This window comes from Ereboglobus sp. PH5-10 (assembly GCF_029504735.1).
Classification (GTDB): Bacteria; Verrucomicrobiota; Verrucomicrobiia; order Opitutales; family Opitutaceae; genus Ereboglobus.
In genome coordinates, this window is the sequence record NZ_JAQFIP010000002.1 from 57,672 (window position 1) to 114,250 (window position 56,579).

The window sequence follows — 56,579 nt, forward strand, 5'->3', positions numbered from 1 at the left end:
TCTCGAAGAGCGAGGCGACGATCACGACGGCGTGTTTTTTGGCGAGTTTCTGGAACGCCTTGGTCGTGGGGCCGTCGATGGGCTCGGCGAGCTTAAAATAGTCGTGGTTCTCACTCTGGCAAAAATACTGCGAGCGGAAGAGTTCCTGCGTGCAGATGATTTTCGCGCCTTTGCGGGCGGCCTGCTCGGCGAGGGCGAGCGTTTTTTTGAGGTTCGCCGCGGGGCTGGCGACACAGGCGTGCTGGAGGAGTCCGAGTGTGACTTTCATGAGGAAAAATTAGGAAGTAGAAATTAGGAATTAGGAAGTAGAAAACGGAGGTGTTTCCCGGCTACACGATCAACACCTGGTCGCCCGCGCGCACTTGGTCGTAGAGGTCTATTATGTCGAGGTTGCGCATCACGATGCAGCCGGAGCTTTGCGGCGTGCCGATGAGGTCCTCGCGGTTCGTGCCGTGGATGTAGATGTAGCGGTCGTGGCTGTCCACGTCGCCGCCGAGGTTCACGCCCGGCTCGAGTCCGCGCAGCCAGAGTATGCGTGTGGTGACGAGCGCGGTCGAGGCGGCGCCGGCTTCCCTCACGGCGGGTTCGCTGAAATGAAAACCCGTCGGGCGGCGCGCCTTGAAAACCATTCCCGGCGGCTGGCCCGCGCCGATGCGCTCGGCGATCTCGTGCAGGCCGCGCGGCGTGCCGAGCGAGTTCTTGATGTTTGATGGCGGGCGTTTTGACGTGGAAATCGCGTAGCCGCGCACGAGCGCGCCGTCGCGGAAGAATTGCATGGTCTGCGTGTCGATGCGCACGAACAAAATCCGTTCTGCGGGCTTGATGCCAAGCCGCGCGCAGTTCTTAGTTATCGTTTCCCACGTTTCCATTATCGTCTGAATAAAATGAATCCATCACTCACAGTTGGCATCGTCGGCGCGACCGGCGCGGTTGGTCAAGAACTCGTGCGTCTCATGCACGAGCGCAATTTCCCGTTCACCACGCTGAGGCTCTTCGCCTCGGCGCGTTCCGCGGGCAGGACAATCGAGCACAGCGGCAAAAAATATGTCGTCGAGGAAGCCAAGCCAGGTGTGTTCGCCGGGGTGGACCTGGCGTTTTTCGCGGCGGGCGGCTCCGTGACGCGCGCGCTGGCGGGCGACGCGGTGAAGGCCGGCTGCCTTGTGATCGACAAGAGCTCCGCGCTTCGCCAGGAGTCGGACATTCCGCTCGTGATTCCCGAGATCAATCCCGAAAAACTGCGCGCGCACAAGGGCATCATCGCCAATCCGAATTGCTCGACCGCCGTCATGCTCATGGGCTTGTGGCCGCTGCACCAGTTGTTCGGCGTGAAGCGCGTGATCATTTCGACCTACCAGTCCGTGTCCGGCACGGGCGCGGAGGCGGTGCGCGAGCTAGACGACCAGGTGCATGCGTATGTGGCGAAGCAGCCGCTCGTGAAAAAAGTTTATCCGTATCAGATCGCGTTCAACTGCATCCCGCACATCGACACCTTCGACGACACCGGCTACACCGGCGAGGAGACGAAGATGGCGATGGAGAGCCGCAAGATCATGGGCCTGCCCGGGCTGAAAGTCTCGGCGACGACCGTGCGCGTGCCGGTGGTGCGCGCGCATTCGATTTCCGTGTGCGCGGAGTTCGAGCGTCCCGTCGATGTCGAGAAGGCTCGCGCGGCGGTGGCGGCGTTTCCGGGCGCGGAGCTCGTCGATGATCCGGCGAACAAGAAATATCCGACGCCGGTTGATTTTGCGGAAAAAGTGAAATGCGGCGTGGGTCGCATCCGCAAGGACACCGCGTTTGAAAACGGTCTCTCGTTCTGGGTGAGCGGCGACAATCTCTGGAAGGGCGCCGCGCTCAACGCCGTGCAAAACGCCGAGCTGATGATCCGCGAAAACCTGCTCAAGCCGTCGGCGGCCTGAGCGCGGGTTGCGTGTTTGCGCAGGGTGGGGCGCAAATATCCAGCTCAACCTTTGTTGACACGCGCGCCCGCCCGACAGATTTTTCTCCGCATGTCCGCCAATTCTTCCGCTTCTGTTGAATTTGATTCCGTCGAGTCCGCCATTCAGGACATTGCCGATGGAAAGATGGTCATTGTCACCGATGACGAGGGCCGTGAAAACGAGGGCGATCTCACCATCGCCGCGGAAAAGGCGACGCCCGAGCATATCAACATGATGATCCGCCACGCGCGCGGACTCATTTGCACGCCGATGACGGAGCCGCACCTCAAGCGCCTCGGCATCAGCCCGATGGTGCAGCAAAACCGCGAGTCGCACAAAACCGCGTTCACCGTTTCGGTCGATGCCGCCGAGGGCATCACCACGGGCATCAGCGCGTTTGACCGCGCGCGCACGATCAAACTCCTCGGCGACCCGAACACGGGGGCCGACGAACTCGTGCAGCCCGGGCACATCTTTCCGCTCGCGGCGCGCTCGGGCGGCGTGCTCGAAAGGGCGGGGCACACCGAGGCGGCGGTCGATCTTGCCGCGCTTGCCGGGCTGACTCCCGCGGCGGCGATTTGCGAGATCATAAACGAGGACGGCTCCATGGCGCGCATGCCCGACCTTGTTGAATACAAAAAGAAGTTCGGCCTGAAACTCATCTCCATTTCGTCGCTCATCGAATACCGGCACAAGCGCGAGCAGCTCATTGAGGAGGTGTGCGCGAAGCCTTTTTCGTCGGAGTTTGGCGAGTTCACGCTGCATGTTTTCCGCAACAAGCTCGACCATCGCCAGCATCTCGCGTTCGTGATGGGCAAACCCGGCCCGGGGGCCGCGCTTGTGCGCGTGCAAAGCGAAAACCTGCTCAGCGATGTGTTTCGCGCGCGCGGCATGAACGGCTATCACGCGCTCACCGTTTCGCTCGCGGCGGTTGCGCGCGAGGGCGCGGGGGTCGTCCTCTACATGGAGCCCGCCGATCACGGGGCGGGCAACGTCCGCCGACTTGGCTTGACGCCGGGCGAGATGCCCGCGCCGATGGGATTCCGCGACTATGGAATCGGCGCGCAAATCCTCTCCGCGCTCGGTTTGCAAAAAATCCGCCTGCTCACAAACAACCCGCGCAAAGTCGTCGGACTCGCGGGATATAATCTCGAAATTGTCGAGCAGGTGTCGCTTTAAAAAAACTTTTTTTCGCAAGGACGGAAAGGCGCAAAGATTTGGCCGGGTTTAACTTGGCTCATCTTTGCGCCTTTGCTGTTTCCTAATTTGAAATAAACTGCAACTTTCGCGCGCCGCCCTGTGTTCTGTGCATGAACAATGAAACACAAAAGCCAGTTTCACCCTCGACGCCGCCCGTGTCCGCGGAAGCACGCCCGCACATGAGCACGTCCCGGGAAACAGACTTTTCTCTCTTCATGCGCAAACACCAGAACATGGTTTTTACCACTGCCGCGCGCCTGACCGCCAACGACGCGCAGGCCGAGGACATCGCCCAGGAGGTTTTTATCAAGGCCTACGATCATTTCGACGCGCTCCGCGACGAACCCGCCGCGCCCGGCTGGCTGCGCACCGTCGCCACGAATCTTTCGCTCAATCACCTGCAACGCTACCGCAAGCGCTGGCGGTTTTTCTCGGAGTTCCGGCGCGCCGACGACGATGACTCGTCCGAAAACACGCCCGGGGTCGAGTGGGCCGCGCCCGACACGTTTTTTGACGACCTCGACCGCGCCGACCGGCGCGCCTGGGTCGAAAACGCGCTCGCCAAACTTCCCGAGCACCAGCGTGTGCCGCTCGTGCTCTTCCACTACGAGGACATGCCCTACGACGAGATTGCGAAAACCCTGCGCGTCTCGCTCTCGAAGGTGAAGATCGACATCCTGCGCGCGCGCGCCGCGCTTGCGCGCACGCTCACGCAAAACCCCGAAAACCCGGTTTCAAAATGAACAACACACCGCAACCTCACGATTCCAACGACCGGCTCTCCCGCGAAATCCACCGCGTGCTCCGCGCCCAACCCGACCGCGCCGCCCCCGACTCGCTCGAGGCGCGCGTGTTTGCCGGGATCGAGCGCCGCGCCGCGCTTCCGTGGTGGAGGCAGTCGTTCGCGCGCTGGCCGATCGCGGCCCGCGCCGCGTTCATGATTGTTTCGGCGGCGCTCGCGGCCGTGATGATTGTGACATTCGCGCGCGTGCTGAACATCGTGCCCGCGCAGATCGAATCGCGGACGGGCGCCTTGGTTTCGGACTACTGGGAAATTATCACCGGTTACTGCGCCCGTTACCTGGCGGGCATACCGTCGCATGTCTTTGCAATCGCGGCGGCCGTGATCGGCGCGTGTTACGCCGCGCTCTTCGGCTTGGGCGCGGCCGCGTATCGCTATTTTTGGAAACCCGGCGCGCGCCACTCCGAACCTGTTTCGCACACATGACCAATCCTTCAACAACGGCCCGACTATAAAACTCTTTATCATGAAAAAAATCTTACATCTTTTCACACTGCTGGGCGCATTCAGCGTTCTCTCATGCGGCGTGCTTCAATCGCAGGGCAACACGCCCGCGGAGCCCCAGGCTCTGCCGCCAACGGAAGCCGCATCGGGTGAAACTCCGACCGCGCCGGATGCGCAACCCGCTTCCGATGCGACTGCCGGCGATGATGAAAAACCGGCCAAACCCGAAAAGAAGAAACGGAAATCGCGCGACCGCGCCTCTGTTTCGCGAGCCAGCGGGGAGATTGTGACCTTTTTTTCCGACGCCATTGTTCCCAAGGATAAAAAAGTGGAATCCGCCGTTGCTGTTTTCGGTGACGTGCGGGTTGACGGCAGCGCGGACGAGGCGGTTGCGGTCATCGGCTCGGTCACGGCCAACTCAAAAGTGCGCGAGGCGGTTTCGATTGTCGGCTCCACGACTGTCAACGGCGGAGCAAGAGAGGCTGTCGCGGTTGTGGGCAATGTCTATGTGAACAGCCATGTGACAGGACAGGTCGTTGCCGTCGGCGGAGGCGTGGAGCTTGGTCCGGACGCGCGCGTGGACGGCCAGGTTGTCGCGCTCGGCGGCGGCATCACACGCGACGAGTCGGCGAGCATCGGCGGCGAGATCGTGGAGATGAAGCTGTTCAACGACATCAACGGTTTTAACGCGTGGATCACGCAAGCGATTGCGAAGGGGCGGCTGCTCGCGTTTGATTCGGCGCTTGTGTGGGCGTGGATTATCGCGGGTGGTTTCCTGCTGTGCTATTTGCTCACGGCGTTGTTTGTCCCGAAGGCGGTCACCGCGAGCGCGGCGGCGCTGGAGCAGCGTCCCGGCGGCACCTTTTTGGCGGCGCTGCTCACCGCGATCATAGCGCCGATACTCGTGGTGCTGCTGGCCGCGACCGGCGTCGGCATTTTCATTTTGTTTTTTGCAAAACTCGCGCTCGTCCTTGTGGGCAAGGCGGCGTTTCTCGCATGGATCGGACGTCGCGCCAGGATAACGTATCCGTTGTTTGCGGTCCTTTTCGGCGGTGTGGCGCTCGCGCTGCTCTATTGCGTGCCCGTGCTCGGCATTGTGATGTGGAAGTTCAGCAGTTTCCTCGGCGCGGGCATGGTGGTTTATGCCGCGCTTCTGGCGCTTCGCCGCCGCCGCGACGAACGCGATGCGGCGCGCAACGAAAAGGCGGACGCGGCCGCAGCGAATCCCGCGCAGCCCGGCGAGCCTCCCGTCATCACCGGAACGGAGATTGTCACGACCCAAACCGCCGCGTCGTTCGCGACACGCGCGGGCTTCTGGGTGCGCGCGGGAGCACTGTTGATCGACTTTGTGTTGATCGCGATTGTGGCGAATGTGTGCCACGTTGGCGTGCTGATGCTGCCGTTGTTCGCGGTGTATTGCGTCGTGATGTGGGCGTTGCGGGGAACGACGATCGGCGGCATCATTTGCGGCCTGAAAGTTGTGCGCTTGGACGGACGGCGGGTTGACTGGGTCACTGCGATTGTTCGCGCGCTGGGCGGCTTCATATCCGTGGCGCCGGCGGGGCTTGGTTTCATCTGGGCGGCGTTCGACGACGAGCGCCAGGCTTGGCACGACAAAATCGCCGGCACCGTGGTCGTTTACGCGCCCAAGGGGCAGTCACTCGTTTGAATACGAAATTAGGAATCCTCGTTTCGCGTTTTTAATGTTCCCATGAAACTCATCCTTACAATTCTTCTCTGGTGCATTCTGTGGGCGTTGTGCTGGCCGCTGGCGTTGCTCGTGCTTCTGGTGCTTCCGTTCATCTGGCTGCTTTCGATCCCGTTCAAGATATTTGCGGTATGCTTGAAGTCGCTGCTGGCGTTGCTCGAATCGCTTCTGCTTTTGCCCGCGAGGATGCTCGGATACCGGGTGTCGTGAGGGCGCGCCGGATCGCGCCAAATGGACGGGTTTTTCTTGTGCGGGCTTGCCGCGCATCCGTTGCCGCGTATCTATTTTCGGCAAATGTCCTATTGCGTGTCACGATTTCAGACCATCCGCCGCCGCACCGTCGAGGTGCGGGCCGGCGTCGTCGGCATGGGCGGGGAAAATCCCATCCGCATCCAATCCATGACGACGAGCGACACTCAGGACGTCGCCGCCACCGTGCGCCAGTGCGTGGCGCTTGCCGGGGTCGGTTGTGAAATCATCCGCGTCACCGCGCCCAACGTCCCCGCGGCAAAATGCCTCCGCGATATTCGCGCCCAGTTTTCCGCCGCCGGGTTTGCGGACATCCCGCTTGTCGCCGACATCCACTTCCTGCCCGCCGCCGCGATGGAGGCCATCGAGCATGTCGAAAAAGTTCGTGTGAACCCCGGCAACTACGCCGACAAAAAAAAGTTTGCCGTCAAGGATTACACCGACGCCGACTACGACAACGAGCTCCAGCGCATCCACGACGCATTCACGCCGCTTGTGCTCCGCGCAAAAACACTCGGACGCTCGCTTCGAATCGGCACCAATCACGGCTCGCTCTCCGACCGCATCATGAACCGCTACGGCGACACGCCGCTCGGCATGGTTGAAAGCGCGCTCGAATTTCTCCGCATCGCCCGCGGGCACTCGTTCGACCAAATCGTGCTTTCGATGAAAGCCTCGAATCCCAAGGTCATGATTCAGGCCTACCGCCTCCTCGTCGAGCGCATGCGGCAGGAGGACATGCACTACCCGCTGCACCTCGGTGTGACCGAGGCTGGCGACGGCGAGGACGGACGCATCAAGGGCGCAATCGGCATCGGCAGCCTCCTTCAAGACGGACTCGGCGATACCATCCGCGTTTCCCTCACGGAAGACAGCATCCACGAAATCCCCGTCGCCCGAGCCCTTGCCGCCAAGGCAATGTCCCTCTGGCAAAACCCGAAGAGCAACCCCATAGCTTCCGCCTCGGATTCCATCGATCCGTTCCATTTCGCGCGGCGTGACATTGGGCCGCTCTCACTTGCGCCCGCAGCTGAAATCTCCGCCGAGCAACCGCCTCGCGTCATTGCGCGTGCCGCCTCCGTTTCGGCGCTGCCCGGGGTGCTCGAAAAACTCGCAACGCTTGCGGACACGCCCGCCGAAGCCGTGCTTGTGCCTGTTGCGAACGCCGCCGAGCTCCGCGCGCTGCCCCAGACCGGCAAGACGCTCGTTCTCGAAATCCCCGCCGCGGTTTCCGCCGACGAGCTTGGGGAAAATCTTTCCGCTCCGCACATCATCCTGCGCACATTCACCGCTCAAGACGCCGCGACGCTCCGCGCCTTTGCCGCGGTTGCCGAGAAACGAAACCTCGCTCTCGCCATTGCCACCACCGCGGCTGATTTTGCCGCGCTTGCCCCGGCGCTCGCCGCGCTCACGCCCGCCCCGCGCATTATTCTCACCCTCGCGGAGGAACCGCGCGCCGTCGCGCCCGCGCATCCAACTTCTGGATACAGGCAGCTCGCCGAGGCGCTTCGGGCGCTTGCGCCGTCCCCGCTTGCCCGCGCCCCAATCTGGATACGCAACACCCCCGCCACCGCGCTTGCCTCCTCCGGCAATCCCGATTTTCTCTCCCGCCTTCTCGATGCCTCCATTCTCACCGGCTCGCTTCTTTGCGACGGCATCGGCGACATCGTCAGCGTCGAAACGGAAAACGATCCCGTTCGCGCCACCAAACTCGCCTACAACATCCTACAGGGCGCGGGTGCGCGCATTTCGAAAACCGAGTTCGTCGCCTGCCCCTCGTGCGGACGCACGCTCTTCGACCTGCAAACCACCACGCAACGCATTCGCGAAAAAACCGGGCATCTCAAGGGCGTGAAACTCGCCATCATGGGTTGCATCGTCAACGGCCCGGGCGAAATGGCCGACGCCGATTTCGGCTACGTCGGCGGCGCGCCAGGAAAAATCAACCTCTACGTCGGCAAAACCTGCGTTCAATACAACATCCCCCAAGCCGAGGCCGACAACCGCCTCATCGACCTCATCAAGCAGCACGGCAAGTGGACTGACCCGGTGTGAAAAAGACATCGAAAACTGAGGGAATAATCTCGACCGCCACACAAGTTTTTAGCATTTTTTTAGCCTCGTTTTTCGTTTCTCACTCTTAAAAATTCGCCCCGCACCGACCTCAATGATGGCAACAAAAAAATTGAAAAAGTTATCACCAAACCGAGTGTGAATAACTTGTTGGAAAGTTCATCTTGCCAGCGCTTTTTTTGTCGCCGTTATTTCTGCCTCGCCCATCCTCCCGGATTCGAACCTGCCGTTCTTTCTCACATCACTGATTCTGCTTCCCCGTAGCTCGCGAAGAGGTTTTCCGCATCAATCGGGATACCAAGCTGTTACCGAGGCCCGAAAAGCCCGCTATCAACGAGGTGTCTCTCGACACAATTTACTCTTCCCAAGCACGCGCCCAAGCCGCGTCCGCGATGTGTCCAATAGCGCCCGTTCGAGCCCATGTGAATAAACCAGCTCAACCACTACTCAACCGGACATGCCTACACTCTCCGCCCCCTCCATTTGGGAAGCCGTGAAAAACGACTTCAAGACCCTCTTTTCAGACGAGGTCTACCACATGTGGTTCAACGAACTCGTGTGCCTGGAGCAAACCGACACCGCCATCACACTCGGCGCGGCCACGGATTTTGCCGCCTATTTTGTCCACGACAACTATCTCGACCTCATCAAGCAGCGCCTGCAGCTCGCCACAGGCACCGATTACACGGTGCGCGTGAAAAAGAACCCCTCCGTCGCGACGCCCGCCGCGCCCGCGCAAACCGCCGCCGCGGCCGAGCGCCGTCACAACCGTGTCGCCGCCGCCGAGCGCCCCCCCGTCAACGGCACACTCGCAGCGCGCAACACTTTCGAGAATTACATCATCGGCGAAAACAACATGATGGCGCATGCCGCCGCCATGCGCGTCGCGCAAAGCCCCGGCCAGGCCTACAACCCCCTGTTTATTACCGGCAGCACCGGCCTCGGCAAAACGCACCTCATGCACGCCATCGGCCACGCCGTGCTCAAGTCCAACCCCCACGCCAAGGTCATCTACCTGACAACGGAAAGGTTCACCAACGAATACGTGCAGGCCATCAGGGAAAACGCGCTCGTCGCCTTCCGCCGCCGCTATCGCAACGTGGACGTGCTCCTTCTCGACGACATCCAGTTCCTCGGCGGCAAGGAGGGCATCCAGGAGGAGTTTTACCACACCTTTAACGACCTCCACACCGCCGGAAAACAAATCGTCATCTCCAGCGACCGCCGCGCCTCCGAAATCAAGGATCTCGAGGCCCGCCTCGTCTCCCGCTTCGAATGGGGACTGCCCACCGACATCCAGGCGCCCAATTACGAAACGCGCCTCGCCATCCTCCGCAGCAAAGCCGCCTTCTTCAAATACGAGCTCCCCGGTGATGTGCTCGAGTTCATCGCCAAAAACGTGGCCAAAAACATCCGCGCCCTCGAAGGCGCGCTCATCAAGGTCGCCTCCACCGCCTTCCTGCTCAAGACCGGACCGATCGACGTCACCCTCGCCGAGAAACTCCTCCAGCCCATTCTCATTGAGCAGGCGCAAAGCCAGCTCACCATCGATGCGATCCAGAAACGCGTTTCCGATCACTACGAACTGCGCCCCGGCGACATGGTCAGCAAACGCCGCCCCGCAAACATCGCCTTCCCCCGCCAGATCGCCATGTATCTCGCCCGCCAGCTCACCAAGCACTCGCTTCAGGAAATCGGCGCGGCCTTCGGCGGACGCGACCACGGCACCGTCATTCACGCCTGCAAAACCGTCGAAAACATGATGGAGCAGGACCCCTCCGCCCGGCACTCGGTCGAATATCTGCGAGTCCAACTCTCGCGCTAAACGGAACAGGATATCAGGGACTGGAATATCAGGGAGTTAGTTCCGGGCGACCAGTCCGCCGCCCTCTGCTGAAGCTCCGTTTTCACTCTTCATTTTTCACCCATCACTCTTTCCATGACACTTACGACCGAACAAAAAACCGCAGTTGCCAACTGGATCGCCGCGGGGGACACGCTTGCCGACGTTCAGAAAAAACTCGCCGGGCAGTTTAACCTCACCCTCACCTACATGGACGTCCGTTTTATCGTGGATGACCTTGATCTTACGCTCAAGGACCCCGCGCCCCCGCCGGTGCCATCGCCAGAGGCGGGCGCGCAACCACCGGCTGGCGGCGCGGCTCACGGCGGCCCGATGGAGGACGACCTCGACAACGAAAGCCTCCCTCCCAATCACCTCGCGCAAAACCGCCCCTCGCCCTATCCTGGCGACCCGTCCGATGACGAGGATTTTGCGGAGGACGAATCCGTCCCCGCGGCCGCCGTGCACGACACCCCTCCACTGGACACCAACGTCCGCGTCGAGCTGGACAGCGTCACGGTGATTCCGAACGCCGTTGCGAGCGGCAGCGTCATCTTTACCGATGGAGTGACGGGCAAGTGGTTTGTGGACAACTACGGACGTCCCGGCTTCACGCAAATCAGCCAGCCCGACTACCGACCCACGCAAGCCGACGCCCAGGCCTTCATGCAGGAACTCAGCGCCGCCCTGCAAAACCGCGGCTTCTAAAAAGGGTGGGGGATCACCCCATCTGCCCCGGTTCCGCCATCGTCACGCGCACGGCGTCGCCGCGCATGCGAATGCCGTTCACCTTTTCGATAATCAACTCCGCGGCGTCCTTGCGCACATCGACAAGCGTGTGCCGCTGGTGAATATCAATCGCGCCCACGACCTCCGCGGGCAGGCGCGTGACGCCCGCGATCTTGCCGACGATATCCGCCGGCGTGACAAGCTGTTTCCTCCCCGCGCTGAAAAACAATGTCGCAAACCCCGCCTCGCGTCCCGTCCGCGCCGGGCGGTCGTATTTCTGTTTTTGTTTCGCGGGCTTGGGCGGTTTGCTTGAAAACTTCTCATGTTTTTTCCCGTCCTTTCGGCCAGCGGGCTCAACCCATTCGGCAGGGCTTGGCTGGCTTTTCTTATCCCCCTCGCCGCCATGCATCACATGAATCAGCGCCGCGATGATGTCCGTGCTCGCATAACCCTGCTCGAGCAAACGGTCGATCAGGCGATCCTGCTTGCGATACTCGGCGGCGTCGAGGGTGGTGCGCAGTTTTTCAAAAAACTGGTTTTCGCGCGCCTCCTCCACGAGGTCGAGCGACGGGATTTTTTCGCGGCGGATTTTTAACTTTCCGTAACGGATCATGTTTTGCAGCGAGTAGAGCTCGCGCCCCGACACAAACGTGAACGCCCGGCCCGACTTGCCCGCGCGGCCCGTGCGCCCGATGCGGTGCGTGTAATCCTCGGCATCGTTCGGCAGGTCGAAGTTGAACACGACCTCGAGGTCGTCCACGTCGAGCCCGCGCGCCGCCACGTCCGTTGCGATCAGGAACTCAAATCCGCGCCGGCGAAACTTGTCCATCACGCGCGTGCGCTGCGCCTGAGAGATGTCGCCGTGCAGCCGCTCCGTCGCGTAGCCGCGCGCGTGCAAGTGCTCGTCGAGCTCGTCAACCATCAGCTTCGTGCTGCAAAAAACAATGCCGTAGCGAAAGTCGTTTATGTCGATGATGCGCGTGAGCACCTCGATCTTCGAGCGCCGCTCCACCTCGAAATAAACCTGGTCAACCTGGGGCGCGTTTTGCGCGACCGCCTCGATTTTGATGCGCTTCGGATTGCGGCTGTATTTGCGGATCAACTCCTCGATCTGCCTCGGCATCGTCGCCGAGAAAAACAGCGTCTGGTGCTCCGTCGGCACCTGCATGAGCACGCGCTCGATGTCCTCGCGGAAACCCATGTCGAGCATCCGGTCGGCCTCGTCGAGCACGAGCATCTTGAGCGCGTCGAGCCGCAGCGTGCCGCGCTCGATGTGGTCGATCACGCGCCCCGGCGTGCCGATCACGATTTGCACGCCGCTTTCCAGCGCGCGAAACTGCCGGTCATACGATTGCCCGCCGAAAATCGGCACCGCCTGCACGCCGCGTTTGAAAAGCGAAATCTTCGCAACCTCCTCCGCCACCTGCACCGCAAGTTCGCGCGTCGGGCAAAGCACGAGGACCTGCACCTTGCGCATTTTCGGGTCGATTTTCTCGACCATCGGAATCGCGAACGCCGCCGTTTTTCCCGAGCCGGTTGACGAAAGCCCGACGATATCCTCGCCCGCCATGATCGGCGGAATCGCGGCGGTCTGGATTGGCGACGCCTCCTCGAAACCCATCTTGTCAACGGCCTTCAATATTTCGGCGGACAAGCCGAGTTCGGAAAAACGGAGATTGCTCATTTGCCGGACGATGCACGTTGCGCGTCGCAAAGCGAGCCGTAGATTTCGCGGACGGAATTTTCAGGATAGGATTAACAGAATGAACAGGATTTAATCCCCCCGGCTGCGCAAACGCCAATCAACTCCACAATCCAGTAAATCCCGTTAATCCTGTCCTCAAACTTCGAAATCTGTTTCAAGCACCAGCCCCTTTTGAAGTCCGAAATCTGAGATCTGAGATTTGAGATTTGCAGAATCAGCGAGCACCGAGCAGGCTTCGCGCCATTATGAGCAAATACACAGCCCCCGAATTCCTCACCGACCTTCTTCACGCCCGTTCTCCCTCGGGCTACGAATTCGAAGCCCAAAAAGCTTTCGACAAACACGTCAAAACTCACGCCGACGTTTACGAAAAGGACGCCATGGGCAACCGCCTCGCCACGCTCAATCCCAAGGGCGACCCCGTCCTCATGCTCGCCGGTCACATGGACGAGCTCGGCCTCCTCATCACCTACGTCAACAAGGACGGCTACCTCTACTTCCAAACCATCGGCGGACACGACCGCACCGTCATCTCCGGGCGCCGCGTCATCATCCAAACCGCCAACGGCCCCGTGAAAGGCGTCACAGGAAAACGAGCCATTCACCTCATGGACGAGGCCGACCGCAAAAAAGTCCCCGAGATTCACGAAATCTGGATCGACATCGGCGCGCGTTCCAAAAAAGACGCGCTCGCCCGCGTTTCCATCGGCGACTGCGCCACCTACGACCACGAGTTCGAGCTCATCAACGGCAGCATCGGCGCCGCCCGCGCCTTCGACAACAAAGTCGGCGCCTATGCCGTCGGCGAAGTCATTCGCCGACTCGCCAAGCAAAAGAAAAAACTCGCGGCCAAAGTCGTCTCCGTTGCGACCTCGCAGGAGGAAATCGGCACGCGCGGTGCCGCGACCTCCGTCCATGCCGTCAATCCGCACATCGCCATCGCCATCGACGTCGGCCACGCGACCGACCACCCCGATTGCGACAATCGCAAATACGGCGAAACCACGCTTGGCGGCGGCCCGATCATTTGCCGCGGCGCGAACATCAACCCGAAAGTTTACGATCGCCTCGTCAAGTGCGCCAAAAAACTTCGCATCCCCTACCAGCTTGAGGCCGATCCGCGCCCGACCGGCACCGACGCCCGCGCGCTGCAAATGGGCCGTGGTGGAGTCGCCACCGGCCTGATCTCCGTCCCTCTCCGCTACATGCACACCCCGAGCGAAATGGTCGACCTCGAGGACGTCGAAGCCTGCGTAAAACTCCTAGCCGCCTTCGCTCTCTCCCTCGAAAAAGGCGACTACGCGCATTGGTGACAACCGCGGCGTGGACGCCGCAACCCGCAGGAGCCCAATCAAGTTGCAGCGGCGTAATCACCGCGTTGCCGGTCATGCGCGCCCTGCGAAGAAAATGACGGCTGATTTTGGATAGAATTGGCAGGCTGATCAGGATGAAAAACACCCCATTTTCATAATCCTGTTCATTCTGCCATTCTGTCCAAACGTCTGCTTGGAGATTTTTCAGGATTTCGGGATTTGGGATTTTTTCTTTGCCAGCCTTCGCTGTTTGGCGATGTATTTGCCTTTTCCTCATGACCACGCTCAACGCCACACCGCTCAAAACACTCGACCCGGAAATCTACGACTGCATCAAGTCCGAACTCGGGCGCCAGCAAAGCCACATCGAGCTCATCGCCTCGGAAAACTTTGTCGTGCCCGCCGTCATGGAAGCCCAAGGCAGCGTCCTCACCAACAAATACGCCGAGGGTTATCCCGGCAAACGCTGGTATGGCGGCTGCGAATTCGTTGACCAGGTCGAGCGGCTCGCCATCGAGCGCGCCAAAAAACTCTTCGGCGCCGAGCACGCCAACGTGCAACCGCATTCCGGCTCGCAGGCCAACTTCGCCGTTTACACCGCCGTGCTCCAGCCCGGCGACAAAATCCTCGGCATGAACCTCAGCCACGGCGGACACCTCACGCACGGAAACCCCGCCAATTTCTCCGGCAAACTCTACAAATTCGTGCAATACGGCGTGCGCGAGGACAACGGCCTCATCGACTACGACGAGCTCGCCAAAGTCGCCGCCGCCGAGCAGCCCAAGATGATCACCGTCGGCGCCAGCGCCTACTCGCGCATCATCGACTTCAAGCGCATGTCGGAAATCGCGCAAAGCGTCGGCGCGTATCTCTTCGCCGACATCGCGCACATCGCAGGCCTTGTCGCCACCGGCATCCACCCGTCGCCCGTTCCCTACGCGGATTTCGTCACCACCACCACGCACAAAACCCTGCGCGGCCCGCGCGGCGGCTTGATCATGTGCAAGGAAAAGCACGCCAAGGCGATTGACTCCGCCATGTTCCCCGGCGGCCAGGGCGGCCCGCTCATGCACGTCATCGCCGCCAAGGCAGTGTGCTTCGCCGAGTGCCTCAAGCCCGAGTTCAAGGCCTACACGACGCAGCTCGCCGCCAATTGCAAGGCGCTCTGCGCCGCGATGGAAAAACGCGGTTATAAAATCGTCTCTGGCGGCACCGAAAACCACCTCTTCCTCGTCGATCTGCGCACCAACCTTCCCGAGCTCACCGCGAAGAAGGCGCAGGAAACACTCGATCTGGCCAACATCACCTGCAACAAAAACACCGTGCCCTACGAGACACGCTCGCCCTTCCAGGCGTCCGGCATCCGCCTCGGCACGGCGGCGGTGACATCGCGCGGCATGAACGAGGCCGACATGGACGACATCGCCATGTGCATCGACCAAGTGTTGAAGGCAATCGGCACGCCCGACGAGGCCACCGCAATCGAGGCGTCCAAAAAACGCGTCCTCGAGCTGACGGCAAAATATCCGCTGCCCTACACGATGGCGTAAGGGCATTTTTCGACGTCGCGTCATAAAGCGATGGCATTGCAGGGCGCGCCGCAAGCGCGCCTTTTTTGTGCGAACGCATCAGCAAAGTCATTCACATGCGCGGGGCGCGCACGCTGGGCACGGCCCCATGGGCCGCGCGGCAAAAGATGAACGAGCGCGCCGCTGTGCTTAACACGCGATTTTGCGGATGATCACGATGCCAGGATTTTGTCGATGCTTGCGATTTCCGCGTCGCTGAAGTCTGTGTTTTTCAACGCGCCGAGGTTGTCATCGATTTGCCTGGTTTTGCTTGCGCCAATGAGCGCGGTCGTCACCACCGGCTGACGCAAAACCCATGCGAGCGCGAATTGCGCGAGGGATTGTCCGCGCGCTTTTGCCATTTCATTGAGCGCCCGAAGCTGCGCGAGCTTGGCCTCGGTGATATCCTCCGGTTTCAGGAATCGCGGATCGTGCGCGGCGCGCGAATCGGCGGGGATGCCGTTCAGGTAGCGATCCGTGAGCAGCCCTTGCGCGAGCGGGCAAAAGGGAATGCAGCCAATGCCTTCGCGCGCGAGCACGTCGATCAGGCCGTGTTCCGGCGTGCGTTCATACATGTGGTATTTCGGCTGATGGATCAGGCAGGGTGTGCCGAGGTCGCGGAGGATCGCGGCGGCGCGGGCGGTTTGATCGGGATTGTAGTTGGACAGCCCGGCGTAAAGCGCCTTGCCGGAGCGCACCGCATGCGCAAGCGCGCCCATGGTTTCATCGAGGGGTGTTTCGGGGTCGAAACGGTGCGAGTAAAAAATGTCCACGTAATCGAGGCCGAGTCGCTTGAGGCTTTGGTCGAGCGAGGCGAGCATGTATTTGCGGCCGCCCCATTCGCCGTAGGGGCCGTCCCACATCTGGTAACCGGCCTTGGTGGAAATGATGAGTTCGTCGCGATGGGCGGCGAGTTCCTCGCGGAGAATGCGTCCGAAGTTGGTTTCCGCGCTGCCCGGCGGCGGGCCGTAGTTGTTGGCCAGGTCGAAGTGCGTGATGCCTTTGTCGAAGGCATGCAAAACGAGCGTGCGCGCGTTTTCAAAAAGCACGTTGTCGCCAAAGTTGTGCCACAGGCCGAGCGAGAGCCGCGAAAGTTTCAGCCCGCTGCGGCCGCAGCGTTTGTAGATCGAGGAGTCCGAATAGCGCGAGGGAGAGGGTGTGTGCATGAGTTATTGTGAGACCGGTTCGGGATTTGGTTTTCTGGAATTTAAGTTTTCCCCCTTACGCGCCTCCGAGCGCTTTGTGAAGCGTTTCGAGTTCGTTGCGTAAACACGCGACTTCCGCCTCCAGCGCGGCGAGGCGCTGCTCGACCTCGGGAGGAAGCGTTTGCGTGACTGTGACCGGGGTGGCTTCCGGCGCATCGGCGGCGGGTTCGCCCGTCAGGAGTTGCGCCCAGCGCGCCTCTTTTTGCCCGCGTTGCGGAGGAAGTTTGCGCGCGAGCGGTTCGGCGCGCGCGGCGAGATCTGCGAGAATTTGCTCCAGTTCGCCGACGGTGGCGGGCATGGCGGCCATGCGTTCGCCGCGCGTGCGAAGCTCGGCGGTGGTTTGCGGACCGCGCAGGAGCAATTCGGCAAGAATCACGCGGGCGGTCGGCTCCATCGGATAAACCTGGTCGAGCATGTGCCTGAATTTTGCGACGCGCGCCTCCGCGCCGGCGAAGTGCGTGGCGAGCCGCTTCTGGCGCAAGCCGTCGAGCGCGTGCTCGATATCCTCGTGCGTGGCGGCGAGAATCGGGTTGCGGTTGTTGCGCTGGTTGGCGGCGTTGACAAGCGCGTTGAGCGTGAGCGGATAGATGTCGGGCGTGGTGAGTTCCTTTTCAATCAGGCAACCGAGCACGCGCGCTTCGAGCGGCGAAAGAGTGTTGGGGTTTGAGGACGATAGATCGGGCTGCGTTTCTGTTGTCATGCGCGCAAGCATCACCGCGCGCGCGATTCTGCGCAAGGGTGTTGCTCAAAAAACCACACGCGTGGCCGTCCGCGGACGGGCTCAGGGTTTGCTGATGAGGGCGACGGCGTGGGCGGCGATCGCGAGGGAGCGGCCGATGTCGTCGGAGCCCTCGTTGGTCGTCGCCTTCAGACCGATGCAATCGGTCGCGATGCCAAGCGAGGCGGCGAGTGTGTTTTTCATTTCATCGAGCCGGGGCTGGATTTTCGGTTGCTCGGCGATGAGCGTGGCGTCGATGTTGACGGGGCTCCATCCGCGCCCGGCAAGGGTGGCGATCACGCGGCGGAGGAGGATTTGCGAATCGATGTCCTTGCAGGCGGGATCGGTGTTCGGAAAAAAGTGTCCGATGTCGGGGAGGCCGGCGGCGCCGAGGAGTGCGTCGCAAATGGCGTGCGTGAGGCAGTCCGCGTCGGAGTGTCCGTCAAGCCCGACGGGCGACTCGTCAAAGCGGACGCCGCCAAGAATCATGGGGCGCCCGGCTTTGGTGCGATGGATATCATAACCGAGGCCGATGCGGATGGGCATTTTTGGAGCGGGAGGTTTCAGGTTTTTGCGGACGGCTCAATTCGATGGCCCGGCGCTTTTGCTCCAAAGCGCATTTTCCTCCGCGATGCGCTCGATGGAGTTGTTGATGAACTCAAAATAGGAGAGGTCGGCGGGCGTGGTGAGCTTTGGGTTGGGGTGGGGGTTTTCCAAAAGCGCGACGGGCTGGCCGAGCAGTTCCACGGCGGCGGCGTCGTCCGTGATCTCCAGTCCGCGGTCGATGATGCGGGTGTAAGCCCTGGTGATGAGTTCGCGGCTGAAAACCTGCGGCGTTTCCATTGCCCAAAGATTGGAGCGGTCGATCGTTTTGAGGCGGCCCTCGCCGGAGTGTTGCTTGATGGTGTCGCTCACGCGGTGCGCGAGCACGACGGCGTGTTCGCGGCGGACGATCTTGAGCAGGCCGACGAGTTGTTCGGGGCGAACAAAGGGGCGCGCGCAATCGTGGATGAACACATGCTCGATGTCGGCGGGCAGCGCCTCGAGCGCGGCGGCGACCGAGGCCTGCCGCGTGCGCCCGCCGCGCACAAAAATGGCGGGGGTCGGCGCGTAGGCGGAAAGCGCGGTGAGCTGGCGCTGGTCGCGGGTGGTGACGATGTAGAGATCGGCGACGCCGCTTTCCATGAATGCTGCGACGGAATGCGCGAAAAGCGGACGTCCGCCGAGGGGGACGAGCACCTTGTCGGTGACTGCGCCTTGCATGCGCTTGCTTGATCCTGCGGCGAGTAAGATGGCTGCGGTGCGGCTCATTTTTGGAAGTTAAAAATTAAGGGTTGGGAAGCGGAAAGTAAAACGAATACAGGCGCGTCATCCATCATTGGCCTGCGTCTGGTTGTGACGCTGTCTAAGTTCCTCCATGATTGCGCGGGCGGCGGCGGCGGGATCGGGAGCCTTGAGAATGGGGCGGCCGACAACGATGAATGACGAGCCCGCGCGCGCCGCCTCGGCGGGAGTCATGGTGCGCTTTTGATCGTCGGTGCCCGCGGCGGCGGCGGAGCGGATGCCGGGCGTGACGAGTTGCATGTGCGCGGGAAGCTCGCGGCGAAGCACGGGGACTTCGAGCGGCGAGCAAACGAGGCCGCGCAGACCCGCGTCCGTGGCGAGTTTTGCGAGGCGCAAAACCTGGGATTCGGGAGCGGCGTTGACGCCGGTTTCGGCGAGGCCGGCGGCATTGGTCGAGGTGAGGACGGTGACGCCGAGGAGGAGCAGCCCGGGCTTGGTTTGTGCGGCGGCTTTTTGCGCGGCGACCATCATTTCCCGTCCGCCGCAGGTGTGGAGTGTCAGCATTCCGATGGGAAGCGGCGCGAGCGATTCAACGGCCTTGGCGACGGTGTTGGGGATGTCGTGGAGCTTGAGATCGAGAAAAACATTGAATCCCTCGTCGGCGACGGCGCGGACGTAATCGGGGCCGTGGGCGGTGAACATTTGCAGGCCGATTTTCACCCAGTTGAGCGATCCGCGCAATTGGCGGAGCAGGGGCGCGGCTTCTTCGCGGGTTGGAACGTCGAGTGCGAGAATCAGGTCGGTGGACATTGCGGAAATGTTGAATGCGGATTGCGTGACGCGAAATGTAGGATGCGCGGGGCGCGGGTTGCAATCGCAGTTTTTGGATAATGATTTGGACGAAGGGCATTGGGTTTCTGTGGTCAAATGCCGGGTGCTCTTTATTTTCATAAATAAACCTTCATAATTTGGGCTCCGATTTCTGGTTGCGGCGATTGCGGAGTGCTCGCAAAAATCGGCGCCATGAATCACAAGTCCGTGCGCCGGTTTTTATTTGTTTTGTGTTTGCTCGCGCTTCCGTTTGTTCGCGCGGAAAACAACGAGCCCTCGGTGCCGCCGCTTAAGCGGCTCGCGAACGACCAGTCGGAATACCGCCGCTTCACGCTCGACAACGGCATCAAGGTCATCCTGCTCTCCGACCCGAAGCTCAACAAATCCGCCGCGTCGCTCGCCGTGGGCGCGGGCTCGCTCAGCGATCCGCGCGACAGGCAGGGGCTCGCGCATTTCCTCGAGCACATGCTTTTTCTCGGCACGGAAAAATATCCCGACGTGAACGATTACGGGAACTACCTCACCAGCAACGGCGGCTATAATAACGCCTACACCGCCGACGACCACACGAACTACCTTTTCGAGATTCGCCACGAGGCGTTCGAGGGCGCGCTCGACCGGTTCGCGCAATTTTTTATCGCGCCGCTTTTCACGCCGGAGTTCACCGAGCGCGAGTTGAACGCGGTCAATTCCGAGAATCAGAAAAATCTCGAAAACGACGGCTGGCGCGCCTACCAGCTCCGGCGCTCGGTCTACCGCGCGGATCATCCGGCAAACCATTTCGGCACGGGCAACAGCGACACGCTCGCGGGCGTGACTCGCGAGGAACTGCTCGCGTTCTACAATAAACACTACAGCGCCGACCGCATGACGCTCGCGCTCGCCGGACGCGCCGGCCTCGACCAAATGGAGCAGTGGGTGCGCCGGTATTTTTCGCCGGTCAAAAACCGCGATCTCGGCGCCCTGCGCTATGATCCCGATTACCTTTCACCGAGGGCGGCGCTGCGCGTCGTGCGCATCGAGCCGATTGCCGATCTGCGCCAGATTTCGATTGAATTTCCGATGCCCGCGTTGGGCGCCGAGTGGCGTTCGAAACCGGCCGGGCTGCTCGGCTTCATCATCGGGCACGAGGGCGAGGGCAGCCTGCTTTCGCAACTGAAGGCCGAGGGCCTCGCGATTAGTCTTGGCGCGGGAGCGCACGACGAGACGCGCGACTACGGGCGCTTTTCGATAAGCGCGCAGCTCACGCCCGCCGGTTTGCAAAATTACCAGCGCGTGCTCGAGCTGGTCTTCACCGCAGTCGCCGAAATCAAGCGCGCCGGTTATCCCGCGTATCTGTTTCACGAACGCCGGACGATGGCCGCGCTCGACGAACTTTATCAGGACAAGGGCGAGGGCGCGAGTCGCGCCGTGTTTCTGGCGAACCAGCTCGCGTATTATCCGCTCCCGATTGCGGAGCGCGTGCCCTACCTCTGGCTTCGCGAGGACCCGGCGGCGTTTGAAAAATTTCTCTCGTATTTGCGACCCGACAACATGCTCGTTTCGATCACCGCAAAAGGCGTCGAGACCGACGCGACCGAAAAATACTACGGCACGAAATACAGCTATCGCGAGGAAACGGGTTCCGCCTACGACCGGCTCGTCGCCGCGCTCGGCGCGCGCGCGCTTCCAGAAGGCGTGGCGATTCGCATTCCCGCGCCCAATCCGTATATTCCCGCGAGCGCGGCGGTCCGCTCCATCGCGCCCGCGCGCTTGATCGACGAGCCGGGGCTCAGCCTGTATTACGCGCAAGACACCGAGTTTCAGCGCCCGATGGTCACGCAGATTTTCACGTTTCGCCTGCCGCGCTCGTTTGCCTCGCTCGAAAACGCCGTCGCACTCCGCTTCTACGCCTCGTGCCTGAACGAGGCGCTCAATGAAACCACCTACGTCGCCTCGGAGGCGGGGCTCGACGTGCGCGTGTCGGCGTCGCTCACCGGCGGCGTCACGATCACGCTCAACGGTTACGATGAATCCGCCGCGCGACTGCTCGCCACCGTCTCGTCGCAACTCGTGGATTTCAAATTGGACGGGGAGCGCTTCGCCGCGCTGAAGGACCGCATCGTTCGCGGCCTCCGCAATTTCGAGCGAGGCGACGCCTACCGCATCGCCATGACGACGCTCAACAGCATCACCGGCGAGTTCGTCTACCGTCCCGACGAGCAGATCGCCGCCGCCGAAAAAATGACGCTCGCCGACGTGCGCGCCTTTGCGCGCGAACTCTACAAAACGGGCAAGGTTGAGGCGCTCATTTACGGCAACGTCACCGGCGCGGAAGCCGTCGCGCTGGCGCGAAAATTCCGCAGCCACAAGCCCGCGCCCGAAAGCGCGCTGCTGCGGGATCGTTATCTGGAGATTGCGGCGGGCGCGGAAGTGCGGGCGAGCGAGAAGCTCATCGTCAACAATTCCGCCATGGTGCTGCGCTACAAACTCGGCGACACCTCGCCGGAGATGCGCGCGGCGGCAGTCGCGCTCGGCATATTTGTGGCGGAGCCGTTTTTCACGGAACTGCGCACGCGCCAGCAACTCGGCTACATCGTCAGCGGCGGCGCGTCGTCCGGGAAAACCGAGAGCATCGCTTATTTTATCATTCAGTCGGGCAATCATCCGGCGGACGAATTGGAGAAACGCGCGCTCGCGTTCATCGGCACGCTGCCCGGTCAACTCGCCGCGCTCGACGATGCCGCGTGGGCGCAGATCATTGCCGGCGCACGCTCGCGCCTTGAGGAAAAGGACAAGTCAATCGACGAGCGCGCCGGCCGCCTCTACGCGCTCGCCTACGATTACAACGCGGACTGGGAGCGCCGCGCGCAAACGCTCGCCGCGCTCGACACGCTCACGAAGACGCGCGCCGTCGAAATCCTGAAAAACGCGTTTGGTGAAAAAACGCGCGGACAAGTCACCGTGCTCGCCTTCTCGCGCGACCACGAGCCAGCCGACGCGAACGCGCCGAAGCCGACGTTTGATTTCGAAAAACGCACCGAGTGGAAAAAGACGCGGAGTTACAAGTGAACGCGTTTATCAATATAGCACGGACAGGAATGTCTGTGCTCCCGTTATGAGTGCCGATTACGAAAAGCCGATCGGCCCCTGGGTGCGGCGTGTGAAGGAGCACGGCGAGGGCGTGATCAAGAAGCTCACGCGCGACGAGCTCGTTGCGTGCGTGATGCATGTGGACGAACGCATTATCGCAATCAACAAGCCGGGCGACATTCCGTGCCATCCGTCGAAGGACGGCCCGTGGTCGAGCCTGTCGGGCGCGGTGCGCGAGCATTTCGGCGACGCGGCGGCGCACTTGATTTTTCGCCTGGATCGCGAGACGAGCGGAGTGGTGGTGTATGCGCGCGATCCAAGGACGGCGCGGCGTTTGCAGATGGCCGCGCAAAATCGGAAGTATGACAAAGCATACTTTGCGATACTATGCGGCGAGCTGCGCGAGGCGGTCGCGGTCGATCAACCGCTTGGTCCCGATTACGATTGTCCGGTCGCGATTAAAAACAAGGTCGTGCGCGCGGGGCAGGGGCAGTCGGCGCGCACGCGGTTCGAGCCGTTGCAATGTTCGGGCGGTTTCACGTTCGCGCGAGTGATCACGGAAACCGGGCGCAAGCACCAAATCCGCGCGCACGCGCAATGGCTCGGGCATCCGCTCGTCGGCGACAAAATCTACGGTCCCGACGCGCGTTTGTTTCTTGAGTTTATTGAGACGGGATGGACGCCGAAACTGGCGGGGCGGTTGCTGATGGCGCGGCAGGCGCTGCACTGCGCGGAGATCGACTTGAGGGCTGCGGGCGTGGATTATGTTTTTCGCGCGCCGCCGGCGGCCGACATGCTGGAGTTTTGCCGCGAACGGGGTTTTGATTGCTCGAAGTGACTGGCGTGAGCGCGCCGAAGGGGCGCGGGCTCAGCGCGATTTCCAGAGTGTTTTGAGCGGAGGGGGCTCGACGGAAACGGATAGTTTTTCGGGCGAAAAGATGTCGCGCGGAAGATCGAGTTTCACGCCCGTGAGCAACACGTTGAAGTCGGTGCCGTTGCCCGTGGTTTCGTTGCGGAGCTCCGCTTTGCGCAGGAAAAACATGTCGGACACTTTGTGAAAATCCTTCAGGCGCATCGTTTTTTTCACGGCGCCACCGGGGCCGAGGATTTCAAAGACGGTGATCGTGCGATAGCCTTCGTCGTAATAAAGGCGCACGCCGGTCAGGTCGGGGCGCGCGTTGGCGATCTCGACGGGCGGGCGCATCAGGAACGCGTGCGTGACGCGGAAGTTGCCCGATCTCAATCCTTCGTAAGTGTGGTCGTTCCAGTAAATGAAGGGCATCTGGAGCTCGAAGGCGCTGAGGTCCGTGCCCGCAAGCGGCTCGAACATCGCCGAGGGGTTGAGTTGCGCGGCGGCGGCCTTGGCGTTGTTGCGCGAATAAGTCCACACGGCGCTTTGCGGGCCGCTCTGGACGAGGAGTTCGCGCTCGTCGTTTTGCGAGCCGGGGCGGAGTGTGATGCGCGTGACCGGCCCGCGTTCGTTGCGACTGCCCCACATGCGCCCGGGGATGATCGTGCGCGTGCTGGTTCCCTTTGGGCGCAGGATGAGTTGAAACTCGAAATAAAAATCGCCGTCGATGGCGCTTGTGCGGATGGCTTCGAGGATCGTCCTGCCCTTGTCCTGGTCAACGGGCGCGGCCTGCCGGTAATCGGGAACGGACGGCGTGATGCTGCGCGATTGGGCGGCGGCATGCGGCGCGCCGAGGATGCAGAAAAGGCAGGCGAAAATAATCGCCTGCCCCGTGATGGTTTTGCCGCCGGTGGTCATTGTGTTTGTGACAATGGCTGGTGGCGCGAGTGCCGCGTTATTGTTGCGCGGGCGCGGGAGCTTCCAGCGCGGGCGTGCCCGCCGGAGTCGCGGCGGGGGTTGCCTCCACGGTCGTGTTTTGCGGCGATGTCACAGGCGCGGCGGGTGCGGCGATTTCGGGAGCAAGAACGCCCGAGGTGGCGCGGTTAGCCATATAGATGTAACCGAGGTAAAGGGCGAAGGCCAAAACAAAGAAGATGACCGCGCCCTTGATGGTCGCCTTGCTGAGCACATTGCTGGTTTCGGCGCCGAAGGTGGCCTCGGCCATGCCCCCGCCCATGGCAGCGCCGACGCCGCCGTCGTTCTTGGCGCGTTGCATGAGAACAAGAAGCACGACAATGATGGAGACGAAAACCAGAATAAGAATACCTACTGTGAGAAGAATGCTCATTGGAAAAAGATGAGGAGAAAGCAGACTGAAACGCGGTTTGTCAACATGCGAGCACGGGGTCTCGATTTTAGGGGCAGTTTTATGTGCGGGCGCGGCAAGCGGCAAAAGCGAGCCGCCGCGAGGTCGCGCGCGATTCATTGCCTGTCCAGGGTGAAATTCGACGAGGTGATTCGCGCATGGATCAACGACACCGTGCGCGCGGCGAAAATCTCAAAAGTGGAGACGGTTGACGAACAGCAGCAGGGCACGTTCGACATGACTGTCGATTTTGCCGCGCCAGGCTACGGGCAGTCCATGCGCGGGAAATTGTTGATCTTCAAGCCGGCGATTGTGAGCCGTCGCGATTTTGTTCCGCTCACAAAACCCGAGCGGACGCATCCGGTCGTGCTTGAGCCGCGTTCCTACAGCGAGCTGAGCGACATTTACATCCCGCGCGGATTTCAGGTCGATGAACTGCCGCCGCCCGTGGAAACGACAACGGCCTTCGGAAGCTACACGGCCGTCTGCACGTATGACGCGGCGACGCACCACGTGAAATATCAACGCACGCTCGTGATGAACGCCGCGGAAATCCCCGCCGCCGATTACGCCAGCGTGCGCGATTTCTTCGATGCCATCCGCAAGGCCGAGCAAACGAACGTCGTGCTAAGCAAGACGCAGTGAGCTCTTCAGCCGCCAAAAAAAACTCTGGGTTGTTGACACGGCACGCATAAAGCCTTTCATTTGCCGCCAGATTCCCACGATTTGCCTGGCGCTGAAGTTTCGCCGAATGCTTAAAAATCCGAATTACGGATTAATTGATTAATGCCTTTGTTCGACACGTTTTAGTGCGGCTCATTGTTGGCTTGAAAGGCCCTGCATTTGTAAAAGTGCGCCTCCGCATTCCGACGCGGGAATCGACCATCAAACGATTTGGTTTCTACCTTTTCCCTTACTATCAACACCTTGCAACACAATGGACAAAAAAGACACTCCGGCGTCCGACGCGCCTGAAAAGACGCCCGCGCAACAAACCGCTCCCGCCGCCGAAACCCCCGCGACAAACCCCGCAACCGCCCCCGAGCCCAAGCCGGAAAAACCCGACAACACAATTCGCGTCGAGGGCGTGCTCGACATTGACACGCAAAAAGGCGGAAACGGCCAGCTCCTCGACCTCGCGCGCTACGGCAAACGCCGGCCGACCGATGTCTTTGTGCCGAAGGAATTGATTCGCCGCTTCAAGTTGCGCACCGGCTCCGTCATCAGCGGCACCGCGTATCCCGCCGAGGGCAAATTTCCGAATCCCAAGATGAAGTTCATCGAAAAAGTGGACGGCCTCGAAATCGACGAGCGCCGCGCCAAGTTCGACTTCAACTCCCTCACCACCATTTCGCCCGAAAAAATGCTCCGCATGGAAACGAAGGACGAGCGCATGACCACGCGCGCCGTCGATCTTTTCTGCCCGGTGGGCAAGGGCACCCGCGGCCTCATCGTCGCGCCGCCGCGCACCGGCAAAACCACGCTCCTGCGCGACATGGCGCTCGGCGTGCTCGAAAACAATCCCGAGTGCCACGTCATGATCCTCCTCGTTGACGAACGCCCCGAGGAAGTCACCGACTTTAAACGCTCCGTGGCCGCCGAAATCTGGGCGTCCTCAAACGACGAGCAGATCGAAAACCACATCCGCGTTGCCGACCTCTGCATTGAGCGCGCCAAGCGCCTCGTGGAAACGGGCAAGGATGTCGTGCTTTTTCTCGACTCGATCACCCGCCTTGCCCGCGCCCACAACAACGCGCGCCACGGCGGCAAGACCATGTCGGGCGGCATTGACTCGCGCGCGATGGAAAAACCGCGCCAGCTCTTCGCCGCCGCGCGCAACACCGAGGAAGCCGGCTCGCTCACCATCGTCGCCTCCGTGCTCGTCGAAACCGGCAGCCGCATGGACGACATCATTTTCCAGGAGTTCAAGGGCACCGGCAACATGGAGCTCGTGCTCGACCGCAAGTGCGCCGAGATGCGCCTCTGGCCCGCCATCAACATCGCCAGCTCCGGCACCCGCCGCGAGGAACTCCTCATCGACGCGAAGAATCTCGACTCGATCCACTTCTTCCGCCGCGCCCTCGTGCAGCAGCGCATCGAGGATGCGACCGAGACAATGATCATGCGCCTCTCAAAAACGAAAAACAACGAGGAGTTCCTAAAACTTATCGCGCGGTAAAGGGGGAGGCAAAAGCACGGAAAAATTCCGTGCTTTTTTCTATTCCCAATTAACGCATGAAAAAAATCATCATTGGGATGGTTATTGCCGGCTTCCTGCTGGTGGCGGGTTTGTGCGGCCTGTTTTATCGCGAGCTGAATCGCAGAGAGGCGGGCGAACACGTTGCCAATGTGCGTTATTTGCCGAAATCTGCCAGTGACATTACCTACGTAAAAATAATGTTCTGTGAAGAATATGAATTTGCCATTTCCGAGTCGGAATTTGTGCAATTTGCGAAGAAAAAAGGTCGCATACTTCAAGAAATCCAAGAGCCAAAATCCGTGAGGCCAATTTTAATCTGGCCTGAAAAAAGAAATAAAGAAATTCAAAGTCTTGCCGATTATGAATCCACCGAAGTTAAAGCGGACAAGGGATTATTTCATCAGGAGCAACGGAATAATGGCGGCGGTTATACGTTTCTCTATAATCGTGACACTGGACGCGCGTATTATTGGTATGCTCATCATTAATCTTATCATATCTCATGAGTGACCATTCAGACAACACTCCTCGCAAATTTCATAAACGAGCAATTTTATACATTGGCATAACTCTTCTTCTCCCAGCCCTTCAGTTTTTCATTTCTTCAGCCTTTTCCTCTCCCGCCCCCTCTCACTACGATACGGTTCTCATACCGAAGGTCAAAACTTCGATTTATGTCGGCAGCGTTACGTTCACGATGACGCCCTTTGTGCGGAGCGGGGGACAAGTTTACACAGCCGAATACAAGGCCAGCGTTGTGCCGTTTTTTTTCTTCAGCGAAAGCGGCCGGTTGAGCATCAACTTTACGGATGAACAACTCGCCCGGCTCGAGCGCGGTGAGCGGGTGGATTTTACCGGCGATGGCAAAAACAAGAAGAACAAGGGCCGTCGCATTCTCGGTCACGCCCAGGCCGAAGCCCCCGGCGCGCGAACGGGCAAAATAAAAGTGCGCGTTTTTGTCACCAAAAACACCGACCTCGTTCTCGACACCACCTACACTTTTGCCGAAAAGCAGTCGAGGGCTGAATAGAGGAGGAGGAATGTCGCCCCTGTTTTTTGAACGCCAAACGCGATGCTTTCGGCGTTTCGGGTGTTAGTGCTGTTTTGGTTTAAATTGTCGCGAGGACATGCCTTTTGGCTGGGCGAACCGTCCCGGTGAACCGGGGATGTTACGGTTTACTGGGACGGTTCGCCCTGCCTCAAATGCGACAGAATAATCGCGCTCAGGCTTTTATCGAGGGGAGGTTCCAGATGTCCTCGGCGTATTCGCGGATGGTGCGGTCGCTTGAGAACTTGCCGACGCGGGCGGTGTTGAGGATCGCGGCGCGGGCCCACTTGGCTTTGTCGCGATAGAGCGCGTCCACTTTTTCGTGGGCATCGCTGTAGGCGCGGAAATCGGCCAGCACCATGAAGGGGTCGCCTCCGTTCAACAGGCTGTTGTGCAGCGGGGCGAAGGCGCCGTGCTCGCCGGGCGTGAAATAGTCCGAGCCAATCCAGTCGATGATGGCGCGGAGTTCCTCGTCGGCGTTGTAATAGTTCCACGGGTTGTATCCTTTGGCGCGGAGGGCCTCCACTTCGTCGACGTTCATGCCGAAGATGAAGATGTTTTCGTCGCCGACCTCCTCCTTGATTTCCACGTTGGCGCCGTCGAGCGTGCCGATGGTGAGGGCGCCGTTGAGGGCGAGCTTCATGTTGCCGGTGCCGGAGGCCTCCTTGCCGGCGGTGGAGATTTGCTCGGAAAGATCGGCGGCGGGGATGATCTTTTCGGCGAGCGAGACGCGGTAGTTGGGCAGGAAGGCGACCTTGATTTTGCCGCCGATGCGGGTGTCGGCGTTGATGTGCGCGCCGATGACGTTGATGGCGCGGATGATGTTTTTCGCGAGGTCGTAGCCGGGCGCGGCCTTGGCGCCGAACACAAAGACGCGGGGGACGATATCGAGGTTCGGATTCTGGAGGATGCGGCGGTAGAGCGCGAGGATGTGAAGCAGGTTCAGGTGCTGGCGCTTGTATTCGTGGAGGCGCTTGATTTGCACGTCGAAGAGCGCGTCGGGCGAAACTTCAATCTGGCAATCGGTTTTGATGATGGCGGCGAGTTCGTTTTTGTTGGCGCGCTTGACTTCCATGAACGCCTTCTGGAAGGCGGGTTTGTCGGCGTGTTTTTCGAGGCCGCGAAGCAGGTCGAGGTCGCAAGGCCAGTGGTCGGTGCCGAGGGTGTCGGTGATGAGTTGCGAGAGGCCGGGGTTGCAGTCGAGGAGCCAGCGTCGGGGGGTGATGCCGTTGGTTTTGTTTTGGAAGCGTCCGGGGAAGAGCTCGTCGTATTGGGGGAAGAGGTGTTTTTTCAGGAGCTCGGTGTGGAGCGCTGCGACGCCGTTGACGGCGTGCGAGGCGACGACGGAGAGGTTGGCCATGCGCACGGATTTGCCGCCGTTTTCCTCGATGAGGGAGCAGTCGCGTTTTTTGCCGTCGTCGCCGGGCCAGCGCGCCTCGACGAGGCGGAGGAGGCGGTCGTTGATGGCGTAGATGATCTGGAGGTGGCGAGGGAGGACGCGGTCAAAGAGGCCGATGCTCCATTTTTCCAGCGCCTCGGGAAGTAGGGTGTGGTTGGTGTAGGCGAAGACCTTGGTGACGATGCCCCAGGCTTTTTCCCATTGCATTTCCTCCTCGTCGAGAAGGATGCGCATGAGCTCGGCGATGGCGACGGCGGGGTGGGTGTCGTTGAGTTGGATTGCGATTTTGGAGGGAAAGTTGTCCCAGGAGTTCTCGGGGTTGCGGAAGTGGCGGCGCATGATGTCGCGCAGGGAGCAGGCGACGAAGAAGTATTGCTGGATGAGGCGCAGTTCCTTGCCGTTTTCGGTTTTGTCGTTGGGGTAAAGGACCTTCGAGATGGTTTCGGTGACGGCCTTTTCGCGGACGGCCTCGACATAGCCGCCGGAGTTGAACGCGGCGAGGTCGAACTCGGAGGCGGATTGCGAGGCCCAGAGGCGGAGGAAGTTGACGGTGTTGGTGTCGTAGCCGGCGACGGGGATGTCGTGGGGGATGCCGATGATCGAGTCGGTGTCAACCCAGCGCGGGCGGTAGTTGCCGCGGTCGTCGAAGACGTTTTCCACGCGACCCCTGATTTGAATGGTGACTTTGTTTTCGGGGCGCGCGATGTCCCAGGGCGTGCCGCCCATCATCCACGAGTCGGGATGCTCGACTTGGGAGCCGTTGACGAACGCTTGGCGGAAAAGGCCGAATTCGTAATAGATGCCGTAACCGATGGCGGGCAAATCGAGGGTGGCGAGCGAGTCGAGGAAGCAGGCGGCGAGGCGCCCGAGGCCGCCGTTGCCGAGGCCCATGTCTGATTCCTCGTTGAGGATGGTTTCAAAATCGACGGGAATGTCGGGGTCCTTGATGGCCTCGCGGGCGGCTTTGTAGAGGCCGGTGTTGTAGAGGTTGCTCTCGGTGAGCCGTCCCATGAGGTATTCGAGGGAGAAATAATACAGGCGGCGAACGTTGCCGCGATTGTGCACGGCCTGGGTCGAGATCATGCGCGAGAGGATGTGCTCGCGGACGGCGAGCGAGGTGGCGATCCACCAATCGTGCGGTTGGGCCGAGTGGAGGTCGCGGGCCAGGGTGTAGGTGAGGTGGCGGAAGATGGCTTGCTTGAATTTGCCCGTGCTCGCGGCGTCAAAGGGCGAGGTGGTCTCCGGGCTGGGGCAGGGGGAGTTTGGCCAGGATGCGTCTTTCGACGCGGCTGTTTTTCCGGAAGCGGTGTTTTTTTGTTTTTTGCTGTTGGTTGCCATGTGAAAACTTGAATTAGAGTCTTTCAAAAATGAATTCGCCTAGGGTGGCATGACTGTGTGCTTGGTCACGTCTAAAATGCGGCTGTTGGCCGCATAGGGGGCGCCTCTCAAATTAAAACCCGGGAGCGCGGGCATCCTGCCCGCCGGTTTGGAGGCTTGCGCGGCGCGGTGTGCCGCGCCGTCTTGCGGGCAGGATGCCCGCGCTCCCAGGGCGCAAGCGTGGATTCGGGTTTGCGCTGGGAGGCCAGCCCGCCGCGCGGGGCTTTGCGCTTTCCTTTGCGCCCAAGTTCCCAAAGTATGTGCGCCGCAGTTTGATCTTTCGATTACCATGCCGACTTTTGAAACACGACTCATGCAGGCGGGCGATTGGGACGAGGTTGCCCGGTTGATCCATGCCTCACTCAACCTCTGGTATGAAAAGAACCGCGGCTACCGGCTCGTGAGCGGCGGCTGGGAAACGATGCGGCTGTTTCCGCGCGTTTACGAGGACCTCGATCCCGGCTGTTGCGTGATGGCCGTGGAAACCTCGTCCGGGCGCATTGCGGGCGTGTGTTTTTTTCACCCGCGGCCCACGCACGTCGCCCTCGGCATCATGAACACGCATCCCGATTTTTTTGGAAACGGCGTCGCCTCACTGATGCTCCGGCATATCATCGGCGATGCGAAGCGGCGGGGGCTGCCCGTGCGGCTTGTGTCGGCGGCGACCAATGTCGATTCGTTCTCCCTCTACAACAAGGCGGGGTTTGTGCCGACGCGGTTTTTTCAGGACATGACGCTCAGGGTTCCCGAAAACGGTTTTGATGTCGCCGCGCCGCAAGGCTGGACGTTTCGCGACGCGACTGCCGGGGACATCCCGCAAATCGTCGCGCTCGAAAGGGAGCTCGCGCACATTGAGCGGGAAAAGGATTATCATTTCTTTCTGCGCAATCCCGGCGGCATCTGGCACATGAGCGTGCTGGTCGGGCCGGATGGCGGGCTCGGCGGTTTTCTCGCCTCGGTCAATGATCCCGGGAGCAACATGCTCGGCCCCGGCGTGGCTCGCAACGAGGAGCTGGCGGCGGCGTTGGTGCGCGGGGAGCTCGGGTTCCATCGCGGTTGCTCGCCGGTCTGGCTTGTCCCGTCCGAATCCCGCCGGCTGGTGGATGCGATGTATGCGATCGGGGCGAAAAACTGCGAGCTGCACATCACGCAGGTTCTCGGAAATTATACGCGGGAAACAGGCATCGTCTTCCCCACGTTCATGCCGGAAACTGGCTGATGGCGGCGGCGATGGCTGGGGTCGGTAATGGACGAACGTCAAAGGCAAGGCATGCCCTGCCTCATGACTTCTCTCATCCGTCAGTCATCCCGAATCACGCCTTCACGAGCCGGTTCACGGCGCGGGCGGCCATTTTTCCTCGAATGTGTCCAACGGCCACAGTTCGAAGCGACGCACGATTGTCTCCGCGCCTTCCGTCTGGATGCCCACCTTGCCCGCATGCGGTGACATCGCGAACGCTTCATTGACCAGCTTTCCGTTGAAAATGTGGGTCACCGTGTCGCCCCTCGCGATCACCTCCAGGCGATTCCAGCCGCCGACAGGCGCGTCCAAATCGTGTTTCCCCGCAAAGGTGAGACTGTCCTTCCAGTCCTCATCGCGTTTCTCCCAATTTATCCGTCCTTTGGTGACGGCTTGGCGCGGGGTCCCCTTCTTCCATCGCTTCTCCCCGTCGCGATCCAACTCGAATTCGCAGTCCGCGCGGTGGGTAAGGTTCGCGCCATCCTCCGTTTTGGCATTCAGCACCAGAAGGTCTCCCATGCCGCCTTGGATGATGTTCGCCTCGAAGCAGGCCGGCCACGTCTTGCCCAGCGCGCCGTGCGGTCCCGTTATATGATAGAGAATGCCGTTGTCGCGGGCGCGCGTCTTGCGTTTGCCCCAAGTGTTCGGCCCCCACTTAAATTCAACCACAAGATGATAGTCGCCGAACGATTGTTTCGTTGCCAGGTATCCGTAACCGCGTCCGCTGATGTGCAACGCTCCGTCCCGCATCCTGAATATCTCCGAAGGCGGGTCGTTCAGGTCTTTGGCCGGCCCCAAGTGAATCTCCGTCCGCCCGTCGCGTATCAGGTCGAACACATCGATTTTAGTCTTTACCGTCCCGGCAACGGCGGGGCTGGCGGTCCCGCACGCCGCGGCGAGGAGAAGACAGGAAAAAAGCCTCAAGAAACGCGGCATTATCCGATGCTTGTTTTGGAGCGCGCCAGCGCTTCCTTCGCACTGTTTTTTGGGGGATATCATGCGCCGTGCATGCTCCCGTTTTTATTTCCACGCACAAGCGTTATCTTGTAATTCCGGCCGTCATTAGGCGGCCCTGCAAAAGCGCGCTCCGCGCCAGGTTTCGCCCGGCGTCTTTTTTGCGGCCTTGCGCGGCCCCGTTCGTTTCGTTGTTCTGTTTTTCGTTAGTTGCCATAGCCGGCGGTCTGGTTGTGCGCTTCCGGCTTTTCTTCCCACTCCGTTTCATCTTCGGCTCGCACGCATCAATCAACAAAACCACCCCCATGAAAAAACACATCCTGTCATCGTTCCTTGCGATTGTCCTGCTTGCCGGCTCCGCCGTCGCGTCCGCGGCCGAAAAAACAAAAGTCGAAATCGACGCCGGCTTCCCCGGCGGCAACATCATCGTCGTCGATGCCGGCGAGAGCGTCGTGCGATTGAAACAGGACTTGCGCGACACCAAGGGCAGATGGTTCTACTGGTCGTTCCGCGTCCGGGGCGCGCAGGGCAAAACGCTGGAGTTTCAGTTCGACGACAAAATCATCAGCTACCTCGGCCCGGCGATCAGCAAGGACGGCGGAAAAACATGGACATGGCTTTACAACAAAACTGGCAACCTCCCTTACTCAGCCGTCTCCTCCGCCTTCAAATACACATTCGGCAAGGATGACACGGAGGTGTTTTTCAGCCTCAGCCCCAATTACACCGAAAAAGACCTTAACGCCTTCCTCGAAAAACACAAAAGCAACCCCGCGTTGAAAATCGGCACGCTCTGCAAAACAACCAAGGGTAGAAACGCCGAGTTGCTCCGCATCGCCGGGCAAAACCCAAGGCGCGGCTTCAAAGTTGTTCTCACCGCAAGGCACCACGCCTGCGAGACGATGGCCAGCTACGCCCTTGAGGGCATCGTTGACACCATCCTTTCCGACACGCCCGACGGCCGCTGGCTGCGCGAACACGCCGACTTCCTCATCGTGCCCTTCATGGACAAGGACGGCGTCGAGGACGGCGACCAGGGCAAGAACCGCAAACCCCACGATCACAACCGCGACTACGCCAAGGAAATCCACCCGACCGTCCGCGCCTTCAAAAAACAAGTCACCGAATGGATCGACGGACGCCCCACGGTTCTCTTCGACATGCACTGCCCCAGTGAAAAAGGCAAAACCCTCTTCTTCTTCACCGAGGCCGCCGAGTTGAACAAAAAGATTTCGGACAATGTGAACCGCTATTGCTCCCTGCTTGAGGCGGAAAGAAAAAGCCCGCTCTACTATAAAAAATCCCACAACCGGATAGCCAAAAACTCAAAGAACCCCGCCTTGGTGAAATGCAACACCTGGTTCATGACCCTGCCCGAAACGATCGCCGCCATGACATTGGAGATACCCTACGCCCTCGCCGCGGACATCGGCGCAACGGACGGCGTCGCCGTGACAGCGGATCGCGCGCGCCTGTTCGGAAAAGACATGGCGAAGGCGCTCCGTATCTTCCTCGAAACCCAGCACTGACACCGAGCAAGGCCTTGTTCCCGGCGGCTGCTTGGCAGCACTCGTTTGTCTTTTCTGTGTTTTCTGCCTCAGCACATCCAACCGCATCGGCATCGCGGGCAAAATCAGTTTGGAGCAATTCGAAAATCAACAAACATCAACCTGACACCTTCGGCTGTTACTTAGTTAAGCCGATTTTATTTCATAACTCGCCCATCCATCGCTCAACTTTTAACGACAACCGCCTTAACTTAGTGCCATTCACCTCAGGCCTTGCTTTTTGACTTTTGGCGCAACTCGACGCATTGTCAGATGGGCGCGAAATCAGTTAAATGCGTTTGGGTGTTCATTGTCTCCCCATCGACCAAGTCCCCGTATTTTCCGGAATTACAGCAAGAAGCAAGGCCTGAGGTGTTCGGCACTTAGTGATAGTTCATTTATCTGGTGTTCGTCTACTTACGCTGAAGCAGCGCGCTTTTGTTGGATACTCAATCACCATACGACTAAAGCCGACATCAATCATGATATTTCGACATTTGCAGTTCGTGTCGTCGTCAGGCATCGAAGGAATTACGTCCCCACAAACGAGACACTCGTAATACAAATTTTTCCCTGCTGGATAGCCTTTGTCGGGCTCGATGGGCAGGTATTGCCGATTCTGTTCGTTTGGTTCCATGATTATCATTTCGCTCGCAGAATTCCCGCATCAATGAGATCCTGCACTGTGTTCTTGCCGAGGTCGAACTGAAGACCGCCGCCAAGTTGCCCAAATGCTGGTGCGGTTCGTCCCGCGCCCGCCTCGAAAGGCTTGAGCACTTCATAAGAGTTTAATGGTTTGATTTCTGTGCCCGGTGCAAGTGACCACATTGGAATCGGCGTGCCTTCAGGCGCAAGGAACCGACCTCCTGTTCCACCGAAACGATTAAGTGTTTGTCCAGGTAGGACAGTAGCTTGACCGCCCTCTCCAGCAACGAAGCCACGGTTGGCTGGCCACACGATTTTACTCTCTGCGGCTAGAGGAGAATGATCGTCGTAGCTAAAGGCGCACAATGTCCAGAACACACAAGCGGCTGCCAGAGCGGAAAATAGCCGTTGCATCGTAGGGGTATTTGCCTGTGCCGTGAACATGAGCAAAATCGCTGGGGTCAATCTCGCTTCTCGTCCAATTCGGCAATCGTCTTCAAAACGTATTGCTTCGCCTCTTCGAGCAGGCCATCGGGATTAAGGCCGGTTTTTTCAAATGAGCGTCCGAAGCCGTCACGGCCAACGACTTTGAAAACATTGGCTGAGACCTCATCGACATCAAAGGTCCAGCCGGGGATTTCTTTAAAAGTAAGATTCATGATTGTTATGGTAATTCGCCAAGGATGCCTCGCTTCAGCAGAATTTCCAGACGCACTGGAGTGTCATACTGCGTTCCGAACCCTCCGCCCCAAGCGGGAGCAACAGTGCAGCTTGCACCTCAAATGGCTTCAGCACTTGGAAACTGCGAAGAGGTTGGCCCGCCGTGCCCAGCGGTAACGCTCGTCCTGCCTTGCTTACACTCTGAGGCGAGGAAAACCGCGAGTATCCGCTTCCGCCGTAACGGTCGATCACTGCATCTGGCATAAGGAAATTTCGTTCGGTCGCGCCGATAAAGCCGTTATTTTCAGGGAAGTATTTCGCTATCGTAGTGACTGTTGATCGTCCTGCTGCGCTCTCTGCGGCTAGAGCGAATTCGGTATCGTAAGCATAGCTATTAGGCTGCCACCCGGGGATGAGCAGCGTCAGAAATAAAAAGATCCGAAGCATCGTAGCCATATTCGCGGGGTTTAAATCGTAGCTCGGATCTTTTGATATTCACTTCACCCCTTCATCTGGCTGACCAGATCGGCGACTGTGGCTTTGGCGTCGCCGTAGATCATGCGGGTGTTGGGCATGAAGAAGAGTTTGTTTTCCAGGCCCGAGAAGCCCGTGCCTTTGCCGCGCTTGAGGGCGAAGACGGTTTTCGCCTCGTGCGCGTTGATGATGGGCATGCCGTAGATCGGGCTCGACGGGTCGGTCGCGGCGGCCGGGTTCACGACGTCGTTCGCGCCAATCACAATCGCCACGTCAACCGTCGGCATGATCGGGTTGATGTTGTCCATTTCCACGAGCTGCTCGTAGGGCACGTCGGCCTCGGCGAGGAGCACGTTCATGTGGCCGGGCATGCGGCCGGCGACGGGGTGGATGGCGTAGCGGATTTCGGCGCCGTTGTTTTCCAGGAGTTCGCCGAGTTCCTTGACGACGTGCTGCGCCTGCGCGACGGCCATGCCGTAGCCGGGGATCACGACGACGCTGCGCGCGGCTTCGAGTATGTAATACGCGTCCTCGGTCGAGACGGCTTTCATTTCGCCTTGCTCGGCGGCGCCGCCGGAGCCCGAAGCGGCCGCGCCGAAACCGCCGAAGAGCACGTTGCCGATTGTGCGGTTCATGGCCTTGCACATGATGACGGTGAGGATGAGTCCGCTCGCGCCGACGAGGCAGCCGGCGACAATGAGCACGGTGTTGCCGATGATGAAGCCGGCGAAGGACGCGGCGACGCCGGAGAGGGAGTTGAGCAGCGAGATGACGACGGGCATGTCGCCGCCGCCGATGGGAATCACGCCGAGCACACCGAGCAGGAACGCGCCGCCGATGAGCGTGTAGAAGGCCGTGGCGGAGTAGTCCTTGAGGGCGAGCGCGAGCGCAACCGTGGCGGCCGCGAGCACGAGCATGACGACAAAGTTGATCGCCTTTTGCCCGGCGAAGAGGAAGGGGCGGCCGGACATTTTTCCGGAGAGTTTCAGGTAGGCGACGAGCGAGCCGGTGAAGGTGATGCCGCCGACGATCACGGTGAGCGCGCTCACGACGAGGGTGAAGCGCATTTCGCCGGAAACGGGAATCAGCCCGAGCGCGGGCAGCGTGGCGTATTCGGCCCAGGCGACGAGCAGCGAGGCGAGTCCGCCGAAGCCGTTGAGCAGGGCGACCATTTCGGGCATGCCCGTCATCTGGACGCGCTTGGCGAGGATGCCGCCGATGAGCGCGCCGAGCGCGATGCCGCCGGCGATCCACGCGTAGCCCTGGATGCCCGCGCTCACGATGCCCTGGTCAAAGAGCGTGATGATGACGGCGAGGAGCATGCCGATTGCGGAGAGGCGGTTGCCGCGGCGCGCCGTGGTGGCGGAGCCGAGCATTTTTATGCCCATGATAAAAATGCCCGCCGAGACGATGTAGGCGATTTGGATGGCGATGTCTCTCATGGCTTATTTGTCCTTCTTCTTGAACATGCCGAGCATGCGGTCGGTGACGACGTAGCCGCCGACGACGTTGATGGTGGCGAGCACGAGCGCGCCGAAGCCGATCCATTTGGCGGCCTCGCCGCCGATGTGCGCGGTGGCGATCATGGCGCCGACGATGGTGATGCCGGAGATGGCGTTGGAGCCGGACATGAGCGGCGTGTGCAATTGCGACGGCACTTTTGAGATCAGCTCGAAGCCCAGAAACGCGGCGAGCGTGAAGATGAACAGGAGAAGCAGTAGTGTTTCCATGTGTGTGTTAAGTGAGCGTGTGTTTTGTAATATTAGTTTTTGCGAAATGAAGGGGACATTGTTTGAAGCCCAACGGGGTTGCGGGCAGATCGACGGGCGCATCCCAGAATTTTGATTGAAGAGCGCGTGCGGAACGGAGCGGCGTTCTCCAGGACGCCGGGACGAGGCGCAACGCGCCTCGCCATGCCTTGATTTTCGCCACTTGAACAGGGCGCGACTTCGTCGCGTCCGGCGTCCTGGAGAACGCCGCTCCGTCCAGAAGCAGTTCCTCGCGCCAACCCTGGGCTAAGGGATGCATCCCCGTTGGGGATGTGCGAGTGTTCAGGTTGGATTTTCATGGCGGTATTATTTCGAGAGACTTGGAGCCTTGATGACGTTGGGAAAGCGCGAGTGTTAATCAGGCGGTTGTTTTGGGCGCGAAGCCCGGGTGGACGACCTGGCCGCCGTGCGTGATGAGGCAGCCGCCCATGATCGAGTCGGCGGTGTCGATGGGGAGCTGTTTTTCCTTCGCGTTCCAGAAGTGCGTGATGAAGTTGGTGAGGTTGGCCGAGAGCATCTGGCTGGCGTGGAGGGGCAGGGTGCGTTCCAGGCATTCGGGGCCGATGATGGTGACGCCGTTTTCGGTGACGGTCTCGCCGCCGGGCCTGGTGAGCGCGACGTTGCCGCCGCCGGACGCGGCGAGGTCGACGATGACGCTGCCGGGTTTCATGCCGCGCACCATTTCGTCGGTGATGATGACGGGCGATTTGCGTCCGAAGAGTTTGGCGGTGGTGATGATGACGTCGGATTGCGCGCAGACCTTGGCCATGCCGGCGCGTTGTTTTTCGATTTGCTCGGGCGTGAGTTCCTTGGCGTAGCCTTGCGCGGTCTGGCCGGTGTCGCCGAGGTCGATTTTGACGAACTTGGCGCCGAGCGACTTGACTTGCTCCTCGACGACGGGGCGCGTGTCGAAGGCGTCCACGCGCGCGCCGAGGCGCTTGGCGGTGGCGATGGCTTGCAAGCCGGCGACGCCGACGCCGACGATGAACACGCGCGCGGGCGAGAGGGTGCCGGAGGGCGTCATCATCATGGGGAAGATTTTGTTGAGGCGCGTGCTGGCGAGGAGCACGGCGGCGTAGCCGGCGAGGTTGGCTTGCGAGCTGAGCACGTCCATTTTTTGCGCGAGGGTGGAGCGCGGGATCATTTCGAGGCTCACGGCGCTGATGTTTTTTTGCGCGAGCGTCTGGATGAGGGCGGACTGGTTGAAGGGGTCGAGGAAGCTGAGGTGGAGGCAGCCGGGCTTGAGGCGCGCGATGCGCTCGGGCGTGGGGGCGGCGATGCCGAGGACGATGTCCGCGGAGGCGAGGGCGGCGCCGGCGTCGTCGCTCATGGTGGCGCCGACGGCTTCGTAATCGGAATCGGGGATGAGGCAGGTTTTGCCGAAACCGCGCGGAAGGGAGACGGCGAGGCCGGCGGCGACAAGCGTTTTTACCGAATCGGGCAGGAGCGTGACGCGTGTTTCGTTTGGTGTCGTTTCGAGGGGACAGTGGATGAGCATTGGTGAAAAATTGCTGTCTGTAGGTTGTGGACGTTAAGCGTTGGCTTGTCGCTACGTGCAAGAAAAAGTTGCATGTCAGAAGTTTGGGCGTCGTGGCAATGGGTTTTTCGAGAAATATTTGTTTGCCGTCGGATTTCGCAAAAAGGCGCGCTTTTTCCCCGTGAGCCGCCTGTTTTTTCCGCACGGGAGTGTTTTTCGCGTTTTTGTTGCGAAAATAGTGCGTGCAACTTTGCGCGGTTATTGCACAGTGAGTGGCGATTTTTATGGACGCCGAAAACCTCGAACGCGAACACAGGTTAAACGTCTCCCGCCAGCTCCCCAAGGGGTTTCGCGCGCGTCGAGGCTTGAACTGGGGCGTCATCGGCCTGCTCTACACGTCGTTCTACATGTGCCGCTATAATTTTTCGATAGCGAACAAGTCGATCGCCACGGAGTTCGGCTTTTCCAACGAGCAAATCGGCTGGATCATCACCGTGAACATGTTCGCCTACGGGTGCGGGCAGATCATCAACGGCCTGCTCGCCGACAAGCTCGGCGGCAAGCGCGCCATGCTTATCGGCGCGGCGGGCACCGTGATCATGAACATCCTCTTCGGCGTGGCGTCGTTCTGGGGACTGCTGGGCCTGTTTATCATGTTGCGCGGCATCGACGGGTATTTGCAGGCGTTCGGTTCGCCGGGTTTCATCAAGATCAACGTCACCTGGTTCAACAAGCGCGAGCGCGGCAAGTTCTCCGGCATCTTCGGGTTCATGATCAATCTCGGGCGGCTGGGAATCTTCTGGCTCGGGCCCTCGCTGCTCGCGGGGTTCACGCTTTTCGGCATGTTCCATGTCGATCCGTTGCACTGGCGCTGGCTATTCTGGGTGCCCGCGGGCATCGCGACGCTGGTCGCGCTTGTGTTTGCGTTTGTCGTGAAGGCCACGCCGGAGGAGGCGGGGTATCATATCGCCGACTTGAAGGAGCCGGACTCCGTGGCGAACGGCGGCGCGGAGGAGGGCAAGGACCCGACGATCAAGGATGTGTTTTTCCGCATCGTCACCAATCCGGTGATTTGGCTGGTGGCGTTCGCCTACGCGTGCACGGGCACCGTGCGCCAGAGCGTGGACCAGTGGTTCCCGCGCTACATCCAGGAGGTGTTCAACACGGACCTGAAGAGCACGCACTTTTTCCTGCTGGGCACGTTGATTCCGATCGTGGCGTCGGCGGGCTCGCTGATTTCGGGCTACATTTCCGACACGTTTGTCAACGGGCGCCGCGCGCCCGTGGCGGCGGTGATTTATTTTATCGAGACGATCATCATCATCCTGGCGGCGCAAATGAGCACACTCAACGGCGTCATCGTGTTTTTTGTCCTGATCGCGTTCACCGCCAACTCGACGCACTCGCTTCTCGGCACGGCGGCGGCGATGGACATAGGCGGCAGAAAAATGGCGGGCTTCGCTGCGGGCGTGATCGACTCGTTCCAATATTTCGGCGGCCTGCTTGCGGGCTTCCTGCTCGGACGCCTGCTCGACGGCAAGGGCTGGGTGTTCGATGTGTTCAGCCGCATGCACGAACTGATACTCGGGACGCCGCCCGAGGGGCACATGGGCTGGGGGCTGTATTTCTACTTCATGGCGCCGTTTGGCATGACGGGATGCGTCTTGATTTTGATCGCCGCAAGGATGAGCAAAAAACGCGGCATGACCCTGTGATTTAAGACCGCGAAAAACAAATCCGCGCAGACAAAACCAAGGCGAACCATTCGCGGCTCCGTGCCCGCATGGCTCATCACTTGCTCCTCACCCGCACCGCCTTTTTGCGGTTCGGAAAAAGCGTTCGGCAAATTTCGCACACCGTGCCGTCGCAACCGCGCGCCGTGCAGTGTTCGCGCCCGTAATAAATCATGCGCAAATGCAGTGCGTTCCAATGCTCCCGAGGGAACAGCTTTTTCAAGTCCCGCTCGGTTTGCACGACGCTCCGCCCGTCGCTCAGCCCCCATCGAAACGCAAGGCGGTGTATGTGCGTGTCCACCGGAAACGCCGGCACGCCCCACGCCTGCGCCATGACGACCGACGCCGTTTTGTGTCCCACTCCGGGCAACGCCTCCAGCTCCTCAAACGTGCGCGGCACACGGCCTTCATGTTTTTCGACAATGATTTTTGAGAGACCCGAAAGCGCCTTCGACTTTTGCGGCGTCAACCCGCACGGCCTGATAATCCGTGCGATTTCCCCGACAGGCAGGCGCATCATTTGCTCCGGAGTCCTGGCGAGCGCGAACAACCCGGGCGTGACCTCGTTCACTCGCTTGTCCGTGCACTGCGCGGACAGCACAACCGCCACGAGCAGCGTGAACGCATCGTCGTGCTTGAGCGGAATCGGCGTCTCGGGATAAAGCGCGGCCAGCCTTTTATCAACGTAAGCGGCGCGCGCCGCCCTGGTTTTGATCGAGGAAGATTTGCCCGGCATGGCTGTTACGAGAACCCCGGGCGGGGCGCATCGCGAGAGAAAAAACCGCGGGGAAAGGGAGCGTTGTTGAAAAATCGGACACGAGACTCTTGCGCCTTGCCTTGCGTTCCGCGGCATGGCATTCTTCTGGCTTTCAGGAGCTAAAACAAACACCCAACCCAACCAAAAAAATCGCCATGCCCTCAGCCCAATATCTCGATTCCCTCTTCAACCTTAACGGCAAGGTCGCCGTCGTGATCGGCGGCACGGGCGAACTTTGCGGCGCGATGGCCGAGGGCCTCGCCGGCGCGGGCGCCGAGGTCGTCCTCGTCGGGCGCAACGAGGAAAAGGCAAACGCCCGCCTCGCGAAAATCACCGCCGTCGGCGGCAAGGGTTATTTCGTCGCCGCCGAGGCGAGCAGCAAAAAGGCCATCGAGGATTTGCTCGCCACCGTCCTCCGGCGCTCCGGCAAGGTCGATATCGTCGTCAACGGCGCGGGCGTGAACTCCGCCACGCCCTACCTCGAAATTCCCGAGGACGAGTTTGACCGCATCATGAACGTCAACCTCAAGGGCGTGTTCCTGGGATGCCAGGTTTTCGGCAAATACCTCGTCGAGCGCGGCGAGGGCGGCTCGATCATAAACCTCGGCTCGATGTCCGGCATGATTCCGCTCTCCCGCGTGTTCACCTACTCGGCTTCGAAGGCGGCGGTGCACAACCTCTCCAAAAACCTCGCGCGCGAATGGGCCGGGGCAAACGTCCGCGTCAACATTCTCGTCCCCGGCTTTTTCCCCGCCGAGCAAAACCGCAAGGTGCTCACGCCCGACCGCATCGCCTCGATCATGGCCCACACGCCGATGAAGCGCTTCGGCGAGGCCAACGAACTGGTCGGCGCCACGCTCCTCATGGCAAGCGACGCGGGCAAATTCATCACCGGCTCCGAAATCATCGTCGATGGCGGTTACCATGCGATGACGATTTGAGTTTCTTTGATCCATTTGGAAAAAGCGCGGACTTTTTTGGGGCCGCGTTTTTTTAGTTTTGAGGCGCGAATGAACACGATTGCTTGCTTGCCATTCCGCAATCCGCATTCCGAAATCCGCATTTTCAAAAAAGATGGAACGAATCACCAGCCTTCAGAACCCGCGCGTAAAGCAGCTCGTGCGCATGCGCGACCGGCGTCCGCGCGATGAGGCGGGCGCGTTTCTCATCGAGGGCTACCGGCAAATCCGGCGCGCGCTCGAAAAGAACATAATGCTCTCCGAATTGTATTTTTCGCCCGATTGGTTCCTCGGCGAAAACGAACCCGCGCTCATCGAGCAGGCGCGCGCGGCCGGCGCGCAGGTTGTCGAGCTCTCGAAGGACGCGTTTGCCAAGGTCGCGTATCGCGAGCGTCCGGACGGTTTGCTCGCCGTCGCCCCGCAATGGCACAACACGCTTGAATCGCTCGAACCGATTCTGAACGGCAAGGCCGCGCCGTTTTTGCTCGTTGTCGAGGCGATTGAAAAACCGGGCAATCTCGGCACGATTTTGCGCAGCGCGGACGCGGCGGGAATCGACGCGGTGATCGTGTGCGATCCGGTGACGGATATTTTTAATCCAAACGTCGTTCGCTCATCGACGGGCGTTTTGTTTTCGGTGCCCGTGGTCATTGCGGAGAGCCAGCCGGTGCGCGCGTGGTTGCGCGAGCGCGGCATTCGCGCAGTGGCCACGACTCCCTCGGCGACCGGGCTGCACTACGACGCCGATTTGCGCGGCCCGCTAGCGATCATCATGGGCAGCGAGCAATACGGCTTGAGCGATTTTTGGCTGGCGGAAAGCGATGCGCGCGTGCGCATCCCGATGGCCGGCCAGGCCGATTCGCTGAACGTGGCGATGGCGACAATCATCACGCTGTTCGAGGCGGTGCGGCAGCGAAGGTAGCACAGACATTCTTGTCTGTGCCGTGAATCGTGCGCCGCTTTGCACAGACAGGAATGTCTGTGCTACCTTGTGCGGCGGGGCATCAAACCCATCGCGCCGATTATCGCGCGGAAGGGCGCGAGGAGCACGAGCGCCATGGCGAGTTTTACGCACAGGTCGCCCGCGCCGAGTGTGATCCACGGCAGGCCGGTGCCCGCGAAGGCGATGGAGAAAAAGATCAGCGTGTCGATGGAGGAAGCCACGCACGAACCGAGCAGCGGCGCCTTCCACCAAGTTTTTTTGCGCAGTTGGTTGAACACCGCGATGTCGAGCAGTTGCGACACGATGAACGCCGCGCCCGACGCCACCGCCACGCGCCATTGCACTTGCGCGAGCAGCGAAAACGCCACGCCGCACACAAAGCCGACCCACGCTACGCGGCGCGCGAGCGACGGGCCCGCCCAGCGGTTGCACACGTCGGTCACAAGATATGTGAGCGGATACGAAAACGCGCCGTAGGTCAGCCAGTCGTTTATCGGATACTGCACGAGCACGTTTGAGAGCAGGACAACGCCCGCCATGCTCAACACCGGCAGCACGATGCGCCGCCACGAAAAGCCGCCCTCGGCGGCACCAGTTGGATTATTGTTCATGTTCAATTTTGTTATAGCGGGTGGTTGAAACCGCGTGGAGGGAAAGGCTGAAGGTCTGAAGGACTGAAGGGCTGAAGGTGGCGGCCTTTAGATTCTGTCTTCTGGCACTCTGGCCTCTGGCTTTCTGGTTATTTCAGCCTTCAGACCTTCAGGTTTTCAGGCTTTTTCTTCAAAACGTGTGGATTGCTAGGCCGGAGCGGAGTTTGGGTTCGAACCAGGTGCTCTTGGGCGGCATGATTTCGCCGGCGTCGGCGATGTCCATGAGTTGCTCCACGGTGGTCGGATACATCGAGAAGGCCACGCCGCCGTCGGCGTCAACGCGCTTCACGAGTTCGTCCGTGCCGCGGATGCCGCCGACAAAATCGATGCGTTTGCTGGTGCGCGGGTCGTCGATGCCGAGGAGCGGCGCGAGGAGTTTGTTTTGCAGCACGCTCACGTCGAGCCGGCCAACGGGGCCGGCGTTTGCGTCGGCGGTGCATCGGAGTCCATACCATTTTCCGCCGAGATACATGCTCACGCGGCCAACGGCGTCGGGCGATGGGTTTGCGTTTTCCTCGAGTCCGAAAATGTTTTTCACACTGGCGAGAAACGCCTCGGGTGTGTGGCCGTTGAGGTCGGCGACGATGCGGTTGTAGGGGAGGATTTTCAGTTCGCTCGCGGGGAAGAGCACGGCGAGGAACCAGTTGTAGTCCTCGGCGCCGTTGTGTTGCGCGTTGCGCGAGCGGCGGAGGCGGGCGACGCGCGCGGCGGAGGCGGCTCGGTGGTGTCCGTCGGCGATGTAGGTGACGGGCACGGCGCCAAACGCGGCGATCCACTCGGCGCCGCCGGCCACGCGCCAAAACGTGTGGCGGATGCCGTCGGGCGCGGCGAAGTCGTGGAGCGGTTTTTCCGCGGTCTTGGCGTTGACGAGCGCGGTTACGGCGGGGGCGTCGCGGTAGGTGAGGAACACGGGGCCGGTGTTGGCGCTGATGGTGTCGATGAGGCGCGTGCGGTCGTCCTCCTTGTCCTTGCGCGTTTTTTCGTGCTTCTTGATCAGCTCGGCGTCGTAATCCTCGACGTTGGTGAGCGCGACGATGCCGCGCTGCACGTGCTCGCCCATTTGCTGCTGGTAAACGTAAATGCACGGCTCCGTTTCGCGGACGAGCGCGCCCTCGCCTTGGAGCTTCTGGAACATTTCGAGCGCCTTGGCGTAAACCTGGTCGCTGTAAATGTCGGTGCCGGCGGGGAAGGCGATTTCGGCGCGGTCAACGTGCAGCAGGCTGAGGGGCTTGCCGGCGGCGAGCGCGGCGGCCTCGGTTGTATTGACGACGTCGTAGGGCACACAGGCCACCTCGGCGACGAGTTCGGGTTTAGGAACGAGACCTTTGAAGGCGCGGATTCTCATAAAAAATGCGGAATGCGGATTTGGATTGTGGAATGAAAAACCGTGAAGGGTGGGGCCGCCCGGCGCGTGCGTCAAGCGAGCGCGTGCACACGGCGCGGTTGTGCTTTGCGGGACAGGCTCACTCCACCGTCACCGATTTGGCGAGGTTGCGCGGCTTGTCCACGTCGCAGCCGCGTTCGAGGGCGATGTGGTAGCTGAGGAGTTGGACGGGGATCGTGGCGATGACCGGGAGGATGGCTTCGTGGCAGTCGGGCAGGTGGATGATTTCGTCGGCGACACCGGGCGGGAACTCGCAGCCTTCGGTTGTGATGACGATGGTTTTGCCTTTGCGGGCCTTGATTTCCTGGATCGAGGAAACGAGTTTGTTGAAGATTTCCCCCTTGGGCGCGAAGAAGACGGCGGGGCATTTTTCGCTGACGAGCGCGATGGGGCCGTGCTTCATTTCGGCGGCGGGGTAGCCCTCGGCGTGGATGTAGGAAATCTCCTTCAGCTTGAGCGCGCCCTCGAGCGCGATGGGGAAGAGCGAGAGGCGCCCGAGGAAGAGCATGTCCTGGTAGTGCGCGTAGCGTTTGGCGATGTCGCGGATGTGAGCGGCTTGTGTTTCGAGCACGCGGCGCACGAGGTCGGGCGCGGACTTGATCGCCTGCGCGTAGGCGAGGCCGTCGTTGTAGCTCATGTCTCTCATGCGGGCGATGTAGAGCGCGAGCATGGCGCCGATGAGGATTTGCGAGGTGAAGGCTTTTGTGGAGGCGACGCCGATTTCGGGGCCGACGTGCTGGTAAATGCCGCCGTCGGATTCGCGCGCGATGCTGGAGCCGACGGTGTTGTTGATCGCGAGCACCTTGTAGCCTTTGCGCTTGGCCTCGCGGAGCGCGCCGAGGGTGTCGATTGTCTCGCCGGACTGGCTGAGGACAAAGAAGAGCGTGTTGCGGTCGAGCGGGGTGTTGCGGTAGCGGAACTCCGATGCGTAATCGACTTCGACGGGCAGGCGCGCGAAGCGCTCGATGAGGTGCTCGGCGACGAGGCAGGCGTGCCACGCGGTGCCGCAGCCGAGGAAGACGATGCGGTCAACCTGGCGGAGCTCGGCGGCGGTGAGGTTGAGGCCGCCGAAATTGGCCGTGCTGCCGTCCTCCGAGAAGCGGCCTCGCATGGAGTTTTCGAGCGCGGCGGGCTGCTCGAAAATTTCCTTTTCCATGTAGTGTTTGTAATCGCCGAGCGAGGCGGCCTCGATGTTCCAGCTCACGGTGTCCACGACGGGGTCAACGTCCTCCTCGTTTTGCGTGATGATGGAAAACTCCTTCGGCGTGATGTGCAGGAGCTCGCCGTCCTTGAGATAGACGACGTTTTGCGTGCGGCTGACGAGCGCGGCGACATCGCTGGCGAGGATGTATTCCTGGTCGCCGACGCCGAGGACGAGCGGCGAGGCCTTGCGCGCGGCGACGATTTCGCCCGGGCAATCTGTGCAGAGCGCGGCGATGCCGTAGGTGCCCTCGACGTGCATGAGCGCGCGGCGCACGCTCTCGAAGAAACGGCTTTTGCCGGAATCGGGCGCGGGCTCGGGTTCCTTGGCATAGTGGTAGGCGATGAGATTGCAGAGCGCCTCGGTGTCGGTTTCGGACGAAAACGCGTAACCCTTGCCGACGAGAAATTTCTTCATGCCGGCGTAGTTTTCGATGACGCCGTTGTGGATGAGCGCGAACTTGCCGTCGCTGCTGGCGTGCGGGTGGGCGTTGGCGTCGGTGACGCCGCCGTGCGTGGCCCAGCGCGTGTGGCCGATGCCGGTCGTGCCGGTGAAGCGGTGGCGGGCGGCTTCCTTGACGAGGTTTTCGACGCGGCCTGTTTTTTTGGCGATGTCGATCTGCCCGCCTTGAAGAACCGCTATGCCCGCCGAGTCGTAACCGCGATATTCGAGGCGCTTGAGGCCCTCGATGAGGATTGCCGCTGCTTTTTGTTTGCCGACGTAACCGACGATGCCGCACATGTGGGATCAGGAAAATTTGATTGTTGAGAATTTATTTTTCTTTTGACTCGCGAAACTAGGGACAAGACGGAAAAGTGTGGTGACACTTCAGCCCTATCAGAAAAAACATACCTTAATAGCATACAACCATGGCGACACAAAAAGTTATCTCGGTGATTATGGGCGGCGGGCGCGGAACTCGTCTCTACCCTTTGACAATGGAACGATGCAAACCGGCGGTGCCTCTTGCCGGCAAGTATCGACTGGTCGATATTCCGATCAGCAACTGTCTTAACTCGGGGCTGAACCGCATTTTTTTGCTAACGCAGTTTAACACGGCATCGCTGCACCGCCATATTCAAAACACCTATCGCTTTGATCCGTTCGGCGGCGGGTTTGTCGATCTTTTGTCCGCGGAGCAGACCGAGAAATGCGCCGACTGGTATCAGGGCACGGCGGATGCGGTGCGGCGCAACCTGCAACACTTCCGCAATTTTCCTCACGACCTGGTGCTCATTCTTTCGGGCGACCAGCTTTACCGGATGGATTTTCGCAAGATAATCAACCAGCACATCGAGACCAACGCCGATGTGACGATTGCGGCGATTCCGTGCCCGGTGTCCAAGGTCGAGGGGCTGGGCTTGATGCGCGTGGAAGACGATCTTTCCATCGCCGAGTTCGTGGAGAAACCCAAGGACCCGGCGGTCATCAGCAAGTTCACAATCAGCGACGCCGTGCACAACAAGCTCCAGCAGACCAGCAAGGACGAAAAGCACTGTCTCGCGTCGATGGGCATTTATGTTTTCAACCGCGCGGTCATTGCCGAGGCGCTCAACAACACGATGACGGACTTCGGCAAGGAAGTCATTCCCAGCCTGCTCGGACGCCGCCGTTTGTATTCGCACATTTTTGAGGGCTATTGGGAGGACATCGGGACGGTAAAGGCGTTTTTCGACGCCAACCTCGCGCTTGCGCAACCGCTGCCGCCGTTCAACTTTTTCGACGAGCAATCGCCGATCTACACGCACGAAAATTATCTGCCGGCCTCGAAGATCAACAAGTGCGATGTCGATTACACGGTCATCGGCGACGGTTCGATCGTGGAGGATTCGTTTATCAAGCACAGCGTGCTCGGCATCCGCTCGTTTATTCGCAAGGGTTGCCGCCTTGAGGACGTGGTCATGATGGGCGCGGATTATTACGAGACGCCCGAACAGTCCGCGATGAACGCGCGACAGGGCATCCCGCTGCTCGGGCTCGGGCACGGTTGCGACATTCGCGGCTCAATTATCGACAAGAACGCGCGCATCGGCGACAACGTGAAACTTTCGCCCGCGAACAAGTCCGACGGCACCTACGCGCACGGCGTCATGGTTCGCGACGGCGTGTTGATTGTGCCGAAGAGCTGCGTCGTGCCGAGCAACACGGTGCTGTGATCTAAAAACATCGTCGCGGACGGGGAGCGGGAAACTCCGACTCCTTCGCGTTGCTGTGTAAATTAAACCGCGTCCGTCATTGGGCGGACGCGCTTGGCGAACGGGCCGGGAATCACGGGCGACAGATGCGACGATTTCTGCGCGCCGGTCCTAACAAGAACAGTCGCGCAATTTCAAAATCCGGTTAAAACCCTTTGATCTGGAACAGGCTCGAAACGCTTTCGTTGTTGCTGATGCGCATGATCGCGTTGCCGAGCAGGCCGGCGATGCTGAGCACGGTGATGTTCAGGTCGCGCGGGTCGGTGGGCACCGAATTGGTCGTGATGAGTTCGTCGATCGGGCCGTTGCGCAGGCGTTCGTAGGCGATTTCGTTGAGCACGCAGTGGCTCACCGCGGCGCGCACGGAACGGGCGCCGCTTTCGCGGAGCATCGTGGCGGCGGCGACAAGCGTGCCGGCGGTTTCCGTGATGTCGTCGGCGAGGAGCACGTCGCAGCCTTTCACTTCACCGACGATGTTGGTCGCCTCGACGCGCGTCGCGGAGCGGCGTTTCTTGGCGACGAAGCCGAGGCCCGCGCCGAGGATGTCCGCGTAGGCCGCGGCCATTTTGAGGCCGCCGACATCGGGCGAGCAGACGACGAGATTCGATTTGTCGAGCTTGTTGAGATAGTCGAAGAAAACGGGCGACGCGTAGAGATGATCGACGGGGATGTCGAAGAAGCCCTGAATTTGCTGGCAGTGCAGATCCATGGTGAGCACGCGGTTCGCGCCGGCGGCGGTGAGCAGGTTGGCGACGAGTTTCGCGGTGATGGGCACGCGCGGCTGGTCCTTGCGATCCTGGCGCGCGTAACCGTAAAAGGGTATGACGGCGGTGATGCGCGCGGCCGAGGCGCGCCTGGCCGCGTCGATCATGATGAGCAGTTCCATCAGGTGATGGTTCGTGGGCGGGCAGGTGGGCTGGATGATGAACACATCCTGTCCGCGCACATTGTCGTCGATTTTGACGAAGGTTTCGCCGTCGGGAAACGTGGTCACCTTCGCGGTGCCGAGCGGCACGCCGATGCTCTGGCAAATCGCCTCGGCGAGAGGCTTGTTTGCGTTGCCCGAAAAAATTTTCAGCCCTGATTTTGCGCTCATGTGGAAAAGGTTGTTTATACGTTTGGGGAGCTTATGCGGAAGCAGAATTTTTAAATTGTTTTTCCAATTCGCCCACGCGCTGGAAAAGTTCGGGCAAACGCTGGCGGAGAATATTTATGCGCTGCTCCAGCATGTAGGGTGTGCCGGGCGTGCCTTTCAGCTTCGCACCGGCGGGAACGTCGCCCGCCGCGCCGGCTTGCGCGGTGAGGACGGCGCCCTTGCCCACGCGGATGTGGCCGCCGAGGCCGACCTGGCCGGCGAGCACGACGTAATCCTCGAGCACGGTGCTGCCCGAGATGCCGGTTTGCGCGCACACGAGGCAGTGTTTGCCGATGATGACGTTGTGCGCGATCTGCACGAGGTTGTCGATTTTGGTGCCCTCGCCGATTTCGGTGCGGCTGAAACGCGCGCGGTCGATGGTCGTGCCCGCGCCGACTTCGACGTCGTCGTGGATGACAACATTGCCGACCTGCGGCACTTTTTCGTGGCGGCCCCCGACGAGTTCGTATCCGAAGCCGTCGGAGCCGACGACGACGTTGGACTGGAGGCGCACGCGGTTGCGCAGTTCGCATTCGGAGGCGATGCGCGCGCCGGTCTTGATCCAGCAATCGTCGCCGATGCGCGCGTTGCGGCCGACGAAGCACTGCGCCTCGATGTGCGCGCGTTCGCCGATGACCGCGCCGCTTTCGATCACGCAGAGCGGCCCGATGGAGGCGCTGGCGGCGATGTTCGCGCCGGGGTCGATGATGGCGCTCGGATGAATGCCGGGCGCGGGTTTGGGCCAGAGGAGTTGTTCGACGCGCGCGCAAAGTTGCGCGATGGCGACCGAGGGATTTTTGACAATGATGAAAAGCTGGCCGGGTTTGGGTTCGCCCTCGTAGTCGGCTGGCAGGAGCACAACGCTCGCGGCGGTGGCGGCGACCTCGGGTTTGTATTTCGGGTTGCCGAGAAATGTCAGGTCGCCGGCCCGCGCCTCGCCGAGCGATGCGATGCCGCGGACGGGCAGGTTGGTGGAGCCGCGCGTGGAAATGGGTTTTACGATTTCTGCGATTTGAGCCGTGGTGAACGAAAGATCCATGATTACCAGACACAGTGCGCGCGCGGGTTTGCGTGGCAATGAATAATCCAAAACGGTTTCGATTTGCGGCGGCAAGGGGAGCGTTTTTCGGAAATAATGAAAAAATCTCGGCAACGGCGGCCCGCTTTGCTCAAAGTCTCGCGCATACGACATGCCGAACGATTCGCAAAAGCCCGCTCCCGACGCGCCGCGCCCAAAATCCGCGCCCGCGCAACCGCCGCCTCCTCCGCGCGAGGAACGCCGCCGGCCTTGGGCGCAGCTAAAATATTTCACGTTTCAGCCCGCGATTTTTCCGCGCCTGCTCGGCCCGGTTTCGCCCGACGCCAAACCGGGCGACCTCGTCACGGTTTACGACAAGGCGGGTTATCCGCTTGGCGCGGGCCTGTATAATCCGCGCGCGAAAATCGTGCTGCGCGTGGTCGCCCACGGCTCGGACGCCGCCGGCGGTGACGCGGGAGAGGCGTATTTCGAACAGGCCATCCGCCGCGCCGTGGAGTTGCGCCGCGATTTGTTCAAGCTCGACGAAACGACCGACGCCTACCGTCTGATCAACTCCGACGGCGACGGGCTCAGCGGGCTGACGATCGACCGCTACGCCGACACGCTTTTCTGCGATGTATATTCGTTCGGCATCGCGCAACGCCTGCCGCGCTGGCTGCCCTTGTTGCACGAACTCGCCGGGACAAAGTTTGCGCGCGTGCATGTCGATCACGACATCGGCTCGCTCGAGGGCATCAAGCCGTCCGTCTTTAACGAAACCAACGCCGCCGCGCCGCGCCGCGTGAAGATCCGCGAAAACGGAATCCGCCACGAGGTCGATTTCGCCGAGGGGCACAAGACCGGCTTTTTCTGCGACCAGCGCGAGAACCGACGCGCGCTCGCGCGCTTCACAAAAGGCGCGCGCGTGCTCGACCTGTGCAGCTACACGGGCGGTTTTTCGCTCTCCGCAAAAATCACGGGCGGCGCGGACGATGTCACCGCCGTCGATCTTGACGAGGCCGCCATCACGCAGGCCAAGCGCAACGCGAATCTCAACCAGGCGCGCATAAAATTCGTGCATGCCGACGCGTTCGCCTACGCGCGCCAGATGCAGACCAACGGGGAAAAATGGGACGTCGTCGTGCTCGATCCGCCGAAATTTATTTTCACGCGCGACGAGTCCGGCAACTGGGAGGGCCGCCAGAAATACGAGGACCTCAACCAGCTCGCAATCAGCCTCGTGAAACCGGGCGGCATCTTCGTGACGTGCTCGTGCTCGGGTTTGTTGAGCCTTGAGGATTTCGAGCAGCACGTGATCAAGGCCGCGCATCGCCTGGGTCGCCGCCTGCAATTTTTCGACCGCGCGGGCCCCGGCCCGGATCATCCGGTGTATTCAAACTGCCTCGACAGCCGTTACCTGAAAGTTTTGTGGAGTCGCGTGGCATGAGCACGACGTTGTCACAAATCACGCAAACCGGCCCCGCGCTGCTGATCGATTCCGCGTCGGCGCGCGTGCAACTCGCGCTGTTGCGCGCGGACAATGACGCGCTCTGGGAAACGCAAACCGGCGAGGCGGGCACGGCGATATTTTCATGCGCCGAAAAACTTCTCGCCCGCGCATCGCTCAAGCTCGACGGCGTGGCCGCGTTTGTTTTTTGCGACGGCCCCGGCTCGGTGCTCGGCATCCGCACGGCGGCGGTGGCGCTGCGCGCGTGGCGCGTGTTGCGCGAACGACCGGTGTGTTCGTATTGCAGCCTCGCGCTCGCGGCGCGCTTCCTCGCGAAAACGGAAAACGCCCGCAACCTCTCGCTCATCGCCGACGCGCGCCGCGACACATGGCACCATGTCGGCATCGACGCCGACGGCCGCGTCTCCGCGCTGCGCCGCGTGCCGACGGCGGAGCTGGACGGCGCGCTCGCGATGCCGGAGCATTTTCGCAACTGGACTCCGCTGCCGCCCGATGTGCGCGTCACGCCCTACGCGCTCGAAACGATGCTGCCCGCGCTCGCCGGCGAGCCGTTGTTCGTCCCCGCGCCCGAGCCGGATGCGTTTTTGCACGAGGAACCCGTTTACCAAACCTGGACGCCGCGAATTCACCAAGCGGGCTGACGCCTTGAAAACCCGCGGCAAGCAGCCATACCTGAAACCAAAATGAAATCACGACTTCCACTCCGTTGCTGGGCAGAGATCGACCTGGCCGCGCTTGAGCGCAACTTGCGCCTCATCCGCGCGTCGTTGCCGCCGCACATGCGCTACGTGGCGGTCGTGAAAGCCGACGCCTACGGACACGGTTTGCAGCAGGTCGCCGCGCGCCTCATGCACGCCGGCGCGGATTTGTTTGCCGTGGCGAATCTCGCCGAGGCCGCGTCGTTGCGCGAGATCGGCCCCGGCTGGCCGATCCTGCTGCTCTCGCCGCTTTTGCCGGAGGAGGACCGGTATCTGGTCGAATACGATTTGATCGTGACCGTTTCGACGAGTGACGAGGTGCGGCGTTTCGACGCGGTCGGACGCGCGGCGGGCAGGCCCGTCACCGTGCACCTGAAAATCGACACCGGCATGGGCCGCGCGGGCATCTGGCATGAATGCGCGGAAAAATTGTGCGCGGAAATCCTCGCCTCGCCGCACATCAAGCTCGGCGGCGTTTACACCCATTTCGCAAGCCCCGACGAGGATGCCTCGTTCACGGATGAACAGCGAAAACGGTTTTTGAAGGCGCTGGCATGCTGCCCGAAACTCGATCTTTCGCAGCTTTTTGTGCACGCGGACAACAGCGCCGGGCTCGACACGCTCGAGGCTGCCGGGCCGTTCAACGCGGTGCGCATCGGCCTGCTTCAATTTGGCATTGTGCCGGGGCGCGACGGACTTTTGGCGCACGTGAAAACGGAGCCGACCTTCAGCTTCAAAACGCGCGTGGGCATCGTGAAAAAACTGCCGCTTGGCACGGGCATCAGCTACGGCAGCACGCACACGCTCCGGCGCGACAGCACGGTGGCCGTTCTTACCGCGGGTTACGGAGACGGCATCCCTCGCTCGGTGAGCAATCGCGCAAGCGTTTTGGTGCACGGTATTCGTTGTCCGGTTCTCGGCCGCGTGACAATGGACCAAACCGTCATCGACATCACCGACATCCCGACGATGACCAAGGTCGCCAGCGGGGACGAATGCGTTATTATCGGACGACAGGATGGCGCCGAAATCACGATCAGCGAGTTTAGCCACGCCGCCGACACGATCCCATGGGAAACCCTGTGCTCCGTGACAAAACGCGTGCCGCGATTGTATAAAACCGTGCTGGGGGTTTGACTGCGCATGCGCCTTCGAGGTTCGTTCATTTTTGAACACCATGCCGCGGTTGAATCCATGCGGGGAGCCATGAGGGCAAACATGGGGGCATTCGCATCCATTCGCGTTTAAAATAATTGCCGAACATGCACACCCACCACACACACTTCCGGCGCGCGCAATGGCGTGTGCTCGTCGCGGTGATGATTTGCTACCTGTTTTATTACACCGGACGCCACGCGCTCGGGTTTGCGATTCCCGGCATTTCCGAAGAGCTTGGCATGAGCAAGGAACTGCTCGGTTGGGCGTCCGCGGGCATGCTTTGGGCGTATGCGCTCGGGCAGATTTTCAGCGGCGGCGCGGGCGACCGGATCGGCGGACGCCGGATGATGACCGCCGGCGCGCTCCTGTCCTTCGCGCTGAACTGGGTGACCAGTTTCGCGACCGGCTTCGTCACGCTCTTCGCCGGCTGGAGCCTGAACGGACTCGCGCAAAGCATGGGTTGGGCGCCCGGCACGCGGCTCGTCGCAAACTGGTGGGGGCCGCGCGAGCGCGGTTTCGCCTTCGGGCTGTTTTCGCTTTCGGCGGGCCTCGCCTCGGTGCTGGCGTTCGGCGCCTCGATTTTTGTGATCGACGGGCTCGGCCTCAACTGGCGCTGGCTGTTCCGCCTGCCTGTGCTGCTCATGCCGCTGGGCGCGCTCGCCGTGTGGCAAATGTCGCGCGATCATCCCGCCGACCTCGGCTTTGAAAACCTGGAGGACGAGGCGCCGCCTGAAAACGTCCGCGCGACATTGCGGCGCGCGGGCGCCGGCGCGCCGCCCTGGAGGCGTTACCTCGCGATTCTCGGCAACCGCGAGCTGTTGCTCGCCAGCCTCGCGATCGGTTTTCAAAACGCCGTGCGCTTCGCGCTGCTTATCTGGGTGCCCGTGTATTTTCTCGACGGTGACGGCTCCGGCGGCGGCGGGGTGTGGGCGAGCCTGGGACTTCCGGCGGGCATGGCCCTGGGCGCGTTTGCCAGCGGCTGGGTTTCGGACCGCTTTTTCGGTTCGCGCAAATCCGGCGTCATCGTGATTTTCATGACCGTGGCGGCGATTCTCGCAGTTATCCAATACCTGCTGCCGTTCGGCCACTGGGCCGCGATGCCCATCCTTTTGTTTCTCGGATTTTTCGGCTGCGGCTCGCAATCCGCGTTCTGGGCGATGGCCCCCGATTTGCTCGGGCGCGCCAACACGAGCACGGCGATTGGCATCATGGATTTTTTCGCCTATCTCATCGCCGGCCTCTGCGGACCGCTGATCGGCTGGCTGGTGCAGCACGACCCCGTTGCCAACAGCGGCGGCGAAAACACATCGCTCGTCTTCCTTTTTGTCGCGTTTCTTTCCGCCTGCGGCGCGGCGGTCGGCTTCCTTATAAAACGGTGAATTGAAAGTGTCGTTGCAATCAACCGGCGCGCCCATACGTTGATGAGAAATCAATAAACACGAAGACATCGTTGAATTAATGTCCCCCCTTTTGACCCTTTCCCCTTACCACCCATGATCTCGATCAACATCCCCGAAGAAATGTCCGCGGCCACGCTGCCCGGCAATAGCACCGCCAAGCTCGAGGCGCGCCGAGTTCCGCAACCCGGTCACG

The 56,579-nt window shown here is 60.9% G+C and carries 52 protein-coding genes (2 of these 52 cut by a window edge); 28 read left to right on the top strand and 24 right to left on the bottom strand.

Annotated elements, in window-relative coordinates; genetic code table 11:
• Both M2447_RS02245 and M2447_RS02250 read right to left on the bottom strand, forming a co-directional pair.
• On the bottom strand, positions 1–268 hold the 5' portion of the coding sequence (locus tag M2447_RS02245; RefSeq protein WP_277509390.1) for a carbon-nitrogen hydrolase. Its footprint begins 614 nt before the window's first position; 268 of the gene's 882 nt are visible here — the first part of the coding sequence; the start codon lies at positions 266–268; its stop codon lies beyond the left edge, outside the window.
• A gap of 61 nt (positions 269–329) precedes the next feature.
• A complete protein-coding gene (locus tag M2447_RS02250) occupies positions 330–869 on the bottom strand; it encodes a L,D-transpeptidase (protein ID WP_277557229.1) in 540 nt (179 codons plus the stop codon).
• Positions 870–884: 15 nt separating this feature from the next.
• Between M2447_RS02250 and M2447_RS02255 the strand changes: the two genes are divergently transcribed.
• The 9 genes from M2447_RS02255 (at position 885) to M2447_RS02295 (ending at position 10,964) form a co-directional block, all read left to right on the top strand.
• Positions 885–1,916: an aspartate-semialdehyde dehydrogenase gene (locus tag M2447_RS02255; protein ID WP_277557230.1), complete on the top strand. Its 1,032-nt coding sequence runs from the start codon at positions 885–887 to the stop codon at positions 1,914–1,916.
• Positions 1,917–2,006: 90 nt separating this feature from the next.
• Positions 2,007–3,116: a 3,4-dihydroxy-2-butanone-4-phosphate synthase gene (ribB, locus tag M2447_RS02260; protein ID WP_108825584.1), complete on the top strand. Its 1,110-nt coding sequence runs from the start codon at positions 2,007–2,009 to the stop codon at positions 3,114–3,116.
• A 236-nt stretch (positions 3,117–3,352) separates the two neighbouring features.
• Entirely contained in the window at positions 3,353–3,880 is a 528-nt protein-coding gene (locus tag M2447_RS02265; RefSeq protein WP_277509387.1) for a sigma-70 family RNA polymerase sigma factor, read from the top strand.
• Positions 3,877–4,365 (top strand): hypothetical protein, encoded by a 489-nt coding sequence (locus tag M2447_RS02270; protein WP_277557231.1) that lies wholly within the window; start codon positions 3,877–3,879, stop codon positions 4,363–4,365. The genes M2447_RS02265 and M2447_RS02270 overlap by 4 nt, the downstream gene beginning before the upstream one ends.
• Before the next feature lie 40 nt (positions 4,366–4,405).
• Positions 4,406–6,052, top strand: a complete 1,647-nt coding sequence (locus M2447_RS02275; protein ID WP_277557232.1) for an RDD family protein — start codon at positions 4,406–4,408, stop codon at positions 6,050–6,052.
• A 42-nt stretch (positions 6,053–6,094) separates the two neighbouring features.
• Complete coding sequence (locus M2447_RS02280) at positions 6,095–6,301, top strand: hypothetical protein (RefSeq protein ID WP_108825588.1); 207 nt, start codon at positions 6,095–6,097, stop codon at positions 6,299–6,301.
• Between the two features lie 84 nt (positions 6,302–6,385).
• Entirely contained in the window at positions 6,386–8,395 is a 2,010-nt protein-coding gene (gene ispG / locus M2447_RS02285) for a (E)-4-hydroxy-3-methylbut-2-enyl-diphosphate synthase (protein ID WP_343215362.1), read from the top strand.
• Positions 8,396–8,870: 475 nt separating this feature from the next.
• Positions 8,871–10,238 carry a chromosomal replication initiator protein DnaA gene (gene dnaA, locus M2447_RS02290; RefSeq protein WP_277509382.1) on the top strand — a complete coding sequence of 456 codons (1,368 nt, stop codon included), beginning with the start codon at positions 8,871–8,873 and terminating at the stop codon, positions 10,236–10,238.
• A 114-nt stretch (positions 10,239–10,352) separates the two neighbouring features.
• Positions 10,353–10,964 (top strand): hypothetical protein, encoded by a 612-nt coding sequence (locus M2447_RS02295; RefSeq protein ID WP_277557234.1) that lies wholly within the window; start codon positions 10,353–10,355, stop codon positions 10,962–10,964.
• A 13-nt stretch (positions 10,965–10,977) separates the two neighbouring features.
• Here the strand turns inward: M2447_RS02295 and M2447_RS02300 are convergent, their stop codons facing one another.
• On the bottom strand, positions 10,978–12,669 hold the full coding sequence (locus M2447_RS02300) for a DEAD/DEAH box helicase (RefSeq protein WP_277557235.1): 1,692 nt from the start codon (positions 12,667–12,669) through the stop codon (positions 10,978–10,980).
• A gap of 266 nt (positions 12,670–12,935) precedes the next feature.
• Between M2447_RS02300 and M2447_RS02305 the strand changes: the two genes are divergently transcribed.
• Both M2447_RS02305 and glyA read left to right on the top strand, forming a co-directional pair.
• Positions 12,936–14,003, top strand: a complete 1,068-nt coding sequence (locus M2447_RS02305; RefSeq protein ID WP_277509377.1) for a M42 family metallopeptidase — start codon at positions 12,936–12,938, stop codon at positions 14,001–14,003.
• A 275-nt stretch (positions 14,004–14,278) separates the two neighbouring features.
• A complete protein-coding gene (glyA, locus tag M2447_RS02310) occupies positions 14,279–15,553 on the top strand; it encodes a serine hydroxymethyltransferase (protein WP_277509376.1) in 1,275 nt (424 codons plus the stop codon).
• 191 nt (positions 15,554–15,744) lie between these two features.
• On the opposite strand, the gene mgrA is transcribed toward glyA, so the two are convergent.
• The 5 genes from mgrA to pyrF all read right to left on the bottom strand — a co-directional run bounded on the left by mgrA (position 15,745) and on the right by pyrF (position 19,588).
• Positions 15,745–16,737, bottom strand: a complete 993-nt coding sequence (mgrA, locus tag M2447_RS02315) for an L-glyceraldehyde 3-phosphate reductase (RefSeq protein WP_277557236.1) — start codon at positions 16,735–16,737, stop codon at positions 15,745–15,747.
• A 55-nt stretch (positions 16,738–16,792) separates the two neighbouring features.
• Positions 16,793–17,476 (bottom strand): DUF480 domain-containing protein, encoded by a 684-nt coding sequence (locus M2447_RS02320; RefSeq protein ID WP_277557237.1) that lies wholly within the window; start codon positions 17,474–17,476, stop codon positions 16,793–16,795.
• Between the two features lie 81 nt (positions 17,477–17,557).
• Complete coding sequence (gene ispF / locus M2447_RS02325; protein ID WP_277509372.1) at positions 17,558–18,040, bottom strand: 2-C-methyl-D-erythritol 2,4-cyclodiphosphate synthase; 483 nt, start codon at positions 18,038–18,040, stop codon at positions 17,558–17,560.
• Between the two features lie 36 nt (positions 18,041–18,076).
• On the bottom strand, positions 18,077–18,805 hold the full coding sequence (gene ispD, locus M2447_RS02330) for a 2-C-methyl-D-erythritol 4-phosphate cytidylyltransferase (RefSeq protein WP_277509370.1): 729 nt from the start codon (positions 18,803–18,805) through the stop codon (positions 18,077–18,079).
• A gap of 57 nt (positions 18,806–18,862) precedes the next feature.
• A complete protein-coding gene (gene pyrF / locus M2447_RS02335; RefSeq protein ID WP_277557238.1) occupies positions 18,863–19,588 on the bottom strand; it encodes an orotidine-5'-phosphate decarboxylase in 726 nt (241 codons plus the stop codon).
• A gap of 213 nt (positions 19,589–19,801) precedes the next feature.
• Here pyrF and M2447_RS02340 point away from each other — a divergent pair, with 213 nt between their 5' ends.
• Both M2447_RS02340 and M2447_RS02345 read left to right on the top strand, forming a co-directional pair.
• Positions 19,802–22,660, top strand: a complete 2,859-nt coding sequence (locus M2447_RS02340; protein WP_277557239.1) for an insulinase family protein — start codon at positions 19,802–19,804, stop codon at positions 22,658–22,660.
• A 46-nt stretch (positions 22,661–22,706) separates the two neighbouring features.
• Positions 22,707–23,519, top strand: a complete 813-nt coding sequence (locus tag M2447_RS02345) for an RNA pseudouridine synthase (RefSeq protein ID WP_277557240.1) — start codon at positions 22,707–22,709, stop codon at positions 23,517–23,519.
• Between the two features lie 30 nt (positions 23,520–23,549).
• On the opposite strand, the gene M2447_RS02350 is transcribed toward M2447_RS02345, so the two are convergent.
• Entirely contained in the window at positions 23,550–24,449 is a 900-nt protein-coding gene (locus M2447_RS02350; RefSeq protein WP_277557241.1) for a hypothetical protein, read from the bottom strand.
• A 37-nt stretch (positions 24,450–24,486) separates the two neighbouring features.
• The gene (gene secG, locus M2447_RS02355; RefSeq protein ID WP_277557242.1) at positions 24,487–24,879 is read right to left on the bottom strand and encodes a preprotein translocase subunit SecG; all 393 of its coding nucleotides are present in this window, start codon (positions 24,877–24,879) and stop codon (positions 24,487–24,489) included.
• A 150-nt stretch (positions 24,880–25,029) separates the two neighbouring features.
• On the opposite strand from secG, the gene M2447_RS02360 reads away from it, so the two are divergent.
• From M2447_RS02360 to M2447_RS02375, 4 genes are all read left to right on the top strand, one after another.
• A complete protein-coding gene (locus tag M2447_RS02360) occupies positions 25,030–25,542 on the top strand; it encodes a hypothetical protein (RefSeq protein WP_277557243.1) in 513 nt (170 codons plus the stop codon).
• Positions 25,543–25,834: 292 nt separating this feature from the next.
• Positions 25,835–27,076 carry a transcription termination factor Rho gene (rho, locus tag M2447_RS02365; RefSeq protein ID WP_277557244.1) on the top strand — a complete coding sequence of 414 codons (1,242 nt, stop codon included), beginning with the start codon at positions 25,835–25,837 and terminating at the stop codon, positions 27,074–27,076.
• 56 nt (positions 27,077–27,132) lie between these two features.
• Positions 27,133–27,585 (top strand): hypothetical protein, encoded by a 453-nt coding sequence (locus M2447_RS02370; protein WP_277509358.1) that lies wholly within the window; start codon positions 27,133–27,135, stop codon positions 27,583–27,585.
• Positions 27,586–27,794: 209 nt separating this feature from the next.
• Complete coding sequence (locus M2447_RS02375; RefSeq protein ID WP_277557245.1) at positions 27,795–28,127, top strand: hypothetical protein; 333 nt, start codon at positions 27,795–27,797, stop codon at positions 28,125–28,127.
• A gap of 193 nt (positions 28,128–28,320) precedes the next feature.
• Here M2447_RS02375 and M2447_RS02380 read toward each other — a convergent pair whose 3' ends face one another.
• Positions 28,321–30,882 carry a glycogen/starch/alpha-glucan phosphorylase gene (locus M2447_RS02380; RefSeq protein WP_277557246.1) on the bottom strand — a complete coding sequence of 854 codons (2,562 nt, stop codon included), beginning with the start codon at positions 30,880–30,882 and terminating at the stop codon, positions 28,321–28,323.
• Positions 30,883–31,210: 328 nt separating this feature from the next.
• On the opposite strand from M2447_RS02380, the gene M2447_RS02385 reads away from it, so the two are divergent.
• On the top strand, positions 31,211–32,140 hold the full coding sequence (locus M2447_RS02385) for a GNAT family N-acetyltransferase (protein ID WP_277557247.1): 930 nt from the start codon (positions 31,211–31,213) through the stop codon (positions 32,138–32,140).
• 114 nt (positions 32,141–32,254) lie between these two features.
• Here the strand turns inward: M2447_RS02385 and M2447_RS02390 are convergent, their stop codons facing one another.
• Complete coding sequence (locus tag M2447_RS02390; RefSeq protein ID WP_277557248.1) at positions 32,255–33,085, bottom strand: DUF1080 domain-containing protein; 831 nt, start codon at positions 33,083–33,085, stop codon at positions 32,255–32,257.
• Between the two features lie 335 nt (positions 33,086–33,420).
• Here M2447_RS02390 and M2447_RS02395 point away from each other — a divergent pair, with 335 nt between their 5' ends.
• Complete coding sequence (locus M2447_RS02395) at positions 33,421–34,644, top strand: M14 family zinc carboxypeptidase (RefSeq protein ID WP_277557249.1); 1,224 nt, start codon at positions 33,421–33,423, stop codon at positions 34,642–34,644.
• A gap of 412 nt (positions 34,645–35,056) precedes the next feature.
• Here the strand turns inward: M2447_RS02395 and M2447_RS02400 are convergent, their stop codons facing one another.
• From M2447_RS02400 to M2447_RS02425, 6 genes are all read right to left on the bottom strand, one after another.
• Positions 35,057–35,299, bottom strand: a complete 243-nt coding sequence (locus M2447_RS02400; RefSeq protein ID WP_277557250.1) for a hypothetical protein — start codon at positions 35,297–35,299, stop codon at positions 35,057–35,059.
• A gap of 5 nt (positions 35,300–35,304) precedes the next feature.
• On the bottom strand, positions 35,305–35,751 hold the full coding sequence (locus M2447_RS02405) for a TNT domain-containing protein (RefSeq protein WP_277557251.1): 447 nt from the start codon (positions 35,749–35,751) through the stop codon (positions 35,305–35,307).
• Between the two features lie 17 nt (positions 35,752–35,768).
• Positions 35,769–35,966, bottom strand: a complete 198-nt coding sequence (locus M2447_RS02410) for a hypothetical protein (RefSeq protein ID WP_277557252.1) — start codon at positions 35,964–35,966, stop codon at positions 35,769–35,771.
• A 501-nt stretch (positions 35,967–36,467) separates the two neighbouring features.
• Positions 36,468–37,883: an NAD(P)(+) transhydrogenase (Re/Si-specific) subunit beta gene (locus M2447_RS02415; protein WP_277557253.1), complete on the bottom strand. Its 1,416-nt coding sequence runs from the start codon at positions 37,881–37,883 to the stop codon at positions 36,468–36,470.
• Positions 37,884–37,886: 3 nt separating this feature from the next.
• The gene (locus M2447_RS02420) at positions 37,887–38,171 is read right to left on the bottom strand and encodes an NAD(P) transhydrogenase subunit alpha (protein WP_108825619.1); all 285 of its coding nucleotides are present in this window, start codon (positions 38,169–38,171) and stop codon (positions 37,887–37,889) included.
• Positions 38,172–38,568: 397 nt separating this feature from the next.
• Positions 38,569–39,708, bottom strand: a complete 1,140-nt coding sequence (locus tag M2447_RS02425) for an NAD(P) transhydrogenase subunit alpha (protein WP_277509348.1) — start codon at positions 39,706–39,708, stop codon at positions 38,569–38,571.
• Positions 39,709–39,971: 263 nt separating this feature from the next.
• On the opposite strand from M2447_RS02425, the gene M2447_RS02430 reads away from it, so the two are divergent.
• Positions 39,972–41,402, top strand: a complete 1,431-nt coding sequence (locus tag M2447_RS02430; RefSeq protein ID WP_277557254.1) for an MFS transporter — start codon at positions 39,972–39,974, stop codon at positions 41,400–41,402.
• 76 nt (positions 41,403–41,478) lie between these two features.
• On the opposite strand, the gene nth is transcribed toward M2447_RS02430, so the two are convergent.
• Complete coding sequence (nth, locus tag M2447_RS02435) at positions 41,479–42,156, bottom strand: endonuclease III (RefSeq protein ID WP_277557255.1); 678 nt, start codon at positions 42,154–42,156, stop codon at positions 41,479–41,481.
• A 176-nt stretch (positions 42,157–42,332) separates the two neighbouring features.
• Here nth and M2447_RS02440 point away from each other — a divergent pair, with 176 nt between their 5' ends.
• Both M2447_RS02440 and M2447_RS02445 read left to right on the top strand, forming a co-directional pair.
• Positions 42,333–43,118, top strand: coding sequence for an SDR family oxidoreductase (locus M2447_RS02440; protein ID WP_277557256.1), 786 nt, complete (start codon positions 42,333–42,335; stop codon positions 43,116–43,118).
• Positions 43,119–43,251: 133 nt separating this feature from the next.
• The gene (locus M2447_RS02445; protein ID WP_277557257.1) at positions 43,252–44,058 is read left to right on the top strand and encodes an RNA methyltransferase; all 807 of its coding nucleotides are present in this window, start codon (positions 43,252–43,254) and stop codon (positions 44,056–44,058) included.
• A 62-nt stretch (positions 44,059–44,120) separates the two neighbouring features.
• On the opposite strand, the gene M2447_RS02450 is transcribed toward M2447_RS02445, so the two are convergent.
• The 3 genes from M2447_RS02450 to glmS form a co-directional block, all read right to left on the bottom strand.
• Complete coding sequence (locus M2447_RS02450; protein WP_202863897.1) at positions 44,121–44,690, bottom strand: queuosine precursor transporter; 570 nt, start codon at positions 44,688–44,690, stop codon at positions 44,121–44,123.
• 169 nt (positions 44,691–44,859) lie between these two features.
• Positions 44,860–46,074: a DUF1015 family protein gene (locus tag M2447_RS02455; RefSeq protein WP_277557258.1), complete on the bottom strand. Its 1,215-nt coding sequence runs from the start codon at positions 46,072–46,074 to the stop codon at positions 44,860–44,862.
• A 118-nt stretch (positions 46,075–46,192) separates the two neighbouring features.
• Positions 46,193–48,055: a glutamine--fructose-6-phosphate transaminase (isomerizing) gene (gene glmS, locus M2447_RS02460; RefSeq protein WP_277509341.1), complete on the bottom strand. Its 1,863-nt coding sequence runs from the start codon at positions 48,053–48,055 to the stop codon at positions 46,193–46,195.
• A gap of 128 nt (positions 48,056–48,183) precedes the next feature.
• Between glmS and M2447_RS02465 the strand changes: the two genes are divergently transcribed.
• Positions 48,184–49,470: a glucose-1-phosphate adenylyltransferase gene (locus M2447_RS02465; RefSeq protein ID WP_277509340.1), complete on the top strand. Its 1,287-nt coding sequence runs from the start codon at positions 48,184–48,186 to the stop codon at positions 49,468–49,470.
• Between the two features lie 184 nt (positions 49,471–49,654).
• Here M2447_RS02465 and M2447_RS02470 read toward each other — a convergent pair whose 3' ends face one another.
• Positions 49,655–50,605, bottom strand: coding sequence for a ribose-phosphate pyrophosphokinase (locus M2447_RS02470; protein WP_277509339.1), 951 nt, complete (start codon positions 50,603–50,605; stop codon positions 49,655–49,657).
• A gap of 31 nt (positions 50,606–50,636) precedes the next feature.
• The gene (gene lpxD, locus M2447_RS02475) at positions 50,637–51,683 is read right to left on the bottom strand and encodes a UDP-3-O-(3-hydroxymyristoyl)glucosamine N-acyltransferase (protein WP_277557259.1); all 1,047 of its coding nucleotides are present in this window, start codon (positions 51,681–51,683) and stop codon (positions 50,637–50,639) included.
• 151 nt (positions 51,684–51,834) lie between these two features.
• Here lpxD and M2447_RS02480 point away from each other — a divergent pair, with 151 nt between their 5' ends.
• From M2447_RS02480 to M2447_RS02500, 5 genes are all read left to right on the top strand, one after another.
• Positions 51,835–53,109, top strand: coding sequence for a class I SAM-dependent rRNA methyltransferase (locus tag M2447_RS02480; RefSeq protein WP_277557260.1), 1,275 nt, complete (start codon positions 51,835–51,837; stop codon positions 53,107–53,109).
• Positions 53,106–53,771, top strand: a complete 666-nt coding sequence (locus M2447_RS02485; protein WP_277557261.1) for a peptidase M22 — start codon at positions 53,106–53,108, stop codon at positions 53,769–53,771. The genes M2447_RS02480 and M2447_RS02485 overlap by 4 nt, the downstream gene beginning before the upstream one ends.
• Before the next feature lie 42 nt (positions 53,772–53,813).
• Positions 53,814–54,965, top strand: coding sequence for an alanine racemase (alr, locus tag M2447_RS02490; RefSeq protein ID WP_277557262.1), 1,152 nt, complete (start codon positions 53,814–53,816; stop codon positions 54,963–54,965).
• A 125-nt stretch (positions 54,966–55,090) separates the two neighbouring features.
• Positions 55,091–56,365, top strand: coding sequence for an MFS transporter (locus tag M2447_RS02495; protein ID WP_277557263.1), 1,275 nt, complete (start codon positions 55,091–55,093; stop codon positions 56,363–56,365).
• Positions 56,366–56,479: 114 nt separating this feature from the next.
• Positions 56,480–56,579 carry the 5' end (the start) of a zinc-binding dehydrogenase gene (locus M2447_RS02500; protein ID WP_277509332.1) on the top strand. The gene runs 983 nt beyond the window's last position, so 100 of the gene's 1,083 nt are visible here — the first part of the coding sequence; its start codon is at positions 56,480–56,482; its stop codon lies beyond the right edge, outside the window.

What these genes read in the sequence shown, in the direction of transcription:
- M2447_RS02250 (WP_277557229.1), bottom strand. Translation starts at nt 869, where the DNA reads ATGGAAACGTGGGAAACGATAACTAAGAACTGCGCGCGGCTTGGCATC.
- M2447_RS02255 (WP_277557230.1), top strand. Translation starts at nt 885, where the DNA reads ATGAATCCATCACTCACAGTTGGCATCGTCGGCGCGACCGGCGCGGTT.
- ribB (WP_108825584.1), top strand. Translation starts at nt 2,007, where the DNA reads ATGTCCGCCAATTCTTCCGCTTCTGTTGAATTTGATTCCGTCGAGTCC.
- M2447_RS02265 (WP_277509387.1), top strand. Translation starts at nt 3,353, where the DNA reads ATGCGCAAACACCAGAACATGGTTTTTACCACTGCCGCGCGCCTGACC.
- M2447_RS02270 (WP_277557231.1), top strand. Translation starts at nt 3,877, where the DNA reads ATGAACAACACACCGCAACCTCACGATTCCAACGACCGGCTCTCCCGC.
- M2447_RS02275 (WP_277557232.1), top strand. Translation starts at nt 4,406, where the DNA reads ATGAAAAAAATCTTACATCTTTTCACACTGCTGGGCGCATTCAGCGTT.
- M2447_RS02280 (WP_108825588.1), top strand. Translation starts at nt 6,095, where the DNA reads ATGAAACTCATCCTTACAATTCTTCTCTGGTGCATTCTGTGGGCGTTG.
- ispG (WP_343215362.1), top strand. Translation starts at nt 6,386, where the DNA reads ATGTCCTATTGCGTGTCACGATTTCAGACCATCCGCCGCCGCACCGTC.
- dnaA (WP_277509382.1), top strand. Translation starts at nt 8,871, where the DNA reads ATGCCTACACTCTCCGCCCCCTCCATTTGGGAAGCCGTGAAAAACGAC.
- M2447_RS02295 (WP_277557234.1), top strand. Translation starts at nt 10,353, where the DNA reads ATGACACTTACGACCGAACAAAAAACCGCAGTTGCCAACTGGATCGCC.
- M2447_RS02300 (WP_277557235.1), bottom strand. Translation starts at nt 12,669, where the DNA reads ATGAGCAATCTCCGTTTTTCCGAACTCGGCTTGTCCGCCGAAATATTG.
- M2447_RS02305 (WP_277509377.1), top strand. Translation starts at nt 12,936, where the DNA reads ATGAGCAAATACACAGCCCCCGAATTCCTCACCGACCTTCTTCACGCC.
- glyA (WP_277509376.1), top strand. Translation starts at nt 14,279, where the DNA reads ATGACCACGCTCAACGCCACACCGCTCAAAACACTCGACCCGGAAATC.
- mgrA (WP_277557236.1), bottom strand. Translation starts at nt 16,737, where the DNA reads ATGCACACACCCTCTCCCTCGCGCTATTCGGACTCCTCGATCTACAAA.
- M2447_RS02320 (WP_277557237.1), bottom strand. Translation starts at nt 17,476, where the DNA reads ATGACAACAGAAACGCAGCCCGATCTATCGTCCTCAAACCCCAACACT.
- ispF (WP_277509372.1), bottom strand. Translation starts at nt 18,040, where the DNA reads ATGCCCATCCGCATCGGCCTCGGTTATGATATCCATCGCACCAAAGCC.
- ispD (WP_277509370.1), bottom strand. Translation starts at nt 18,805, where the DNA reads ATGAGCCGCACCGCAGCCATCTTACTCGCCGCAGGATCAAGCAAGCGC.
- pyrF (WP_277557238.1), bottom strand. Translation starts at nt 19,588, where the DNA reads ATGTCCACCGACCTGATTCTCGCACTCGACGTTCCAACCCGCGAAGAA.
- M2447_RS02340 (WP_277557239.1), top strand. Translation starts at nt 19,802, where the DNA reads ATGAATCACAAGTCCGTGCGCCGGTTTTTATTTGTTTTGTGTTTGCTC.
- M2447_RS02345 (WP_277557240.1), top strand. Translation starts at nt 22,707, where the DNA reads ATGAGTGCCGATTACGAAAAGCCGATCGGCCCCTGGGTGCGGCGTGTG.
- M2447_RS02350 (WP_277557241.1), bottom strand. Translation starts at nt 24,449, where the DNA reads ATGACCACCGGCGGCAAAACCATCACGGGGCAGGCGATTATTTTCGCC.
- secG (WP_277557242.1), bottom strand. Translation starts at nt 24,879, where the DNA reads ATGAGCATTCTTCTCACAGTAGGTATTCTTATTCTGGTTTTCGTCTCC.
- rho (WP_277557244.1), top strand. Translation starts at nt 25,835, where the DNA reads ATGGACAAAAAAGACACTCCGGCGTCCGACGCGCCTGAAAAGACGCCC.
- M2447_RS02370 (WP_277509358.1), top strand. Translation starts at nt 27,133, where the DNA reads ATGAAAAAAATCATCATTGGGATGGTTATTGCCGGCTTCCTGCTGGTG.
- M2447_RS02375 (WP_277557245.1), top strand. Translation starts at nt 27,795, where the DNA reads ATGACGCCCTTTGTGCGGAGCGGGGGACAAGTTTACACAGCCGAATAC.
- M2447_RS02380 (WP_277557246.1), bottom strand. Translation starts at nt 30,882, where the DNA reads ATGGCAACCAACAGCAAAAAACAAAAAAACACCGCTTCCGGAAAAACA.
- M2447_RS02385 (WP_277557247.1), top strand. Translation starts at nt 31,211, where the DNA reads ATGCCGACTTTTGAAACACGACTCATGCAGGCGGGCGATTGGGACGAG.
- M2447_RS02395 (WP_277557249.1), top strand. Translation starts at nt 33,421, where the DNA reads ATGAAAAAACACATCCTGTCATCGTTCCTTGCGATTGTCCTGCTTGCC.
- M2447_RS02400 (WP_277557250.1), bottom strand. Translation starts at nt 35,299, where the DNA reads ATGGAACCAAACGAACAGAATCGGCAATACCTGCCCATCGAGCCCGAC.
- M2447_RS02405 (WP_277557251.1), bottom strand. Translation starts at nt 35,751, where the DNA reads ATGTTCACGGCACAGGCAAATACCCCTACGATGCAACGGCTATTTTCC.
- M2447_RS02410 (WP_277557252.1), bottom strand. Translation starts at nt 35,966, where the DNA reads ATGAATCTTACTTTTAAAGAAATCCCCGGCTGGACCTTTGATGTCGAT.
- M2447_RS02415 (WP_277557253.1), bottom strand. Translation starts at nt 37,883, where the DNA reads ATGAGAGACATCGCCATCCAAATCGCCTACATCGTCTCGGCGGGCATT.
- M2447_RS02420 (WP_108825619.1), bottom strand. Translation starts at nt 38,171, where the DNA reads ATGGAAACACTACTGCTTCTCCTGTTCATCTTCACGCTCGCCGCGTTT.
- M2447_RS02425 (WP_277509348.1), bottom strand. Translation starts at nt 39,708, where the DNA reads ATGCTCATCCACTGTCCCCTCGAAACGACACCAAACGAAACACGCGTC.
- M2447_RS02430 (WP_277557254.1), top strand. Translation starts at nt 39,972, where the DNA reads ATGGACGCCGAAAACCTCGAACGCGAACACAGGTTAAACGTCTCCCGC.
- nth (WP_277557255.1), bottom strand. Translation starts at nt 42,156, where the DNA reads ATGCCGGGCAAATCTTCCTCGATCAAAACCAGGGCGGCGCGCGCCGCT.
- M2447_RS02440 (WP_277557256.1), top strand. Translation starts at nt 42,333, where the DNA reads ATGCCCTCAGCCCAATATCTCGATTCCCTCTTCAACCTTAACGGCAAG.
- M2447_RS02445 (WP_277557257.1), top strand. Translation starts at nt 43,252, where the DNA reads ATGGAACGAATCACCAGCCTTCAGAACCCGCGCGTAAAGCAGCTCGTG.
- M2447_RS02450 (WP_202863897.1), bottom strand. Translation starts at nt 44,690, where the DNA reads ATGAACAATAATCCAACTGGTGCCGCCGAGGGCGGCTTTTCGTGGCGG.
- M2447_RS02455 (WP_277557258.1), bottom strand. Translation starts at nt 46,074, where the DNA reads ATGAGAATCCGCGCCTTCAAAGGTCTCGTTCCTAAACCCGAACTCGTC.
- glmS (WP_277509341.1), bottom strand. Translation starts at nt 48,055, where the DNA reads ATGTGCGGCATCGTCGGTTACGTCGGCAAACAAAAAGCAGCGGCAATC.
- M2447_RS02465 (WP_277509340.1), top strand. Translation starts at nt 48,184, where the DNA reads ATGGCGACACAAAAAGTTATCTCGGTGATTATGGGCGGCGGGCGCGGA.
- M2447_RS02470 (WP_277509339.1), bottom strand. Translation starts at nt 50,605, where the DNA reads ATGAGCGCAAAATCAGGGCTGAAAATTTTTTCGGGCAACGCAAACAAG.
- lpxD (WP_277557259.1), bottom strand. Translation starts at nt 51,683, where the DNA reads ATGGATCTTTCGTTCACCACGGCTCAAATCGCAGAAATCGTAAAACCC.
- M2447_RS02480 (WP_277557260.1), top strand. Translation starts at nt 51,835, where the DNA reads ATGCCGAACGATTCGCAAAAGCCCGCTCCCGACGCGCCGCGCCCAAAA.
- M2447_RS02485 (WP_277557261.1), top strand. Translation starts at nt 53,106, where the DNA reads ATGAGCACGACGTTGTCACAAATCACGCAAACCGGCCCCGCGCTGCTG.
- alr (WP_277557262.1), top strand. Translation starts at nt 53,814, where the DNA reads ATGAAATCACGACTTCCACTCCGTTGCTGGGCAGAGATCGACCTGGCC.
- M2447_RS02495 (WP_277557263.1), top strand. Translation starts at nt 55,091, where the DNA reads ATGCACACCCACCACACACACTTCCGGCGCGCGCAATGGCGTGTGCTC.